This window comes from Gilliamella sp. Fer1-1, assembly GCF_001690825.1.
In the GTDB taxonomy this organism is placed as follows: domain Bacteria; phylum Pseudomonadota; class Gammaproteobacteria; order Enterobacterales; family Orbaceae; genus Gilliamella; species Gilliamella apicola_C.
Window position 1 is genome coordinate 1 of record NZ_LZGX01000051.1, and the last position, 57,671, is coordinate 57,671.

A 57,671-nucleotide genomic window follows, 5' to 3' on the forward strand; every position below is an offset into this window, starting at 1 on the left:
TTATTTATTATTACATTATATTTAATGTTACCAGAATTTTACCATAATCTTTTTACACGCCGAGGAAGCCCCATTATTTTTAACCGTAAAACGGGTAAAGTGTATATCAATGAAAGCTATTTTTTTAATTTTAAAGTGTTACGCAATCCGTTAACCTTTTTGCATCCCAATAAAAAACGCATAAAAGAATATGACTGGGCTCATTTACAAGGGGTGGTGGTGCATAATTTTTCACGCTACTCACTCAACACCACTATTTTAATGGTATGCAAGCCCCATAGCCATAAAACAATCGACCATATATTATTAGATCCATTACGTATCGGCATAGGTAGTTATCTGGTTTGGGGTTGGGTTAATAATTTTATGTGCGCGAACAAATTAGCCGGCCTAAACGACGGCAAATACAAATGGGAACAAGAAACGCAATTTAAAGATAAAATTATTAAAGGACAAGGTTGGCCCGAATGGATGGTAGAAGCGTTTAATGCCACATCGCAAAAAGAGCTCGCTGAAATTAAACAACGGCACAATATAACGCAATAGCCCAAAAGCCGTTGCAGTTTGGCAAGCATGGGCAAAGCGGTATAGCAATCTAATTCTGCCCTAATGCACAAGATGATGGCGAAATTCCACTCATCATTAACCGAAGCAGGAAGAATAAATAAAAGGAGAATAAAATGCCATCAAAATACCGTCCACAAATTTTTGGTTGGTTTGGCGATCTAGATAAAGGCCCACGTTTAGTGCCCCTGCATGACGATCGCTTAAGCTATGCCAATAATAACTATTGTGCCTTTATTCGTCAGGATCATAATGATCAGATTTTTTATACCTGCCTTTATTTTGTTGCTACAATTTTCGGAATTGGAATTATCATTGGATCTATTTGGTTAATAGTTCATCATGATAACTCTAAAATAGAATTTATTGATATGGTAGTAATTTTGAATTTTATTACATGTTGTCTTGGTATGTATTATGTTATTCCCCAAGTGTATTATTATCTATTTTCTCGTCGTGGTAGTCCCATTATATTTAATCGTAAAACGGGTAAAGTCTATGTTAACGAAAGTGACTTTTTTAACTTTAAGTTTTTACGCCATCCTGCAGTATTTTTACACCCGAAAAAACGCCGTATAAAGGAGTATGATTGGGATGATTTGCATGGTGTTATTATTCATAATATGTCGCGTAATGCTTTAAGCTCGACCGTGTTAATGGTGTGCCAACCCGGTACGCATCAAGTGATTGATCATATCATGCTAGATCCTGCCCGAGCAGGCGCTGGTAGTACATTTGTTTGGGGATGGATTAATAGTTTTATGGTGTATTATAAATCAGCCAATATTGATGATGGTGAATATAAGTCAGATCAAGAGGAGGAATTTAAAGCACATAGGATTGACGGCCAAGGCTGGCCCGAATGGATGGTAGAAGCATTTAATGCCACATCATTAGAAGAGCTCGCCGAAATTAAACAACGGCATCATGTCAAACAATAAGTTTTAATAGCTTAGGCGGGGGCGGGTAATTTGATAAGCATGATAGCAACCGTAATGTAATAACAAGGCTGCCAGAGCCTGATTATAACAAAATTGACGAGCCAGACGAATTTACCTTAACCACATCGGCGAATTATCTTACTGATAAAACCACAACCAATAGCGATAAGCCAATTCAAAATGGGCTGACTATATCCGAAATTAACGCCAAGTTAACATTAAATATGTTGATTTCTAAAATCGTAGCAAGAGCCTTTGCAACGATCAATATTTTTGAAGTCTTAGGTGAGTTAAAAAGTGCTTTTGGTATGTGGGATATGGAGCACAAAGGTTATTTTTTAGCTAGATTGTTTGGTTTTTTATTTTTAGGTATTGGTACTGCTCTGCTATTAGTTAGAAATGAAATGCTATAGGTGCTTGGGTGTTGTTTTATTTCTATTGAGTTTATACTTAATAAAAGTGGCAAAAAATACGATAATTTTACTCTTATCGATCACTGGTTTGGTATGTTCGCACTTTTTAGCACCAAAAGTATGGGCATACCATTTTTAAATAAAAATTATTTAGTATTTTGCTTATTTCTGTGGCTATAAAATTTTTTTTGCGCCGGTTAAGGCTTAAAGCAGATAAATTATTCCAACTATGCCTATTGATAATTCTATTTAGAACCGTGTTCATCTATTCCCCCTACACATTTGGTTTACTAGGTAATATTGACTCATGCTAATTATGAATATCTTCATTAATTTTTATCACTTATAAGCTATATGCGATAAAAAAAGCGGAATAATTAGCATTTATGTAATCGTGCCGATGTTGTATATAAAATGATAATTTTTAATGTGATATCAATCACACTATTAGTGTTTAGCTTTTGAACAATCGTTTTTATTCGCTATATTAAAATTGCTTATTAAAAAGCATTGGATTGTTACCGATCTATAGCGGGCAAAACCTAAAGGGCAGTAATGGCTACCTTTTAGGTTTTTTTTGTTTTAAATCTAAAAGATTTTATTTATTCTTTAAAATAATGAGTAGAGAAAAATGAAATATTCAATAAAAACAGTATGTAAAGTAAAACCAAAACGAATTGTTTTAATGACGATGCTTTGTTTATGTTATTTACCAAATGCTATTGCTGCTACTCAAGATGAATTAGAAGCAAGAATTGCATTATTAGAACAAAAATTATTAGCACTTAGTCAAGAGTCTAATGATTTGAAAAAGCAAGTGATTGAGTCGAATAAACAGCTCGCTCAATTAAATAATCATCTTCAAAAACAACAAATTGTTATAAATAATCAGAAAAAATCGCTTAAAAATAGCCAAAAAGCAGTACTTACAAAGCAACAGCCACCTAGTAACCCAACACAAATAAGTAATAATCAAATTGTGCTAGTTAATACACCAAAAGCAGACACCGTGCTAGGTGAAAATCCACCAGAAAAGAGATCATTTACTTTAGCTGAATTTAAAGACTATATTAAAGATGAAATTGGTTTTTCTTATAATGGTTATTTTCGTGGTGGCTGGTCAACTTCAAGTAATGGTAAACCTAAGAATTATGCTGAAGGAGCATTAGGTCGATTTGGTAATGAATATGGCGGTTGGTATGATCTTGTCTTTAAGCAAAAAATCTATGATCAAGATGGAAGACGTGTTGATACTATTGTTATGATTGATGGAAACGTAGCGACAAATAAAGCTGCGGGGTTATTTAATACTCAAGATGACAATCTTATGCAATTTTCAGATATTTATTTAGAAACAAAAGGATTTGTACCAAGTTTTCCTGATGCAAAATTATGGGTTGGTAAGCACTCATTACCTTATAATGAAATTCAAATGCTTGATTGGAAAACCCAAAAAACACCCGCTGGTGGGGGGATTGGTGTTGAAAATCTTAAAGTCGGTATCGGCGCTTTTGATGTCGCTTTAGTAAGAGCAGATGTAAATGTAAAGAGCAAAAAAGGAGTAGCTAAAATAGATAGCAATGGCAATGAAATTATTCAACATAAAAAAGAAGAAGTTGATTTAAACGAACTAGAAATCCGCTATCGTGATATTCCATTATGGAAAGATGCAACGCTTGGGGTGAATGCTCGTTATTCAGCTCCAAATAAATCTAAAATCCAAGATAATGTATCTGTAAAAAATGCTTGGCTTGGTAGTTTTGTTTTGCGTCAAAATAAATTTTTTGGTGGATTTAATCAGTTTACATTGCAGACAGCAACCAATTCTGTTGCTTCACAGTTAGCAAATATTAATACGAATAATCCAGAATTTGCCAGTAATTCAGATAATGACTATATTGGTACGCATACAGGAGGTAAAGCTTATCGCTTTGTATCAGAAGGGGAAGCTTATCTAAGTAATGATATTATTGTGGCTCATGCTTTGGCGTTAACTTCAGGTAATGATGTTTACTCTTACGATCTTAACCGCCCACATACCGATTTTACAAGCTTTAAATCAGCTATAAGACCAGCTTATATCTGGGATACTTATAATCAAAGTGGTGTTGAGCTTGGTTATTTTCGACAAAAGAACAAAGTCAAAAATAAAACTTATGTTGAAGAAGGATACAAAACCACGCTTTATCATTCGTTCAAAGTTGGAAAAAGTATTTTATCTTCACGGCCCGATATCCGTTTTTATGTTTCTTATATAGAGGCATTACAAAATGATATCAGTAAGTTTGATTTTAATGGTAAAGATCATCAAATTAGTTTTGGTGTACAAACCGAAGTCTGGTTTTAATTGTAATTTTATAGATATGATATAAAACTTATCATCTGAACTTTATTATAGGTTTAGCTCAATACCGCTTATTTATATAGTTCAGATGAAAAGTTAACGGTTTACTGGTGTAGACCTACTGTAGACCTACGTTATTTTTAGCTAAAGCTGGTATATAAACATGAAATTTTGCAAGTGATGTTCGCGTGTGGCGATTTTTTTATGAAGAACCATAATGGGTTATTGGGGTTTTGTGAGGCAAGAATTCTTTAATCCAGTAGTCACTAAACGCCATGAGCTTTTGTGTTCGCTGAAAAATAAGCAATATCACTGAAAATCGATTAACTTAATATGGTTTTTCACCTAAATTGATTAAAGTATTTTGGCATATACAATATGCCTCTTTTATCTAAAATAAAGTGACTGGTTTAATGCAGTTTAGCAATACAATCTTTGCTAATAATAGTATGCTATTATCGGTTTTAAAAAGTTTTTTTATTGCAAAGATTGGTAGTCAGCCTTTACTATTTTGGTAACTTTCAAGCCCTGACGTGCATAAAATTACCTAAACTTTCTTCTGGGCACAGAGTAGATGGCATATTGGCGTTTATACAACAATTAGGTTCAGTTGAGCTCAACTTGTCAATTGTTTGTGGTTGTGAGTTTTGTAATCGTTTACCAAAATAATATAGCTCTGCTAAGGTGCAGTACGAAAATAGACATCTATATTGCGATTGTTGAGGCGGTGATTCATATGGCTATGTGTCTTAAAGGGTATCTTTAATTCCTTATTTGGCGGTTAACAAAGCACAAAATACAACCAATTCCATTTCTGGGGATATTAACTTTATTTTAAGATTGATAACCACTTACAAATAAAATGATTATGCGAATTACCATTTATTTATGTTATTATGTAAATATTTATAGGTTATTGTTGTAAATATGATGAAAAAACATAATGTTATCACAATGCTTTCGCTTTTTGCGATTGCTTTTAATAGTTACGCTATAGACAAATATGTGACAGATGATGTTGATATTTATTTGCGGCGAGGCCCTGGTTCGCAGTATGCGTTTTCTAATGCAGTTAAAGCTGGAGAAAAGGTCATTGAACTAGAAAAAAGTGTAGATGGTAAATACAGTCGTATTCAACTTAATAATGGTAGTGTTGCTTGGATAGAAACGGCTAAACTAAACGAACAAGCTAGCTATAAAGAACGCTTTCCTGAGTTAGAAGCAAAATTTGCAGAATATAAAGATAAAGCCGATAACGCCGATGCGAACCAACAGAAATTGGTCAATGAATACATCCAAAAGTTGCAATCAGCGGAAAAAACAATTGAAACACTTCAAAGTAAAAATGAAGTTTTAGAACAACAGCTCAAAGAGCAGGGGACGCGAATTGAATCAATGCTGAATCAAGTGGATGATAAACGCCTTGATCTTATTGTAACTTGGTTCACCTATGGTGGTCTTGTAGCTGGTGGTGGCCTTATTTTAGGGCTTATATTACCAAGGATTATACCTAGTCGACGCAAAAAAGATCGTTGGATGCGATAGATGAGTGCAATCTATCTTGTTGGAGGTAGTGTGCGCGATAGTTTGTTGCATCTGCCTGTTGTTGATCATGACTGGGTTGTTGTCGGTGCTACGCCAGAGGAGCTTTTGGCATTAGGATATCAACAAGTCGGTAAAGATTTCCCGGTATTTTTGCACCCCAAAACAAAAGAAGAATACGCATTGGCTCGGACTGAGCGAAAATCCGGTAAAGGTTATACTGGATTTATTTGTGATTTTAGTAAAGAAATTACATTAGAACAAGATCTGATGCGCCGAGATTTAACCATTAACGCCATTGCCATGGATGAAAATGGCAATATTATCGATCCTTATCATGGTGTTGATGATATTAAACATAAAATCTTACGTCATGTCTCACCTGCTTTTCGAGAAGATCCGCTACGTATATTACGGGTTGCACGTTTTGCAGCGCGTTTTCATCAATTAGGCTTTACTGTTGCGCCACAAACCTTAGATTTAATGAAACAAATGGTATCAGCTGGTGAGGTGAGTTGTTTAACGCCAGAACGAGTATGGAAGGAAACAGAAAAAGCATTGTCAACTTCAAATCCTCAAATCTATTTTCAAGTACTTGAGCAATGTGGGGCGCTTACGTTGTTGTTTCCGTTATTATACCTATCAGCTGATATTCTTGATGCGCTAAAGAAATCAACCCTACTAACTGACGATTTAACTATACGTTTTGCTGTATTGTGTGGGCTTTTGCCTAGTAAGTCTGTAGTTGAATCATTGTGCGCAAAAATCAAAGCCCCTAATAACTATACTAAAATTGCGATTATGACTCGCCAATATCGTGGCGAGGTCGAAAGAGCGCAGGCACTCACTGCTGAGCAAATTGTTTCTTTGTTAAATAACATTGATGTATGGCGCAACCCTTCGCACCTTAATCAATTAATCATCGCAAGCCAAGCTTTTGCTAAAACAGCATCGTTTACACAAGCAAATTATTTAAAAGAAGCTTATAGCATCGCCAATGGTGTTAACGTGCAACACATTATTGCTGATGGTTATACTGGAAAACAAATCCATTGCGAGTTACAAAAAAGGCGGATTGAAGCGTTAATAAACTGGATTTGATTGTATCTTAATCAATTGCAACTTTTTTTCAAAATATCTTAAAAAAAGGGTTGACGATTTGCCGTAACACAAGCATAATGCGCCTCGCAATGTTGGTTACGACGTTGCGAATGAATGGCTACGTAGCTCAGCTGGTTAGAGCACATCACTCATAATGATGGGGTCACAGGTTCGAATCCCGTCGTAGCCACCATTAAGATTAGGTAATACTTTTACCGGAAGTATCCAGTGCGGGTGTGGCGAAATTGGTAGACGCACCAGATTTAGGTTCTGGCGCCGCAAGGTGTGTGAGTTCAAGTCTCTCCACCCGCACCATTTAATCTTAATGTTTATCCTTTAATTGGGGTATAGCCAAGCGGTAAGGCAGCGGGTTTTGATCCCGCCACGCCCAGGTTCGAATCCTGGTACCCCAGCCATTCCAGTATGCATATTTAAGATATCTTACTCTATAATCTGTTTTATATCCAGCATGCTGATTCCATTAATGCTATTGCATATAGATGGAACTGGTAGGTATGCTAGATTTATTCTAGTTCTCACTAACGTACATTGTGTACGATGTTTGTTTTCTATAGTGGGGTATAGCCAAGCGGTAAGGCAGCGGGTTTTGATCCCGCCACGCCCAGGTTCGAATCCTGGTACCCCAGCCATGCTTTGATCATTTTGATTGCAAAAGTGTATCTTTCGATTGAAATTCCTAATTGCTATCTATTTGTCTTTGCTAAATGAGATTGGCAGGATGTTATCTGTATGCTTAATTTGGGATATCTGACCGATTTTAGTTAAAAATTGATATTAATAATTAAGCAATTACCATGAAAGCTAATGTTTTAGATTAACGTTTTTGATGTGAAGCCCACATGAGCAAAAAACATTGCTCATGTAGAACTTATTTTAGAAAACTGTGACTTTATTTATATAGGCTTACAAACACCGTTTGCGCTGTGTTTGCAGGATTGGTTGATACTTCTTTTACGTAATAAAAATGGGCGCCATTAGCAATAGCATGTTTTTGTGCAGCCGAGCTAATTTCTGCAGTATTGTTAAATACACCATGGAAGCTAATTGTACTAAATGGGGTCATATGTTTAAACGCTTCACTACTGATTTCGTAAGCATCTTGACCTTGTATCGCATTTGTAGCGATATAATCTCTAATTGGTGCATCTTGTTTGTATAAATAAACTTCGATATCCTCTGCTTGACTGCTGGCATTAGCCGACGAAATTGAATCGATATAAAACGCATAAGCATTTTTCTCAGCGGCTAATTTACTTGCTGCTTGGGTGATTTCGGATGTGTTATTGTAATTACCTTTAAATTTAACAATTTCAAATGGTAAATAGTAAAGTGCCTTTGAACGATTATAAGAAACTACACCATTATAGGTGGTTTCATCTTTTTGCACGGCAATAGGTGCATTAGATTGATAAATATTGGCATAAACAATAGCGCGATCTGATGAAGTGCCATTAGCTGGACTTTCGATGGCAGTAATGTGGTAATATTTAGCTCCCGCTTCGTCGGCTGCGCGTGAAATATCATTAGCTGCGTTATCGGCTTGTAAGTAACTGCCAGTCACTGAAATTTCTTTTAATGGCACTAGATGCCTACTTTCTTTGTCTGTCAAAGGTTCAGCAGCGTAAAGACTCGCAACGGGTAAAGATAATAGTACGGCTAAAGCAATAGAAGTTTTGGTAAAACGTTTCATGATTGAATCCTTCGTTTTGAATTATTAAAATAGAAAATCACTTTGTTAACGCTTATTTAATTTACAGATATATTAATATAGTGTTGCTTTGAGAATGTTCTAACTTGTGGAGCTCCAGAATGTTTTGTCCTTGTCTACTTGTAAAAAGTGTTAAGACATATAATAGTTGTTTTGGTTTGAATGAATTGTAAAACAACTATCTATAGTTATAAGATGTTCAGTGATAATCCTCAAGTTCTTTTCATTAAATAGAATAGCGCCTAGCACAAATTGCTTAAAATGAAATAAATTGTTAAAAAAAGTGTTAACTTTTTGTTGATTAAATCTGTGATTACTTTTGTAAAATTGTATTTACCCTATAGATTATTCACGAATTGTTTCGATGAAATGCATAAGAATTTGAGCGGTTAATCCCCAAATAACCCTATTACGATACTGATAAAAATAAACGGGATGCTCGGATCGTTTTTGCCAGTTTTGTGAACGGTTAGTAATGATATTAAAAGGGAAATCATCGGCAGGTTTATGCCCTACAAACATTGTTGCACTCATTGGGCGGTTATGAATAAACCACTCAACCGGAACGGTAAAGATTTGTTCTACTTCGTCATGGTTTAGTTGCAAATCATTTAGCGAGCTTATTGTGCCTACAAATGGGTAAATAATCATACCTAATGTTGCAATAAATTTAGGTAATTGCCCTAAAATCGTTATTTGATTGTAGGCTATACCTAATTCTTCAACAGTCTCACGCTTGGCGGTGTATTGGGGATTTGGGTCAGTCAATTCAACCCGACCACCAGGAAAACAGATATCGCCAGGTTGCCATTTTAGCTTTTCTGATCTGACCTGAAATAACAGATGCAATTGGTGATTAACCTCGACGATTGGTAACAATACCGCAGCTTTATTATCGACAAATTTAGTTGCCTGCTTTTTTTGGATTTGTTTAGTTATATTTTCAATTGTGATCATATTAATGTGTTTTGCTCTAAGATTAAATTTTAGCCCTATTTACCTTGCACTAATAACATGCTAGATTTACCTAATGCGTTAGTTTAATACGCGTGTTTTACCTAATTGAAGCTATGCAATATTATATCAATAACATAAAAAAAGAACTTGAAGAGCTTGCCAATCTAAAGCGTGAACGAGCTCTTGTTGGCATGCCTGATGAATTTCAACAAGTATTTTTGTTGCTTCCTGCTCTTTTTCACTATCATACGCCTGAATTACCCGGATATATGGAAAGTAATATACCTTCAGGGATTGCTTGTTATCAATTATCTACTGATACAAAAAAACTACTTAAACATAAATTTAATTTTGCTCCCACCAAAAATAAAACTAAAGTGACTCGAGCTCCTGCAATATCAGCTTTATATTCAATGGGCAGCACCTGTTCTATGGGGCAGTCGGTTCAATCGGATCTTGATATTTGGATATGTATTGAAAATAGTTTAACTGACCAACAAAAAGAATTCTTACAGTTAAAATGTCGTCTAATTGAAGACTGGGCTGCAACGTTGCAAGTTAAATTAACATTATTTGTCGTTGATGCCGATCGGTTTATTAATAAACATCATGAATGCTTAATGGGCGAGAATTGTGGTTCTGCACAGCACATTTTGTTGCTTGAGGAGTTTTACCGCTCCGCAAATTTATTAGCTGGCAAATTTTTGTTGTGGTTTGTGGTGCCCCATAACTTTACTGTGAATAACGTCATTTACTCCACTTATGAAGAATGTGTTAACGCCATGGTTGATCTTAATTTAATTGAACGAGATCAGTGGATTGATTTTGGCCCGTTAACAAATCTATCAGCTGAAGAGTATTTTGGTGCAAGTTTGTGGCAACTTTATAAAAGCATTGATTCACCTTTTAAAGCTGTGCTTAAAACTATGTTATTAGAAGCATATTCATGGATCTATCCCCAAAATAAGCCAGTTGCTTATCAAATGAGAGAATTTATTCAAAAGGGTGAAATACATAATGGAATGTATCTAGATTCGTATTACATGTTATTAGATAGAATCAGTAAATATCTTATTGAAATTAACGATTGGCAACGACTTGAGTTAATTCGCAACTGTTTTTATTTAAAAATAAATGAAAAGCTCTCTATTCCAATGAAATCACCTTCTTGGCGTCGTGCTATACTGAGTGACTTAGTTAAAAGCTGGGGATGGAATAAACAACAAATTGCAAAATTAGATGCTTGCCAAAAATGGAAAATAGGACAAGTTCGAGAAATGCACGAAATTTTGTTACACACCATGATGGCGGGTTATCGAAATTTGCTTAATTTTGGTCGGCGTAATAATTTAGACTCACAGATTAGCCCTAAAGATTTGGCGATATTAACACGAAAGCTTTATGCTGCTTTTGAAGTACTGCCGGGCAAGATTACCACTTTAAAGCTTAATATATCTGATAATCTACAAGAAGAGGTATTAACATTTATTCATGTTGCTAAAGACCGCATTAATCGATCTGGGTGGTATGTTTATAATCAAAAACCTATGTTGAAATCAATTGTTGGTCATCAATATCTAGAATACAGCAAATATTTAGTAAAACTAGTAGGATGGTGTTACTTTAACGGCTTAATAGCTGATTCTACCTCTTTTTATTATCGCGATGGAGAAAATCGAAACAACACAAAAATTAATAAGTTGATTGAGGATCTAAAAAAATATTTTCCTATTGATGTACCTACAGCAACTGAAGATCAGTTATATGGACCATGTGAAATTCGTCATTTAACCATTATTTTAAATTTAGAAGACGATCCAACAGTGAATATTGAATTAGACGATCAAGTAACTAATAGAGTGCTTAATTATGGTCAGCATGAGCTGAGCTTGGTGGGATCGATAGATCTTCTTTATCGTAATTCATGGAATGAAATTCGCGTACTTCATTTTAGTGGTACACTATCAGTGCTTGAAGCGATTAAGGCTTTGTTAAATCGTATGCACAAAGACGCTGACTTGCCCAGTTCAATCGAAATTTTTTGTTATAGTGAATACCTAAGCAATGAAATCAAGCAAGACATGAAAAAGCTAATGGATGAATGTATTGATTTACGCTTAACCACCACTGAAAACAACTCAACGCAAGTCAAACCATTAAGGGTTGGAGGAGCTTCTTGGTATCTGTTTTTTGAACGACTAGGTGTATCAAGCCATCAATTTGACAATGCAATTGATTTTTATGGCGCGGTATCAAATAATAAAATACAAGGTAGGCCACTGAATATTTTAGACGAAACTAACGAACTACCGAAAGAAATTGATAGCGTTGCTTATGCTGGGATTATTCAATTCTTCTTTGAAAATACCGATTCGGGCTTTGATCTTTTCATCTTAAATGAACATAATCAAGTTGAAATTTATCGTAACTGCAACGGTTCAAGAGATAATATGGTGAAAGATATCAACGAATTTTATGTTTTATCTGACGATCGTTTTACGTTTACCACCAGTAGCTCGGTTAATTTTAATCTACCTCAATTTTATCAAATCACTTATAATGAACGTGGTGAGCGAGAGATCGTTCCGCTTAATTAAAAAAATCGAAACCCGATCTTATTTGCAGTAATCGTTGTCAAAAAACTTCAGAAAAACTTATTTTTGAGTATATAAAGATTAAATATTTACAATTAATGAGTAAAATAATTAAATTTCTATTAAAATAGTGGGAACTTTTTTTCAATTTAAGAATCTAACTGTTTGTGTGCGCAAATTTGGGCCGAACGACAGTTATTAACACAATAAGGAATGGCCTTTAATGGGGGAGCAAGTAACAGACCAAGTACTAGTTGATCGCGTTCTTAAGGGAGACAAAAACGCTTTTAATTTACTTGTTGTTCGTTATCAAAACAAATTGGCTTATTTGGTTTCTCGTTATGTATTAGCGTCTGAAGTTCCTGATGTTGTGCAAGATACTTTTATAAAGGCATACCGTTCATTAAGCCTTTTTAAAGGTGAAAGTGTTTTTTACACATGGTTGTATCGAATTGCGGTTAATACGGCAAAAAATTACTTAGCGTCTCAAGGAAGGCGTCCTCCAGCATCAGATATTGATGCTAACGAGGCTGAAAGTTACGAAGGTGCAGATTCATTGAGAGATCTCGATAATCCTGAAAATTTAGCGCTTTCAGACGAAGTGAAACAAACAGTATTTGCTGCGATAGAGGCATTACCCGACGATTTAAAAACGGCAATCATGTTGCGCGAAATTGACGGTTTAAGCTATGAAGAAATCGCTAAAATTATGGATACCCCTGTAGGAACAGTGCGGTCACGTATTTTTAGAGCACGCGATGCAATTGATGAAAAAATTAAACCATTACTTAGTTAACGGTTACAAACAAGTTAACAGTTACAAACAACTTGAAAGCATTAGTCATAAATTTAAGGTATTTACTATGCAAATAGAACAGAAAGAGCAACTTTCATTACTTATGGACGGTGAGTTTGACAATGATCATATTGTCGATGCTATATCATATGACGAAAGTTTGCAGTCATGCTGGCAGCGCTACCACCTTGTAAGAAATACAATGCGTGGCGAGTTGCATAGTAGCTTATTAACGCTAGATGTTTCTAAGCAAGTAGCTAAAGTAATTATGGCTGAAGATTTATATAACCAACCGACAAATCAACCTAGTGTTGAAGCCACTGCGCCACCAAAATCTGAAAATCTCATGTGGATTCACGTTAAAGACTTTTTTGCTAAAGCTAGCCAAGTTGGGCTTGCAGCATGTGTAACCCTTGGCATTATTGTTGGTGTGCAATATCATCAAGGACAAGCAGATAGTGTTAACGCAAGCCCTATATTAAATACAGTACCAGTAGGGGTAAACCTTGCACCAGTGGGGGGAACTCACCAACAAAACGATCAGCAATTACTTGAAAAACGCCAATATGACAAAATTAGATTGCTTGTACAAGATTATGAATTACAAAAAAGATTAAATGCTCGTTAATTCGAAATGAAATCATTACATTATTTTGTTATATATTCTCTAAAACAGAGCAGAAATATTATATTTGCTCTGTTTTTTGTGTTTTTTTCAGCGTCTATTTTTGCTCAAGATACCGACGATGCCCTAATACGCTTAAATAGAATGAATCATGCTGTAAAAACGCAAGATTACCGAATTTACTTTTTATCTCAAGATAAAAACCAATATGTAAGCACATTTGAATATAGCCATTTGGGCGCTACTAAAAAAGAAGATATTAATGCGTGTTTGCGTTATCTTGAAGGTCCTGATAAAGAGATCATTTTACATAAAGGCGTCACCAGTTATTTTCAGCCTGATAGCCCATCATTTTCTATTACAAGCTCACGTATTTTGGAAGCTTTTCCTGATGTGATTTATAACAATTTCGATGCGCTTAAAGACATTTATGATTTTATTGAATTAGGTCAAACTAGAACTGCTAACCGAAGTGTACAATTGGTAAAAGTTGTCGCTAAAGATAACGACCGTTATAGCTATGTGATTTGGATTGATGATGAAACCGATTTACCGATGAGAATTGATTTGTTAGATCAAAATAATGATGTCATCAACCAACTAAAAGTGGTTCAACTTGAGAAAGATTTTGATAAGAATGAACTGGCAAACTACATCAACAGCCGAACTTATCCGATTTTATTATCGATTGAAAAGCAAAAAGATGTGCTTGGTCAATGGCGATTAGCTTGGTTGCCTAAAGGGTTTAAAGAAATAGCTGCCTATAATTTGAATTTTTATCGCTCTGATATTGCGACTAAATTGTACTCAGATGGTGTGTTTTCGTTTACGGTTAATGTATCTTCTGAGCAAGCTAAACAATCAAATCAAATCATCCAACAAGGCGGGCGGACTATTTATTCAACGAACTTTAGGCACAAAAATATTATCATCATTGGTAATTTGCCACAAACTACTGTTGAGCGTATTGCACAAAATATTATCCAGAAATAAAGACAAACTTCTCGATAACGCTATGCTTAGTAGTGATAAATGTGTAAAATGTTCCTCTTTCTGACTATGTAATTATTAGCAATGCTGGTAATAACCAAAAGGCACTTTAGATAGTTAACCGTTAATAACCAAGATACTAATTTATTAATATGAATAAAAATATCCGCAATTTTTCAATCATTGCCCATATTGACCATGGTAAATCAACGCTTTCAGACCGCATCATTCAAATTTGTGGCGGGCTTTCAGATCGAGAAATGGAAGCTCAAGTGCTCGATTCAATGGATCTTGAGCGTGAACGTGGCATTACGATTAAAGCACAGAGTGTAACACTTGATTATCATGCTAAAAATGGCGAAACCTATCAGCTTAATTTTATCGACACGCCAGGGCATGTTGATTTTTCGTATGAAGTATCTCGTTCGCTCGCTGCTTGTGAAGGTGCATTATTAGTTGTGGATGCAGGGCAAGGGGTAGAAGCACAAACACTAGCAAACTGCTATACCGCATTAGATATGGATCTTGAAGTTGTACCCGTTCTTAATAAAATCGATTTACCCGCAGCCGAACCAGAACGTGTTGCGGCTGAAATCGAAGATATTGTTGGCATTGATGCAAGTAATGCGGTTCGCTGTTCGGCTAAAACTGGTGTTGGTGTTATTGATGTACTTGAACAATTAGTTAGCGACATCCCCCCACCAGAAGGCGACTCAACAGCACCATTACAAGCACTAATTATCGACTCATGGTTTGATAACTACTTAGGTGTAGTTTCACTAATTCGCATTAAAAATGGTGAGTTAAACAAAGGCGATAAGATCAAAGTAATGAGTACTGGCATGACTTATAACGTGGACAGGCTAGGTATTTTTACTCCAAAACAAGTAGACACACAGCGCCTCAATTGTGGTGAAGTAGGTTGGGTTGTTTGTGCTATCAAAGATATATTAGGCGCTCCAGTGGGTGATACTCTGACTTTGGCAAAAGCACCTGCACAAACCCCATTACCAGGTTTTAAAAAGGTCAAACCACAAGTTTACGCAGGGTTATTTCCAACCAGTTCTGACGATTACGAAGCTTTCCGTGATGCGCTTGGAAAATTGAGCCTAAACGATGCTTCACTATTTTATGAGCCAGAAAATTCAGGCGCTTTAGGATTTGGATTCCGTTGTGGTTTTCTTGGCTTACTACATATGGAAATCATTCAAGAGCGTTTAGAGCGTGAATACAACCTCGATCTTATCACTACCGCGCCAACGGTTGTTTATGAAGTGCTAACCACATCGAACGAAACAATTTATGTTGATAGCCCAGCTAAATTACCGGCAGTAAATAACATCCAAGAATTACGCGAACCGATTGCTGAATGTAACATATTAGTACCACAAACTTATTTAGGTAACGTAATTACATTATGTGTTGAAAAGCGCGGCGTACAAACCAACATGGTTTATCATGGCAATCAGGTTGCTTTAACGTATGAAATCCCAATGACTGAAGTTGTATTAGACTTTTTTGATAAGTTAAAATCGACATCGCGCGGGTATGCCTCATTAGATTACAGTTTTAAACGATTCCAAGCTGCCGACATGGTAAGATTGGATGTATTAATTAACGGTGAACGCGTTGATGCATTAGCTTTAATCACCCATAAAGATAATGCACCATATCGAGGGCGAGAATTAGTTGAAAAAATGAAAGATCTTATTCCCCGTCAACTATTTGATATCGCCATTCAAGCAGCTATTGGTAATCATGTTATAGCACGATCAACCGTAAAACAATTACGTAAAAACGTATTAGCCAAATGTTACGGTGGCGACGTAAGCCGTAAAAAGAAACTTCTACAGAAGCAAAAAGAAGGTAAAAAGCGAATGAAACAAGTAGGTAATGTGGAATTACCACAAGAAGCATTTTTAGCGATTTTGCATGTAGGGAAAGATTAACCAATTAAAGACAAATCGATAAAAAGATTTATTTAAAGAGGGAAAAAAATGGCTGGAACATTTGCCATCATATTAACATTAGCGACACTTATTACAGGTATTTTTTGGTTTTTAGAAAAATTCAAATGGAAACCAGCAAGACAACGCAAAGTTGAAGAAATCCGCACACAAAGCGATGGTGAAGTCGATGGAAAAGTCCTTGCTCAAGTTGGCAAGCCTAAAGGCTGGGTTGAAAACTTATCATCATTTTTCCCAGTTTTGTTTGTGGTGTTTGTTATTCGCTCATTTATATATGAGCCGTTTCAAATTCCATCTGGCTCAATGATGCAAACGTTATTAATTGGCGATTTTATTGCTGTTGAAAAATATGCATACGGCATGCGTGATCCTATTACCAATACTGTTATCATCCCTACAGGAAAACCTAAACGTGGTGATGTGGCTGTATTTAAGCACCCTGATATTCCAAGCATGGATCTGATTAAACGGGTTGTTGGTATGCCTGGCGATAAAATCGTGTATCAGGTTAAAGAAAAGCAAGTTCTAATCTACCCGGCCTGCCAACCAACCGATATAAATTGCCAAGGCCAACAATTGCAACCACTTGATTTGCATTACAGCGAACCTAAGCCAAGCAATTGGAAAGAAGTTCACGAACAGTTGAAACCAAACCCTAGTTTTTATACTGTAGAACAATATGCTGATAAAGGTATTGTTGACTCTGAATCTATTGTGACATTGAATATGAAAATTCAACAAGAGACCTTAGGCGACAGAGCGCACGAAATCTTAATCACACAAGGTTCACAAGAAAACCCAAGATATTATTATCACCAAGATGGTCAACCTGATGCTACTTGGATCGTACCACCAGGTCATTATTTTATGATGGGCGACAATCGTGATAACAGCGGCGACAGTCGATATTTCGGTTTTGTGCCTGAAGCTAACTTTGTTGGTAAAGCTACAGCAATTTGGATCAGCTTTGAAAAACAACCAAACGAATGGCCTACGGGTATCCGCTTTAATCGTATTGGTGGCATACATTAATCATTATGAAAACATTTACTGAAATTCAACAATCTATCGGCTATCAGTTTCAGGATCTCTCTTTACTTGAATTAGCACTTACTCACCGAAGTGCTAATAAACTGCATAACGAACGTTTAGAGTTTTTAGGCGATTCTATTTTAAGTTTCGTCATTGCTGATGAACTCTATCATCGCTTTGTTAAACAAGATGAAGGTGATCTAAGCCAAATGCGAGCAACCTTGGTTTGTGGGCAAACACTTGCCGAAATTGGAAAAGATTTCAAGTTGGGCGATCACCTTATTTTGGGGCAAGGTGAATTAAAAAGTGGAGGATTTCGTCGCGAATCCATTATTTCTGACGCTGTTGAAGCTATTATTGGTGCCATTTACTTAGATAGCGACATAGACACAATACGCCCGTTAATCTTATCATGGTATCAAACTCGATTAAGCCAAATCCAACCTGGCATTAAACAAAAAGATGCCAAAACAAGATTACAAGAATATTTACAAGGAACTCATCGCCCTCGTCCGTGTTATTTAATTCTTGAAGTCACAGGTGATAATCATGAACAAGAGTTCTTAATTCAATGTAAAATTGACGACGATAGCCACGAGTATTTGGGGCGGGGCTTAAGTCGCCGAAAAGCAGAACAAGCTGCTGCACAAGAAGCTCTCAACCAATTAGGTATAAAATGATAGAAACAACACAACATTGCGGATTTGTCGCCATTGTGGGGCGGCCAAATGTAGGTAAATCAACACTATTAAATCAGTTGCTTGGACAAAAAGTATCGATTACATCACGTAAAGCGCAAACGACTCGCCACCGCATTATCGGCATCGACACACAAGATAACGATCAAATTATCTATATTGATACACCAGGACTTCATATTGAAGAAAAAAGGGCGATTAACCGCTTAATGAACCGAGCGGCAAGTAGCTCAATTGGTGATGTTGAGCTTGTTATTTTTGTGGTTGAAGGGACACATTGGAATGATGATGATGAAATGGTCGTTAACAAGTTAAAAGACTGCAAAAGCCCTATATTGCTAGTGATTAATAAAATTGACAACGTTAGTGACAAAACACAACTATTACCACATATACAAACGATCAGCCAAAAAGCAAATTTTATTGATGTTGTACCAATTAGCGCTGAAAAAGGCGAAGGTATTGATATTATAAAAGATATCGTCAAAAAACATTTGCCAGAAGGTGAACATCACTTTCCTGAAGATTACATAACTGACCGTTCACAACGCTTTATGGCATCAGAAATCATCCGTGAAAAGCTCATGCGCTTTTTAGGTGATGAATTACCTTATTCGGTAACGGTTGAGATTGAACAATTCAAAGTGGATGAACGCAACGGAATGTACCGAATTAACGGATTGATTTTAGTTGAACGCGATGGGCAAAAGAAAATGGTCATTGGTAATAAAGGCGAAAAAATCAAAAAAATAGGCATCGAAGCCCGCAAAGATATGCAATCCTTTTTTGACAACAAAGTCCATTTAGAACTTTGGGTAAAAGTTAAAGCAGGGTGGGCTGATGATGAGCGAGCTTTACGAAGCTTAGGTTATAGTGATGATTAAAAATTTTAAGTGATTTTTTGTAACAAATTAGGTATAAAGATACCTAACTTTCTTTAACCACCTAATAAAATTAAAGTTTTACTAGGTGGTTTTTATAGAAAAATACCTTCATTGTTTATAGTTGAAACAGGTTGTTTTGTCTTATTCAATGGCAGAGTATACCAGCAAAAACAAAATTGAATTTTATACTGAAACGCTATTCATTTTACAAAAATTATTGGATTTAACTTAAAAACACAAATAAAAACTTAAATAAAATCAATTGCTTTTCTGAATTCTTTTTAAGGAAAAAATATTCCTATTTTTAACCCGCCAATGGTTGTTAAAAGATATGATTCTGCAACCGCACGAGGGATACTGGGGGATTGCGCATAAAATCCTCTAGATCGGCGGTTATCATCAATCGTTTATTTTATTTACAAAAGTCAAAACGCCAAAAACCATAACAATCCTCCCAAAATAAGCTATTTGCCACTTAAAAAAGCAGTCAGAAAAGATATTGATTTTATTTGATTTTTTGTTTTGAGTGAAAAATAAGCATTTTTATCTAAGCCATGCGTATGGGGAGGGGGGATTTTACACAATATTCCCAATTTAGGCGTTATCATCAATCGTTTATCTTATCTACAAAAAATAAAAAACAACACACCTAAAACCAGTTCAATTAAGAAACAGTAAAAATTTTATTTTTATATTGCAACGTGAGTTTACCTATAAGTTTTGCGATTAAAGCAAAATATTATCATTTATTGTTTCGATATTTTTTAATAACTTAATGCTAAACATCTATTGCTAATTTATATATAATGCTTTAACAATTTAAATTTTAGATATCAATTTCGGAGCCTCTTATGCAGCAGTTTCGTCCTATCCGCCGTGCTTTACTTAGTGTGTCCGACAAAACGGGTATTTTAGCATTTGCTAAAGCTTTATCAGAACGAAATGTGGAACTGCTTTCAACTGGGGGGACAGCAAAATTATTAATTAAAAACCAAATACCCGTAATCGAAGTTTCTGACTATACAGAATTTCCAGAAATGATGGATGGACGAGTTAAAACGCTACATCCCAAAATACATGGAGCAATTTTAGGACGTAGAGGTATTGATGATAAAGTTATGCAGCAACACCAGATCGAACCTATCGATATGGTGGTTGTTAATCTTTACCCATTTGCACAAACTGTTGCTAATCCGCATTGTACATTGGACGATGCTGTTGAAAATATTGATATTGGTGGACCGACAATGGTTCGATCTGCCGCAAAAAATCATAAAGATGTCGCCATTGTAGTTGATAGTTGCGATTATACCAATATTATCAATATGATGGATGAGAATCACAATTCCCTTTCTTTTGAATATCGTTTTAATCTTGCTATTAAAGCTTTTGAGCATACAGCAAAATATGATGGTATGATTGCCAACTATTTTGGGAAATTAGTGCCACCTTATATGGGGCAAACAAATGAGCCAGCGGGCGAGTTTCCTAGAACATTAAATTTGCAATTCATTAAAAAACAAAATATGCGGTACGGCGAAAACGCCCACCAGCAAGCGGCTTTTTATGTTGAAGAAAATGTTAAAGAAGCATCAATTGCAACTGCAAGACAACTGCAAGGTAAAGCACTTTCTTATAATAATATTGCGGATACCGATGCTGCGCTTGAATGTGTGAAATCGTTTGATGAGCCTGCTTGTGTGATTGTAAAACATGCCAATCCTTGTGGTGTAGCAGTCAGTGATAATATTTTGCACGCTTATGAAAACGCTTTTAAAACCGATCCAACATCGGCTTTTGGTGGCATTATTGCTTTTAATCGTCAACTTGATGCTAAAACTGCAAAAGCCATTGCCGATAAACAATTTGTAGAAGTCATTATTGCACCATCCGTTACTCAAGAAGCACTTGCAATTATCCAAGCTAAAAAAAATGTACGCGTACTTGAATGTGGTGAGTGGACAACATCATCGCCTGCTAGTTTAGATTTTAAACGTGTTAATGGTGGGCTTTTAGTTCAAGAACGTGATTTAGGCACAATAGACGAACATCAATTAACGGTTGTCACTAAGCGTAAACCAACAAAAAAAGAGCTTTCAGATGCACTATTTTGCTGGAAAGTGGCTAAATTTGTTAAATCCAATGCCATTGTTTATGCAAAAGATAAAATGACAATAGGTATTGGCGCAGGTCAAATGAGCCGCGTTTATTCAGCCAAAATTGCTGGAATTAAAGCGCAAGATGAGAATCTAAATGTTGCTGGTTGTGTTGTGGCTTCCGATGCCTTTTTCCCATTCAGGGATGGAGTCGACGCTGCGGCTGCCGCAGGTGTAACTTGTGTAATTCAACCAGGTGGCTCTATTCGTGATGACGAAGTCATACAAGCGGCAGATGAACACAATATTGCGATGATGTTTACTCATATGCGCCATTTTAGACATTAATTGTTAGTAAAATGAGTGGGCATTAACTCACTCAAAATAAATTACTACACTGGGTTTTGTAAAACATAAAAATTTACAATCCTTTTTTCAGATTTTAGTATTCAAAGGATCTTTTATGAAAGTTTTAGTCATAGGTAATGGTGGGCGTGAACACGCACTTGCTTGGAAAGTCGCACAATCACCATTAGTATCAAAAGTCTTTGTCGCTCCTGGCAATGCAGGTACTGCACTTGAACCTAGTTTAGAAAATATTAATATTAAAGCAACTGATGTTGGCGGTTTGCTCAATTTTGCGCAACAAGAACAAATTGATTTAACAATTGTTGGTCCTGAAGCGCCACTCGTTATTGGTGTTGTTGATAGTTTTCAAAAAGCAGGATTAAAAATATTTGGTCCATCAAAGTCTGCTGCGCAATTAGAAGGATCTAAAGCATTCACCAAAGATTTTTTAGCTCGACATAATATTCCAACAGCCGAATATCAAAACTTTACAGAAGTTGACCCCGCTATTGCTTATATACGTCAGAAAGGCGCTCCAATTGTGATTAAAGCCGATGGGCTTGCTGCGGGTAAAGGTGTTATTGTAGCAATGACACTCAAAGAGGCCGAAGATGCCGTGTGCGATATGTTAGCGGGTAATGCTTTTGGGGATGCTGGCCATCGAGTGGTTATTGAAGAGTTTCTAGAGGGCGAAGAGGCGAGCTTTATTGTCATGGTCGATGGCAAAAATGTTGAGCCAATGGCAACAAGCCAAGATCATAAACGTGTTGGCGATGGCGATACGGGCTTAAATACTGGTGGTATGGGCGCTTATTCCCCAGCGCCAGTGGTTACTGATGCCGTTTTTCAACGAATTATGGATGAAATTATTTACCCAACCGTTAATGGCATGGCACAAGAAGGGAATGTCTATGTTGGCTTTTTATATGCTGGTTTAATGATTGATAAAGAAGGCAACCCAAAAGTTATTGAGTTTAATTGCCGATTAGGCGATCCTGAAACACAACCCATTATGATGCGATTGCAGTCAGATCTAGTGAAACTTTGTGTAGCGGCCATTGATGGTAAGCTTGATACCGTCAAATCCAAATGGGATTCAAGATCAGCCTTAGGTGTAGTGCTAGCTGCAGGCGGTTATCCGGGCAAATATAATACGCAAGATGTGATTCTTGGACTCCCCACAAAGGCAACCGATAATTGCAAAATTTTCCATGCAGGAACCAGTTTAGAAAAAGGTCGAGTATATACCAATGGTGGGCGAGTACTGTGTGTTACTGCCTTGGGCAATACCGTACTTGAAGCGCAGCAACGAGCGTATGAGCAAATAAAAGATATTTACTGGCATGGCTGTTTTTATCGTAAAGACATTGGTTATCGTGCGATTGAGCGAGAACAACGCAGTCATAAACCATAATTTTTTAAAGTTATGTCATTATAACTTTTAATGACGTTGTAATAGGTATAAACGAAAAATTATCACAACAGTTATCAGTTTTTTATTCAATTTTTTTTAATCAGAAAACGATATTTAATAGTAAGCTTAATTTTATATAGATTATATTGATAAATTTTAGCGATTAAATTTGTTTAGTAGAAAAAGGAAAAAGGGATGAATAAATTATTAGCCATATTGGGCGATGATACGACAACTGGTGGTAAAGTGATTTCTGCATCAAATAGTGGTTTTTCTCAAGGTCAAAGTATCGCATGCTTAGGCGATTACGCAAGTTGTCCTAAATGTACAAAAGGATATGGTTCCATTATTGAAGGAACATATGATTGTATTGTAGATGGTAAACCGGCTGCCTATGATGGTTGCATTGTCGCTTGTGGATGCCCAATAGGAAATAATCGAGTTATCGCCACTAAAAGCTTTGCTTATGTGAATATTGCAAGCTCTTCATCAGCAAAAAGCGCAAGTTTTAAAATACCTACCTCTCCAGAAACCTCATTACCTATCTTTCAAAATCTAATGTATACGCAAAGTGACTCATCACTTGAAATGAGTGACGACACATCAAAAATTCGATTGGACGCCAAACGCTTAATGGACTGCGCCCACGAAGTATGCGAAAAACACCTTTATTACAGTGAAATAAAACAAGCTTTTATTGATGATGTAGATCACTTTGCTATGAATATCGTTGATAAAGTAGAAAATGGTGAGATGAGTTATGAGGAGGGTGCAAAGAAAATAAAGACTGAAGAAAATAATTTGTGGGAACAAAGTCTTGTATGGGTGAAAAATGGTTTGTCTATTTTTGGTGGTGTAGGAATGATTCAAACTGGGTTAGCACTTTGTTCTGCGGGATGGTCATGTCTTATTGGAGCTCCTATGATAGCGCATGGAGGAAATGGAATATATGAAGGAACCGCTGGCATTGTTAATGGTGTTATGAACGAAATTGATGACGGCAACAGAAGTATGGACGTTGATGGACCTTTAAGAAGTGGGTATCAATATGCAGCCAAGGCTTTAGGTTTTGATCCTTCAATTGGCGATATAGCTTATGATAGTTTAGATTTAACGATGTCAGTAGGAAATCTCTTTAAATTAGTGCCGAAAAAATTTAATAAATTGGGTGATCCGACATTTAAACTCTTTAGATATGGCCGCAGTGATTTAGAAAGTGCTTATAAACAAATGAGAAAAGAATTATTATTTCTGGAAGCAATGATTGATGTAAATGCTTTATATGATTTATCTAAAAAATCAATAAACGCTTTTATACTTAATAAAGATAGCAAACAAGTAAGTATGGTTGTTAAAGAGCCTGAAACAATTATTAATGTTGGACAAATTGTTGAGAACTGTTCATTGATAATCACAATAGGTAATGATAATGCACCCGATTATTATAGCTGTGAAAGCAGTGATGGTTCAACATATCGAAAAGATAGAGATGGTAATATTATAAAATAAGGTCGATGTGCATGAGTATTTTAGTCTGTATAAGTTATTATTTTTTATCTATCGTTGGATTCTTTATTCGGTACTATTTTTCGGGATATATTGCAACGGACTATGCTAATAATAAAACGTTAAATCGTAAACGACGTTGGGCTATTTTGTTTTATTTTTTTATTATTTTATTTAGCCAGTTAATGATGAGGGGGCTTGGAGAAGGTATTTTCTCTCATGTTATTTTTTTCTGGTTGGCTGGTTTTATTTATCTTTTTTCTGTTTTTTCTGGCGGTTTTCTCGTCTGTCCTCCTCGCTATAAAAAAAAGAAAAAATGGAAATAATAAAATTATGGTTATATTAGTTTATTGTTTATTTCTATTCATAATTAGCATTTATCATATTAATGACACGTCAACACATGATAGAAAATAATAAAAACTATATTGTTTGATTTGAATAAACAGAATAAGCAAAATAAATGTAAGAAAACGAATTAATGTTAAATAGATAAAATTATTTTTTATCTATTGTTCATTTTGAAACATTAATGTAACTGAAACAAAAACAGATGGATATATAATCTAGTTAGATAATATCTCTAATTCAACAAAACAGGTATTTTGAATAGAGAATAGAGGAAAGAGTTGCGACAAGGCTAGGTATAAGCATCATTATACTGAAATAACCTAAATAATTTTTTCACACAACCTTTTAATATTTATTATTATTTTAATTAACATAGTAAGTTACTTTATAGTTACAAGCTGTAAATATTAGGCTAACACTAATTAATCATCAATTTGATATAATAAAATTTGCTGATGATAGAAAACAATCATTAATACTTGGCGAATTGTTCATTGATAATCACAATAGGTAATGATAATGCACCCGATTATTATAGTTGTGAAAGCCGTGATGGTTCAACATATCGAAAAGATAGAGAGGGTAATATTATAAAATAAGGTCGATGTGCATGAGTATTTTAGTCTGTATAAGTTATTATTTTTTATCTATCGTTGGATTCTTTATTCGGTACTATTTTTCGGGATATATTGCAACGGACTATGCTAATGATAAAACGTTAAATCGTAAACGACGTTGGGCTCTTTTTTATTTTTATTTTATTTTTTTATATAGCTTATTAATGATGAGTCAGTCTGGAGAAGGCTTTTTTTCAAATATTATTTTTTTCTGGTTGGCTGTTTTTATTTTTATATTGTATGTATTTTTTATTAGCTTTCTTGAAACACCACGTAGATACATAAAAAGGAAAAAATGGAAATAACAAAATTATGGTTATATTAGTTTATTGTTTATTTCCATTCATAATTAGCATTTATCATCTTAATGACACGTCAAAACATGATAGAAAATAATAAAAACTATATTGTTTGATTTGAATAAACAGAATAAGCAAAATAAATGTAAGAAAACGAATTAATGTTAAATAGATAAAATTATTTTTTATCTATTGTTCATTTTGAAACATTGATGTAACTGAAACAAAAACAGATGGATATATAATCGAGTTAGATAATAATCTCTAATTCAACAAAACAGGTATGATCCTCGCTAAAAAATGGACAAATGTTACCGTTATGATATAACTTACAATCACAAGAGAACACATTGTGGCACTAAAAATTTAGTGCAGAATGCAAACAACAAGCAGTCGATTATGCTTTATCTAATCCCCATCTTTCATTAGCTGAAATCACAAGCCAGTTAGAAATAGGCAAATCAACACTGAATAAATGGGGTAGGCCGCTTAGCCCTAACAAAACCAGTAAACGTGAACTAACTAGTGAGTAGTAAAAAATTATTACGCTAGAATAGGAAAACAAAGCACTAAAAAAGACCAATTAAATTCTAAAAAGTCGCATGTGTATTTCATCAACAACCCAAGTTGGTGAAGTACCAATATATGAAGCAATATTTATTATCGTATCGGGTATCGCCAGTTAGTCGTCAGTTGAACGTGAGGGTACCAGATTATTATGCTTGGCTAAAATGCGAGCTTAAATTAATGGAAGTTGTTTGATAATATCAAAGCGCTTTATTGGCAGCATAAAGCCCGTTTAGGTGCAACAAGCTTAGTACATGATATCAGCGTCAACGGCTATGATATATCAGAAAGAAAGGTTAGCTGGGCATGATAAAAATCAGTCAGAAAAGCCATTGATTTTATTGAAGTTTTTATTTTATAAAATGATGAAAAATAATAACATTACTCCTTTTGTTACAAGCCTATTTCATGATTGCTGTCCAATGCATTAAATCGTTGATTGTACCTTTAGATAATGATTAATTTGCTCGAAAAGTAATTGGACAGCAAACAAGTTCGCATATTGATAGGCATTTAGTTTGTAACACACTTAAAATGTCTTATTTTGTCGTCAATTTCTTAAAGGGATATTACTACCTAGTGCTTGATAAAGCCAATATTGCCGTGTGAATTTTAAGCGGTTAGTGTTACAACATAGGTTGAGCCAAAGTATGAGCCGAGCTGGCAATTGTTGGGATAATGCTGTTGCTGAAAGTTTTTTCCATACGTTTAAAAAATAACATGATTCATGATGTGGATGACAAAATACGAGGTAAGCCAATAAAGCACTATTTGAATATATTGAGATCTACTTCACTCAAGTTCGCTGACATTCAGCTCATGGTTGGATATCGCCTAAGCAATATAAAAAGCCGTATTACTTTAATAACGCCTCTATAGAGGCAAGTATTGTCTAAGATTTTGGTGAGGATCAAATTTCGTTTTCTTTTGATTATCTGTTTAACGAAGCGGTTCTGGTAGGCGGCGTGTCAGGGGACGCAATTTTTCTCTGTCATCCCATAAACCAGGGAATACTTCAAACTTCAGATCATCACGGTTAATACCTGTATCAAAATAGCGACAGAGGCGGTCTCGTAAATCTACATCACCCCACATATTAGTCAGTTCATATTGTTCAATAAGCTTTCTATCTTGTGGCAGCGTTAAATCTTCTTTGATAATTGGTGCTCTAGTTGTACTTAAAATGCCGTTAGCATCAGGAACAAGATCTATTAATTTTCCTCCTAAAAAATGAAAATTAAATCTATCACCTTTGTAATGATCTCCATCCAAAATAGTATAGGCATCAATCCAATATCTTTCATTAGGCTTTGAACTGGGTATTACTGTAGTGGATTTTATTTTCCCTTGAATTAACGACTTATTAATCACATTCCCAACAAAAACGCTGAACAAGGGTTCTATTTTATTTAAATCTAAATTCTGCCATGCACCATCTGAATTGAATATATCATAAAAGCGCATTTCAGGGCTGGTTAGCATCTGTCCAATTGTGTATAAATTATCACGTAATTGGATATTGACTAGATCATTTTTCTTCCAAACAACACGTTTAGCCATAATTAGCATCGACCTCTTTTTTTAGGAACAGGCTTTCGATCCCGCTAATAGGTTGGCGCATCATCGTATAGCAGGATTTCTCAGTATCTTTGATGGCAATAGCTTCAATTCTGTTGGTGCAATCATCACAGTAATCGGTCCCTGTTTGTTGTGTTTTTCGCCTACTAGCAGATCTGGGGAAAATGATTAATTCATTAATCGTAGACACCAATCTCTTCCGCTTTGGCAATTAACTCATCTTGCAATGAACCTTGTATTTCATCTCCATCATACTCAAGCATGAAATCACCACTAATATTAGGAGGAAAACATGAACCATCGATGGTGCCAAAAATCGTAGACATTGTATCTATCATTACTATACGCAGAAAATTAAAAATCTTTTCTTGGTCTTTATCTGATAGCTTTGTGATGATACTTCTTGCTCTTGCATAAGGATCATTATCGTTTGTGGATTTACTCGGATCACTTAAATGAATTTTATAATATTCAAGTGTATCATCCAAAAGCATAGATAAAAGTGAGGTAACTACTAATTCATCTTTTCCTATTTTATTCATTTAACAACCTCCTTTTCCATTAGGTTTTAGTTTTCTCATTTCTGGATACATTTCTTTATTTTTGGCGATTAATTTCTGAAAAGCGCTATTGGGTATTTGTGGGTAAACTCTTTTTAGCTAACGTATATCTCTAACTAATAGTGCAAATAATACCGAAATTTGCCCAATTTGACGAGACCCAAATTTAGACATTAATATCCCGGATATAGGCATCATAAATAATGCGCCAAGACCAAAAGTAAGAACAAAATAACCAATTACTTGGTCCGTGACATTAAAACGTGGTGCAAATTATGCAATTTGAATCGCCCAAGCGCCAGTTATAAATCCATTGTAAAATAATACAGTAACAGCACATCTTGCTTTTGATTCTATTTTTATTTCCTTTATCAATTCTCTATAAAAACTTCATGATCGCGATCCAACGAGATACTGTAATCGCCATTATCTTGTTTATTTACTTTAACTTCCAAAAAATTAGCTATTGCAGTTTTAGCACCATGCTTGATAAGTATTGTTTCTCCGATACCTACGCAATATGCACCGGCTTCAACAGCAGAGGTAACGCCACTAATTGAGTCCTCAAATACCAGTGTTTTATTGGGAGGTAGCATTAAACGTTTCGCACCTAAAATATACGGATCAGGGAATGGTTTACCACGAGACACATCATCACGCTCTACAATCACGGAAATACAGTCTTTAATCTGAAGCATATCCATGATCCTGTCAATTTTTTCTCGCCAGCCACTCGTCACTATTCCTACTCTTATTTTTGCAGCTGACAAAGCTAATATTAACTGCGCAACGCCGGGAATAGAATCATAGTCAGCAGTATTTTCAGCATGAATAATATAGGCCTGTACTTTTTTTTGGTCATCTATTGGAAGGTGGTCAAAAAGCGCCTTTATTGTGTGCGGTCCTGGTTGGCCGTGAATATGATTTACTATATCACTATCAGTAACTTTGATTCCGTATAAAGCGCCGGCTTCAATCCAGGCTCTTTCAATAACAGTATTGGAGTCGATAAGTACACCATCCATATCAAATAAAACACCGGAAATTTTTTCTATTGCATTACTCATAATTTTTTATCCTTTTGAGTTTAAAATAGATTCAGCAACAACTATTTGCCCTAATGAAATTCCACCATCATTAGTTGGTACTAATTTATGGCTGTATGGTTTTAAATCAGTTTTTTCTAAATGATCTAATGCTCATTTTTAGCTCCATTAACTGCGTTCCAGCAAATCATCTTGCTTCTCTAGAAGAGCTAAAATTTCAGAAGAGGAAGCTACTGTCGCGCAATAATTTGCCAGCCATTCTAAAGCACGATTGGTATCATCTATGGAAGGAGCAAAAACGCCATCACTTGGAACCCATACATTGTACCCTCTAAAATAAGCATCAGCTGCCGTTGTTTGAACACAAACATGAGTTTGCAAGCCTGTAACAATCACTGAATTAACACCAAGTTTTTTTAGAATACCATCAAGGTCATTGTTGTAAAAACCAGTATCTCGTCCTTTTACTACAACAATATCTGAAGGATGACTTATTGTCTTCAATATCTGATTTTCTGGTCTTCCGGCTAAAGCTGGAATACCACCTTCTCGATTTTTATATCTTTTTTGCACTGCTGGATCATTGGGATCATTAATCAACTGTAAATGTATAACTTGATGATTTAGATTCCGGATACCGTTTAAAAATTCATTAAATTTAGTAAGTTTTTCTTCCAGTTCTTCAGGTGATTTTGATATTTTGTAGGTAAATTCATATTGCAAATCATTAGTTAACACCGCTACTTTGGGCATGACGTCTATCTCCATGTAAAATTGATCTTTCTTAAATATAAACATTTGAGGAAGTTGTGTATAATGAAAAAAAAATCAGTCATTGATAAACATTTGGAATGGATATGAATATCGACATCCGACTGCTTAAAGCATTTATAACACTGGCTGAAACTAAAAGTTACCGCCTCGCAGCTGAAGCTTTGTTTATAACTCAACCTGCATTGACAAAACAAATTCAAGCTTTAGAAAGAATTATTGAAATGAAACTTTTTATTAGAGGTCGTAATGGAGCAAAATTAACATATATTGGAGAAAAAATATTTCTCGAAGCGCAAATACTTTTAAAATACCACAATCATTTTTTGATCACAGCCAGTAATATTAAGAAGAATGCACATAACTATATATTAATTGGATTTGGTATTTCTTCATTCCAAAATGTACCTAAGTGGATTCATGCCTTTTCGGATAAATATCCTGAATATGAAGTTATTACCAGACAAATTCCATCTAGTACTCAAATTAAGATGTTGATGCAAGGTGAATTGGATATTGCCTTTGCTCGAATGCCGGTACACGATTCTCTAAATTCAATAATTCTATCTAAGGAACGGATCGTTCTTGCTGTGCCGGCTGACGTTGAAGTTAATTCCTCTAATCTTAATTATGTAATCGAAACACACTCTTTATTGCACATAAAGCCAAACTTAGCACCTTGTTTGGCTGAACAAACTAAAATGATGCTTGACCATATGAATATATTTTCAAATCCCGTATCAGCCACCAGTGACCTTTCGTCTCTTTTAGCGTTAATTGCAGGTAAAAATGGGGTTGCCTTTGTTCCGGCAAGTGTCCGTCATTTTTTACCGAAAGGCGTTAAACTCATTATCCCTGAATTTGAACAACCAGGGTGGGATATTGCTATGGTATGGAACCCAAAGATTCGTAATGAAAAAAGAGATCTGTTTTTAGAAATAGTTAAAACAATTGTAACTACCCCCTAAAATAGTGCAGCAAAAAAGTAGAAAATTCTCTATGATAAAAGTAAAAGGGGGGGAATTATGTTGGGGTTTTGGTTTCTTTATCCTTGTTTTTTTGATAATCATTCAGTTAAATAAAAAAGGGTAATTCCGTTTTCTTTTGATTATCTGCTTAACGAAGCGGTTCTGGTAGGCGGCGTGTCAGGGGACGTAATTTTTCTCTGTCATCCCATAAATCAGGGAATACTTCAAACTTCAGATCATCACGGTTAATACCTGTATCAAAATAGCGACAGAGGCGGTCTCGTAAATCTACATCCCCCCACATATTAGTCAGTTCATATTGTTCAATAAGCTTTCGATCCTGTGGCAGCGTTAAATCTTCTTTGATAATTGGTGCTCTAGTTGTACTTAAAATGCCATCGGCATCAGGAACAAGGTCTATTAGTTTTCCTCCTAAAAAATGAAAATTAAATCTATCACCTTTGTAGTGCCCATAATCTAAAATTGTATAGGGTTTAATCCAATATCTTTCGTTAGGCTTTGAGCTGGGTATTACTGTAGTGGATTTTATTTTCCCTTGAATTAACGACTTATTAATCACATTCCCAACAAAAACGCTGAACAAGGGTTCTATTTTATTTAAATCTAAATTCTGCCATGCACCATCTGAATTGAAAATATCATAAAAGCGCATTTCAGGGCTGGTTAGCATCTGTCCAATTGTGTATAAATTATCACGTAATTGGATATTGACTAGATCATTTTTCTTCCAAACAACACGTTTAGCCATAATTAGCATCGACCTCTTTTTTTAGGAACACGCTTTCGATCCTGCTAATAGGTTGGCGCATCATTGTATAGCAGGATTTCTCAGTATCTTTGATGGCAATCGTTTCAATTCTGTTTGGTGCAATCATCACGGTAATCGGTCTATCTCTGTTTGTTGTGTTTTTTTGTCTACCGCAGGTTGGGGTGTCGTAAAAAAAATTTTTACTTTTAATGATTAATTCATTAATCATAGACACCAATCTCTTCTGCTTTGGCAATTAACTCATCTTGCAATGAACCTTGTATTTCATCTCCATCATACTCAAGAATGAAATCACCACTAATATTAGGAGGAAAACGTGAACCATCTATGGTGCCAAAAATTGTTGACATTGTATCTATCATTACTATACGCAGAAAATTAAAAATTTTTTCTTGGTCTTTATCTGATAGCTTTGCGATAATACTCCTTGCTCTTGCATAAGGATCATCGCTGTTTATAGGTTCACTTGAATTACTTAAATTATTTTTATAATATTCAAGCCTGTCATTTAAGAGCTCATCTAAAATTGAGTTGACGATTAATTCATCTTTTCCTATTTTATTCATTTAACAACCTCTTTTTCCATTAGGTTTTAGTTTTCTCATTTCTGGATACATTTCTTTATTTTTGGCAATTAATTTCTGAAAAGCACTATTGGGTATTTGTGGGTAACCCTTTCTTAGTTCACGTATACCTCTAGCTAATAATTCTCTAGCATGACTAAATGGTTTTTCTGTTATAGAGTTAATTTTACTGCGTGTAACAATTCCAACTTCATCTGTAAGGAACTCATGTTCAACTTTGGGAACTAAAATAGCAGGGATAATACCCTTTTACAAGATTTTGCCTAATTGCTTTTTGCCTTACATGGTGAGCATTCAGCCCTAAATGATCGGCTCAAGTCAACTCATTAGGCGCATACTGGACAGATTAAACCCACTAGCAGCTCAATCGGGTCTGGCTGAGTAAATCTTCCTGTATCTGGATGATAGTACCTGAAAGTATTGTAATGTAAACTGGTTACTTGTCTAAATTATAACCTTGATAGTATGAATTATATTGTATCGATACCTGTACTATTTTTGTATCATTATACTTCATAACTAATAGCTGATTTTCTACAATATAGGTAGCAAAGAAATAAAAGCGATGAAAATTTAGATGTACGATCTTTTCTACATTGATTAATTACTCTAATAATGAGAAAACATGATGAAATTCTTCGTTTTTTATCAAATCCTGTATCGTTTTATTTATTACTTTATCATTTAAACTCTCAACAATAATCATATCTGATGCCCAAAAATATAAGCCATTACAACACTCTTTTGTCTCTTTATACTTATTCAAAATAGAAATTATATTTTCGATAGTGAAAAATGTTGCAGCATACCGCTTTCCATTGTCTAAAAAAACTTCAACATCAACATTATCATTGACCTGATTAAGATCCCGATCATAGTTTAAAATTTTAATATTCATAATACTTAAGTTCCTTTACCAAATACTTTTAAAACTTCATTGATAATTATTTGCTGATTAGCCTTATTAGATTTACTAATATTTCAATTATACTATCATTTATTTCTCTGAAATAAACACGTGCCCATATCGAACTCTAGTTTCAGAAAATCCATGACCTATGGGTTTTGGTGCGACAGTCTGATTTTTTTATTCTTTAAAAGAAGTTTTTTTGTTAAATGAACGATACTTGATTGATGCGATTTTCCTATAATCTCAGCTTTTTAAAAAAGTTTATTACTTTCTTTTATTCACGAATGAATTTTGAAACAACTCAATTTCCACGGATCAACTCAATCCAATAGGCGCATACTGATAAAGATTAATACTGCCAGCTAAACCTACCAGATCCGGCTGAGTAAATCTATCTATATCCGGATCATAGTACCTGAAAGTATTGTAATGCAGTGTAAATACCCCAAACTTAGCACACAACTCGCGTAGAAAATTAGGCAGCCTGTTTTAACGTTTTATATTAGATCGGTGTCATATTATTTAATGCCTCATGCGATTGAAACTATTCCCTAAAAAACTATTCCCTAAAGTAGTACTATTTGGCTACCACTGATTTACCACACTCTGACACACCATTAATACAAAGACGTGTTTACTTTTTTAGCTAGAGTAAATTCTTTATTTCTATATGGGTAACCTGTACAAGTTAATACTCTTTTACAATTTAAAAAAGTTTTTTTGTGATCTGGATCGGGTTTTAATTTTTAACTAGAAAGTTGTTTATTGGTTAAACGTTATTTTAATAAATTGATTTCGATCACAAAAATAAATTTCTTTGTTTGATTTTATTTTCGAAAGTAATTAATCTTTCATTATAGTTTTGTTTTCGAAAGTTAAACTAAAAACTTAGTGGATAAAACAATAATGGAGATCAAATATGAATAAATGTCAGCTTCTTTTCGAAGACAACCTTACATTTGATAATCAATTAGCAGCATTAACTTATATTAGTGAGCAATTACAACAAAAGAATCTTGTTAAACAAAGTCACTTAAAAGCATTACTTGAAAGGGAAGCGTTATTTCCAACAGGGATAGCTTTTGATAATTATGCTGTTGCCATCCCTCATTGTGAAGCAGAGCATGCTAACTCTCCAGCTATTTTTATTCTTCGTACCCAGCTACCAGTTGAATTTAACCGGGCTGATGATGATAGTACCGTTGATGTGTCATTGATTATTTCACTTGTTGTCACTTCGCCAAAAGATCAAATTGAACTATTAAAAGCACTTTTCTCAAATTTACAAAATAAAGAATTTTATCAATTTTTATTAAACGCTCCACAAAATGAAATAGTGGTTCGTTTTAATAACGTGATATTTAATCAATAAGTTTGGAGGCATTATGAAAAAGAAGATTATTGTTGCATGTGGTGGTGCTGTTGCAACATCAACTTTGGCGGCAGAAGAGATAAAAGAATTATGTAACGAAAATAACATTCAACTAGATCTTATTCAATGCCGTATTAATGAAATTAATACCTTTATCGATGATGTTGATTTGATTTGTACTACGGCCAAAATGGATCAAGATTTTGGTGATATTCCAATTGTGCACGGTATGCCTTTTGTCTCTGGTGTAGGTATTGATCAACTAAAAGAAAAAATATTACTTATTTTAAAGGGGTAAATCTATGTTTACTGAAATTATGCAGTATATTTTGGATCTTGGTCCATCGGTAATGTTACCCATTGTAATAATTCTTTTTTCTTTGGTATTAAGAATGAAAGTGGGTGATGCCTTAAAAGCGGGTATTCATATAGGTATTGGTTTTGTTGGTATCGGCTTAGTTGTCGGATTGCTAACTAGCTCGGTTGGGCCAGCCGCTAAAGCGATGGCTGAACGATTTGATATTAGTTTAAATGTTATTGATGTAGGATGGCCAGGTGCAGCGCCAATGACTTGGGCATCACAAATCGCTTTAGTTGCCATTCCTATCGCAATTGTAGTAAATATTGTTATGTTAATTTTAAAATTAACTCGAGTCGTTAATGTGGACATTTGGAATATATGGCACATGACATTTTCTGGTGCACTTGTTTATATTGCTACAGGCTCTTATTGGCTTGGTATTCTTGGCGTTATCGTTCATGCCATTATTGCTTATAAACTTGGTGATTGGTTTGCTAAAGATACCAAAGATTTTTTTGAACTTGATGGTATTGCAGTCCCTCATGGCACATCGGCTTATTGTGGTCCAATTGCGGTTTTTGTTGACGCATTCATTGAAAAGATTCCAGGCGTTAATAAGATTAATTTTAATGCGGTGGATATACAAAAACGGTTTGGTGCATTTGGTGAGCCAGTGACAGTAGGCTTATTTATGGGAATTATTTTAGGATTACTAGCAGGATATGGCGTAAAAGAAATATTGCAGTTAGCTATTCAAACTGCGGCGGTAATGTTATTAATGCCTCGAGTGATTAAACCTATTATGGATGGTTTAACGCCAATATCTAAACAAGCCCGTAAACATTTACAATCAAAATTTGGTGGGCAAGATTTTTTAATTGGTTTGGATCCCGCACTGCTATTAGGCCACTCAACCGTAGTATCGGCTAGCTTAATTTTTATTCCTTTAAGTATTTTCATTGCCATTATTTTGCCGGGTAACGAAGTTTTACCATTTGGTGATTTGGCAACAATTGGATTTTTTATCGCGATGGGAGTTGCTGTTCATCAAGGTAATTTATTTAGAATTATTGTGTCAGGCTCAATCATTATTGCTATCACACTCTGGATTTCCACACAAATGATTCCATTGACAACTCAACTAGCCATTAATGCTGGCACTGTTACTGCAGATAATGGGGTTTCGGTCGCCGCAATGGATCAAGGTGGCTCGCCGATTACTTACATTATGGTTCAGTTGGTTAATTTGAAACAACCTATTGGGCTAGCAGTTATTGGAATATTTTATTTATTTTGCTTATTTTTGACATGGAAACGTGCAAAAAACAAATTATTGTCCAAAGTTCAATAAATAGCTTAAACAGATAAATTCAAATAAAAATTATCAAGATAAGTAAAATGATTTCACTAAAAAGCTAGTAAAAGCTACACCTCAATATAATTTTATTGCCAATAAAGGAAAATAATATGAAAGCGGTTGTTGTTAATGAAGAGGGAGCCTTATTAATACAAAATATTGAAATCCCCAAAATAACGTCTTCAGAACAAATTTTAGTAAAAGTTGCTTATTGTGGCTTATGTGGTTCAGATATTCCACGAATATTTCATCATGGCGCTCATTTTTATCCAATTACGCTTGGGCATGAATTCAGTGGCACAATTGTAGAAATAGGAAGTGGTGTAACCGAGTTTGAAGTTGGTGATTTAATCTCTTGCGTGCCATTATTACCCTGTTTTAAATGTGATGAATGCCAAAAGCATTACTACTCACTTTGTAAAAATTATACTTTTGTTGGCTCAAGGATAACAGGCGGTTTTGCTGAATATGTTGTATTAGATAAGAAAAACGCATTCAAATTACCGAAAGGAATCAGTCTGCTTGAGGGCGCTTTTTTTGAACCAATGACGGTTGGAATGCATGCATTATTATTGGCAAAGGGATGCCAAGGAAAAAATGTCGTGATTGTTGGCGGCGGAACCATAGGGCTACTTGCTATGCAATGTGCAAAAGCAATGGGCGCGAAATCAATAGCCGTGTTAGATATCAATGATGAACGGCTCAATCTTGCAAAACAATTAGGTGCAGATGCTATTTATAATTCTAAAGACCTTACTACCGAAGAAATTCATCAGGCTTTATCTACATCTCGCTTTGATCAAATTGTATTAGAAACAGCTGGTTCCCCGATTACGGTCAGATTGGCTATTGAAATTGCAGGCCCAAGAGCAAAGGTTGGTTTGATTGGTACACTTCATAATGATATTACTCTTTCAGAAAAAACATTTGGGCTTATTTTACGGAAAGAATTACAAATGTTAGGTAGTTGGATGAATTATTCTGCTCCATGGCCAGGGAAAGAATGGGAGCTAGTTAGCCAGTATTTTATAGATGGAAAAATCAAACTTAATGAACTTATTGCGAGTGTTGGTGATTTTGAGTCATTTATTAGACAAATTAGCGCTTTAAATGGACGTTCTATGAATGGCAAAATTTTATTAAATTGCATTTAGTTATTTGATTTAGTCAGTTATTAAAAATGAAAACTTATTTTTTGATTTTGTTTGTTATACACTGCTAAAAAATTTTCGAAAAAGGAAATATTATGAATGCAAGTGAAAGACGTCAACAAATAGTAGAGCTCCTTAATATAAAAGGAACTGTGTTAGTTTGTGATTTATCAGAACAATTTAATGTTTCAGAAGTAACAACTAGAACTGATCTTAGATTGTTAGAAAAACAAGGAGAACTAACACGCTTTCATGGTGGTGCAACCAAAATCATTAATAACAGTGATACAAGATCATTTAAAGAGCTGCAATTAGAAGAACGTTATCAGCGGTTTATAGAAGCTAAAAAGCGTATTGCAATTGAAGCGGTTAAATATGTTAAAGAGGGTGATACCATTATTTTAGATAGTGGTAGTACCACCATGTTGATAGCTGAAGAGCTTGTGAAATTGAAGCATATTACGGTTATTACCAATAGTCTTACCTCAGCATTTATATTATCCGACAATAGTGACATTATGTTATTTATGTGTGGTGGTACGCTTAGGCACAAGACTCGTTCTTTTCATGGAAAAATTGCTGAGCAATCGTTGGATGGCATTTCTGCTGATATTTTATTTGTTGGTGCGGATGGAATTGATGCAAAAAGAGGAATAACAACCTTTAATGAAGGTTACACTATTAGTAGTATTATGGCTCATGCCGCCAAAAATGTGGTTGCTGTTTTGGATTCATCAAAATTTGGGCGCAATGGTATAAACGTGGTGTTACCACTTAGCCAACTTAATACAATCATTACGGACAATGAGGTTGACGATAGCTGTAAGCATGAATTTGAGGCAAAGGGTATTAGTTTTATAGCGGTTTAATATTTGTGTTTACAATAGTGTACTTTCTTTAAAATATACTTAACCTATCATAAAACCAAAGACGATTGCTTATTTAGGTTTGATAAAAGAAACGCGTGATTTTTTTCTTTTTAGTAAAGTCGGTTTAATGATTTCGGGTATTTAAGTTTGTTATTTCTCCCAACGTTATTAATGCGTAGGTGAGAATATGATATTAACAATTACGATGAACCCTTCAGTGGATATATCGTACCCATTAAATAAATTAATTATTAACGATATTAATCGAGTTGCAGAGGTAAAAAAAACCGCAGGAGGGAAAGGACTTAACGTTACTCGTGGCATAAAATATTCAGGAATTCCTGTTCTTGCATCAGGTATTCTTGGTGGAACAACAGGGGAATATATTCAAAAGCAATTAGATAACGATAATATTAATTATAACTTTTATGTTACCCAACACGAGTCAAGAAACTGTATTGCAATTTTACATGAAGGATATCAAACGGAAATCTTAGAATCAGGGCCGGTATTAGATAACCACGATGTCGATATTTTTTTGAGACACTATCAAAAATTACTAAGTCAATCGACGGTTATCACTATTTCAGGGTCATTACCACAAGGTTTTCCCGTCGATTTTTATACCCAATTAACTGAAAAAGCGAATAAGCATCAAATTCCTGTTTTGCTTGATTGCTCAGGTAAGACGTTAATTGCTGTATTGAAATCAAAAGATAAACCTTACTTAATTAAACCAAATAAAGATGAGCTAAAACAAATTATTCAAATGGATATTGATGAAAATGATACAAGCTCATTAATAAAAGCCCTGCACCATCCATTACTTAATGACATTCCTTTTGTTATTTTGTCACTAGGCCAAAACGGCGCTTTTGCTCGCTGCCACAATCAATATTACCAAGTTTCAATTCCTAAAATAACTGTGGTTAACCCAGTTGGATCTGGTGATGTCACATTAGCCGGACTTGCTGCCAGTATTCATGAAAATGAAACTGTAGAGGTTATGCTTAAACGTGCAATGACGATGGGAATGCTAAATACAATGGAACCGCAAACCGGCTTTGTCAATATGGCTAACTATGACCATTATTACCGTCAAGTTAATGTTATACATATCATTGAAAAATAAATAGATTATTTAAGGAGTAAATTATGTATCTTATTTCAAGTCAAGAAATGTTAAAAAAGGCTCAACGTGAATGTTATGCAGTACCTGCATTTAATATACACAATCTTGAAACTATTCAAGTTGTAATTGATACAGCTAAAGAGATGCAATCACCGGTGATACTTGCTGCAACATCTGGAACTTATAGTTATGCAGGAATAAATTATTTAATTAGCATTTGTAAAACGGCGGCAAGCATTAATCATTTTCCTTTTGCTTTACATTTAGATCATCATGAAGATATCAATGATATTCAAACCAAAATAGAGGCAGGAATTCGATCTATTATGATTGATGCTTCTCATTATCCATTTGAAGAAAATATTGATATTGTTAGCAAAATGGTTGCTTTTAGCCACAAATACAATGCGAGTGTTGAAGCAGAATTGGGTCGATTAGGCGGGCAAGAAGACGATCTTATTGTTGATGCTAAAGACAGTGCTTTTACTGATCCCGATGCGGCCAAAGAGTATGTTGAGAGAACAAAGATTGATTCTTTAGCGGTCGCCATTGGTTCTGCTCATGGCTTATATAAAGGCGAACCTAAACTGGATTTTGATCGTTTAGCAAAAATTCGTGATAAAGTCGATATTCCATTGGTTTTACATGGCGCTTCTGGCATACCTGAGCAGATGGTGAAACAGTCAATTTCATTAGGAATTTGTAAAGTTAATGTAGCAACAGAATTAAAAATTGCTTTTTCAGATGCTTTAAAACAAGATTTTAAACAACATCCTGATGCCAATGATCCAAGGCATTACATGCAACCAGCAAAAACCGCAATGAAAAAAATTGTCGCAGATAAAATCCGCATTTGTGGTAGCGAAGGCAAATTATAGTATGAAATCTAAAATAATTATTTTTTGATTTAGGTAGCCTTTTTATAAATTCATAACCAGTAGTTGATACTGCTGGTTAAAATTTATCAACCAATAATAATTTATAAAAAAACTTAGAAAATAATATAGAAATTGATAAAGGTAATATTCTTATGTGTTGATTATATTCATAATAAGCAATAAAGACGTGCTTATTATGAATAGTACTAATTAATTAGTGATATTACTCATCACGTGTTTAAATGTTGAAAAAGAGCAGAACCCCATTGCATTCGTTGGGCAATTTGTCATAGTCAACGTGACTTTTTGTGGTGGATTATTACGATTTAATGGTGATAAATCACGAATTTGTTTAGTTGATTGATAAAAATACTCAATTTTCATCAATTTGTCACCACTGCGATTATCACGCCATTTTTGGAATACAATTTTACCGCCAATCGGCGTTGTTTCAAATTGGTTCGGTAAGTGATAAGGCTGGATTTGCATCGCTGAAAATAACGAAGCAACGTTTGAATCATGTCCGACTAAAAGAGTAAATTTGGTTGTTTCTTTATTATCATTATCAGAAAAAGCCGAATTAATATAATTAACTAAATTTGCCGCAACATGTTTTGCAATAACTGGCGAACCGAATAGCACGGTATTATAGCTTTCTTTAATGGTCACAAGTTGTTTAAATTGTTGTTCGTCTTTTATTTTACCCCAAGCAACGTTGTTTAACGGTGCTCCTTCATAATATTGTAAAATAAAGGCATCGGCAATTGATGTACCTACACGCAGTGGACCAGTGATACCTGGTTCTTTACCTTTTTCTATTATCAATTCTGTTGGTGAGGAAAAAAAATCACATTGTTTATCAGTAATGCAATTTTTTGATTTTTGGTAATCAATTATATTTGCCATATCTTGATATATGCTTTTTAGATTTTTGTTTAAACCAGTAATACCATTTATATCCGCGTTCTTATTAATTGAAGTAATAGCTGCTTGTTTAAATTCAATGCTATCATCTTTAATTACAGGAAAAAACAATGGATCCATTTTACCTAATTCTTCTTTATGTATGATTGGCAAAATACAACCAGGGAAGGCTCCAACGGTAAAATATTGTCCTGTGGCAATAGTTCTTTGTAGGCTATTAGTATAAATATAGACATCTTTTTCGCTAGGACAGCTGTCAGCAGGTAGCAGTTTATTATCAGTTAACCATTCACTAAAATAATGACCAAAATAGTTTTCTAATATGCCGCCACGGATTGTTAAATAACTGGCAGGGGTATCCCATTGTGGCCATTGATTGGGGGTGATTTTACCAAGAGTACTCGTTGGGCTGGCTAACGGAGCACGTAAACCATGGCGGCTAAAAACAACCACTTGTTCTAAAGTGTAGTCATCATGATTATCTATTGCATACGTTGGAAATGATAAAATACATGCAAAACTTAACATTGCATTTAATATTGTTTTTTTCATATGAGTTCCTTTTATGTTCCTTATTGCATTACTTATTACATCATTTAGTAAGTAATTTTTAAAAATTTATTTTATGCCATTTTACTTAATATGACACAAAATCATTATCTATCTGATAAATATTGTTCCTTGAATTTTTTTGATTTGTAAACGACATTTCCATTAACAATGGTAGCAATTAAATCATTCTCGTTATCAAGTAATACCAAGTTAGCGCGTTTATTTGGGGTAACACTGCCTAACTCGTGATCCATTCCTAATGCTTTGGCTGGGTAATAGCTACCATGCAACCAAGCCGATTCAAAACAAATATTAGTAAACTTAGCTAAGTTATGCACAGCGCGATCTAACGTTAAAACACTACCTGATAAACCACCGGCTTCGGTTTGCACTACATTATCATGCTTATGTACTAATAATTTTCCTAAATGGTAATCACCATTAGGCATTCCTGTTGCTCGCATTGCGTCAGTGATAAGCAATAGATTTTCACCACAACAATGGTGGGTGATAGCAACCGCGGCGGGATGAACATGATATCCATCTACGATTATTTCTGTTTGGCAATTATTCATGGACAAAGCAGCCCCAACAACACCCGGTTGGCGATGATTTAATCCAGACATACCGTTATAACAATGAACTACACCACTAGCCCCTGCTAAGAGTGCCAATTTAGTTGTTTGATAGTCTGCATTAGTATGCCCAAGCATAACACGAACTTTTTGGGCGCATAGCCATTTTATTATTGATAGTGACTCAGGATATTCAGGCGATAAAGCAATGCTTTTTAAGGTTCCTTCTGATAGTTTTAACCATTTTTTTATTAATGTGAGTTCGGGGTTGTGTAATAACTCCTCTGGATGAGCTCCTTTGTGGATCGCTGTAAAAAAGGGACCTTCTAAATATGAGCCTAATAAGGTTGCGCCATCTACTCCTTGTTTTATACTGTTTTTAACTTGTATTAATGCGGCTTCAATTTTTTCATGACTTTCAGTTACGGTTGTTGCTAAAAAAGCACCAACACCATGTTTAGCTAAAAAACAGCTCATTGTATTTAATGAGTTGTGCGTCGCATCCATGGTATCTGCTCCCATGACCCCATGGATATGGGTATCAATGAGCGCAGGCAATACTTTAATATCGGTTGAGCACGGCTTATCACTTACATTAATATCACTAATTTTATCACCTTCAATGCGGATGACCGTATTTTCTAGCCAGCCTGTTGAAGTTAATAGTCGTTTGGCATAAATTGTTTTATATCCCATCGGCAAACTCCTTATTGATAGATGACTTTTTTTGCTGTTCATGCCATAGACTACTGATACTATTTTTAGCGTTTTTGATGGTTTCTAAACGCAAAGTTTGTATATCTAATACATCTCGTTGTAATAAAATTTCAAGTAAAAGTGGCATATTAATGCCACTAATTACTTCAATATGCTTAAATTGAAAACTTAGCATTGCAGAGACTTTAAACGGTGTACCGCCAACGATATCCGTCAAAAAAATAACACCGTCACCTTTATTACACTGTTCTAATGATGTGGCTAATTGTTGTTCAAATGATTCACTACTCATACCATCAGGAAAATCAATCGCATCAAATTGTGCTTGTGTTCCCACAATTTGGGTTGCCGCTTGGTAAAGGCCAGTAGCAAAGCTACCGTGGCCTGTTAAAATTACTCCGACCATTATGTTTCCTCTATAAAAAGTCTACTAATTTGCCCAAAACGCCAATTACAACGGTTAAACCAATTAATTTAACTGGGGAAAAATTACGTCGCATCAAGAAATAAACAATGAGCGTAAATCCTAGTGGTAATAAGTTAGGCATTAATTTATCAAAAACATCAGCTTGTAAAGCGATGTGCGTTTGACCTATATGGATTTCTAGTGGCGTTGTTAAATGTACATACGAGGCAATTAGCGCGCCAATGACAGTCATTCCGACAATGGATGCTGCATGTGAAATCCGCTTTGTATGGGTTTTTAATAAAGGTAATGCGCTGGTACCTGCACGATAACCGTAATGAGCCAGTCCAAAACGTAAACCGAAGTGAGCAATATTAAATAATAATAAAAAGATAATAGGACCAAACAAACTGCCATCTAGAGCTAATGATGCGCCAATACCTGCACATATTGGTAATAAAGTTAACCAAAATAATGCATCACCAATGCCGCCTAATGGCCCCATTAAAGCAACCTTAACACTTCGGATCGTTGAAATATTTTCCTTTCCTCTTTCCATCGCTAACACTAAGCCGGATAAAAAGGTCGCATCAAAAGGGTGTAGGTTGATAAATTCCATATGCATGTGCATAGAGTTTTTCAAATCATCCTTGTTTTTATGAATCTTACATAAGGCTGGTAAAATAGTAAAAAGCCAACCGCCAGCTTGCATTCGTTCATAGTTGAATGAAGCCTGTAGTGCAAGTGATCGAAATGCCATACGATTAATATCACTTTTAGTTAAAGTGACATCTTGACTTTGGTCATAATAAGTATCGGCTGTTGTTTTACTGGTGGCTAATGCTTGTTCCATTCGTTGTTCAGCTTTTGCTGCCATTTTAGTCTCATCATCATTAAATCCCATCTTCCACCTCCATTGAATCCACTGAACTTGTTGGTTTATCTTTGTCGCTGTTATCTCGGTTATAATTAAAGAAATCGATCATCGCGATAGCTAATGCGCCCAATGCAATAGCTAAAATTGGGAGTTTAAGGTAAGTAACACCAAGAAAACCAAGAATGAAATAAGCAACATAAGTTTTCTTAATCATGATTTTCATTAACATGGCAAAGCCAATAGCAGGCATCATACCACCAGCAACACTAAGTCCATCAAGCAACCATTGAGGTGATTTTTTTACTAGCGCCGTTGCTGTATCTGCCCCCAAATAAATAGGTAAAAATGCAACAATAAAATAAAAACAAAATAAAATAACCATACCCAAATAGTTAATCCATTCAATACCTCTGAAATTGAGCTGATCAATAAAACGATCGCACTTATGCATCATAGGTGAATAGATCGTAAATAAAATAGTGATACAGCCTTGTACTGCGATGGCAAAAGGCACAGCAATACCAATAGCAATTTTAGGATCAGCGTGAGTTAAAATAGCAAATGTTGTGCCAATTATTCCTCCAATAACTACATTTGGCGGTTGAGCACCGGCTAAAGGCACCATTCCCATCCATACAAGTTCTAGTGAACCACCAACAAACAACCCTGTTTTTATATCACCTAAAATTAGCCCAACTAAAGGGCCAATTACCACCGGCCGGTGCAGGTGAGTGAGTCCATCAAATAGATCTACACCAGCTATACCTGCCAGAATGCCAATCAATAATGCATCCATTAACATACCGCATCCCTCATTAAGATAAATTGAGTAAATCTGTGATTTTTTCGCCGACTTCGTCAGGTACGCGACGAATTTCACAAGTGACACCTAATTGATTAAGCTCTTTAAACGCCGCAATATCACTGTCATCAACGGATACGGTTTTATGTATTTGCTTTTTACCTTCTGAAAAATGCATATTGCCTACATTGACAAATTTAATTGGTACACCACCTTTTACTAAAGTTAAAACATCTTGTGGAGTTTTACATACAATAAAAATTTTTTGGTGAGTAGCGGCTCTGCCAATAACATCAATGGTTTTTTGAAGGGTGAAATAACGCGTTTGAATTCCTTCAGAAATAACCATATCCATTAAATTTTGTTGTACAGGATCTTGTGCTGCATTGTCATTGGCGACTAATAATAAATTAGATCCAAGTGCATTAACCCAAGTTACACCAACTTGACCATGAACTAAACGATTATCAATACGTGTCATAAGAATATTGGGTGTACTCATATTCATTGCTCCTTTTTGAGTTTATTAATTTTGAATAACTATCTATTTAAACTTTATTAAAAGGGTAAATAGTCACACCTTTTACCACTCTATTGACTTCTCCTGTTGGACAAGGGTTATCTGGAGTTAATCCACAGCTTAATGATTTCTCAAAAGCAAGCATTTGGGCAAAAATAAGGTAAGGGAAGATAAGCCAGCAATCATCAAGATCGCAGTCAACTGATAATATATTCTGGTGATTATATTCTTGACCACTTAGTGCTAATACATCGGTGGCAATATGATCATTTGCAAGCTCATTAAATAGATCGGTGTCGTACTTATGTATATACGTATCATTAGAGAAAAAGCAAACAACTAAACTTTGCTTATCTACCATAAATTTAGGTCCGTGACGTAATCCTAATATTGAATCAAATCGACTGGCTATTTTACCTGCGGTGAGTTCTAAGATCTTTAATGCTGATTCTTGAGCGATACCAGTAAAACAACCGCTGCCAACGTAAACAACACGGCGATGTGATTTTGTGGCTAATTGCTTGGTAAGTGTTTGCCAATTTGTTAATTTTTCTTCACTAATATTTGCAATTTTGGTTACCGCATCATGGGCTTTTTTCTCATCAAAATTGCCGAAAATTAATAACGTTGCTAGCATCATACTGCTAATACTTGATGTCATGGCAAAACCTAAATCATTTGTCCCTTCAGGCATAATTAATTCAAAAATACGGCTTTTATTATTGGCTTTAGAGGCATACTCGGTTAACGTGCTATTTGGGTTGCAGGTCAAAAATAGATGATAACAATCGGGAACTAATTGATCGGCAAGTTTAACCGCCGCAACGCTTTCAGGACTATTCCCTGAACGAGCGAACGATACCACCAAGGTTTTTTTATTTGTCCGAAAATATTGTAGCGGTGTTGCCACAATTTCAGTTGTGCCATAGGCAAAAACATTGCGATGAATACATTCTCGAAGCCAAGGGGCAAGAGCCACACCACCAAAAGCCGATGATCCTGCTCCTGTCAAAATGATGTCTAAATCAGGATCATTAAGTAATGGTTGTAGAAATTGTTGTAATTCAACTTGTTTTTGCGTAACTAATTTAAGCACTTCACGCCAAATCTGTGGTTGTTGATAAATTTCTTTAGCCGTATGTTGTGCATTACGTTGTTCTAACCAGTCTAATGAATAATTTAAATATTTTTGCATAATATATTCCCTTTTTATTAAATAATTGTATTGTTAAGACAATAATCATTTATGAATGAGCAATAATGACGTTAATACCTAATTCATCTAATTGATTTAAATAATCTTGTTTTATATTTGAATCAGTGATTAATGTATTAATAAGATTAATTTTTTCTATCATACAGAAACTTTTACGACCAAATTTTGTAGAATCGGTGATAGCAATAATCTGCTCAGATACTTGGCACATTATTCGATTAATTGAGGCTTCGCCAAAATTGGGAGTGGTGATCCCTGCGTTTAGATCAAAACCATCTACACCTAAAAAGAGCTTATCAAAGTGATACATCTTCAATTGTTGTTCAACGGTTGGCCCTGAAATGGAATACGCTTTTTTTCTAATATTCCCGCCAGCAACAATGACCTCAATTTCGGTATTCTTTGATAATTCATAAGCTATGTTAATGGCATTTGTAAATACAATAAGATTTTTCTTTTGGAGCAAATATGGAACCATGGACGCGGTAGTCGATCCTGAATCAAGAATAATATGATCGCCGTTATTGACCAGCTTAGCGGCTTTTTGGGCAATTTTATTTTTTATGTCTGAATTAATACGACTTTTATCAAGTAGTGGTTTATCAAGGGCAAAAGCTTTATTGATCATTGCCCCACCATATGAACGAAACGCGCATCCTTTTTTTTCTAAGTATCGCAAATCATTACGGATGGTGACGGTTGAAACTTTGAACAATTTACTCAAATTATTTACTAATACGGTATTTTCTTTCTCAAGCAAATGTATGATCTTTTCTCTGCGTTGTAATGTATTGATTATTTCTTGGCTCATGATAGACCATTCTTTTTATTACGTTATTTTATGAAATTTAATCATAAGGAATAGAATGAAAATGTTAGGTGGGTCACAAAAATAATTTAATAAAAAAAAGTAAAAAACCCTTTTTATTTGAAGCGAAACGAAAGGAAAGTGGAATATCGCTTATAGTATGAAATGAGTAACAATCCGGTTAATTACGTAATTATCAGAGAATTCATAATTAAAAAAAGAAAAGCCTGGAAAAAATTAAAAAAAATTAAATTTCATTTAGTGGTGTGATTAAGATCACAAATTTCATAATTTGAGACCCTATCCTACATTTTGTGTTTTTGCCGGTTAAAGATGATAGGGAATTCTGTCACCAAATTCTATAATAAACCGACTCATTGCACTTTTCTAGTTTTGGGTTGGCATTGTCCATTTTTCTGATGCTTGTTCGAATCACCTTTTTCACCGAATCACCCGTCGGAAAAACCTTGCGCTTCTTGATAGCATGGCGAATGACGCTGTTCAGTGATTCTATTGTATTGGTGGTATAAATTGCCTTACGAATATCTTTCGGATAGGCAAAAAAGGTGGCTAGATTATCCCAATGGCAGCGCCATGATTGAACCTAGCCCAAAAAATAGCCAAATACCACCCCTATAATATAACTAACAATCATAGGAGAACACATTATGATCAAAAAATTTAGCACAGAGTTCAAAAAACAGTTGGTTGATTATGCATTATCTAATGCGCATCTTTATCAGAAATCGCTAACTTTCCCGCCATTTATAGAAAGTTGAATTACTCATGCCATATTTACGGATAATACCTCACGCTTAAAGGACATATTACACTTTCTACTTTCCCTTGGCTGTTTGGATGGGCTTACTATTTATATAAGGATTTTATATAAACATTATTCCTCCTATTTATTGGCGCAAAAATACAATCATTTTTGTAAAAAATATTCAGGAATCTATACCGTTTCAGTATAAAATCATTTTAAATTTAAGGAATTAATAAATTATTATTCATAAAGCATCAAATGGCTTAAATCCCTTATTCAGCCAAAGCGTTAAACGGTTATCACTGACTGATTTAACTAATATAAACAATTAATATTAAACACTATTTATTTAACAATTTAAAAAAAAGATTAAATTTCACACTAAAACAGTGTATGCTTTTTGGCTGAATTGTCTGTTTTTTGCACTCAGTCATACTGAGTATACGATTAAATAATAACTAAAATAAAAATAAACGGAATAAATTATGAGGAATAATAGGAGAGCAAAACATGTCGAATGAACTTAATCGCCTTTTGGATCAACTTGGTGGTGAGTTTAGCCATTTAATGGCCGGCTTAGGGGGTGTTAGCCATAACCGCTATACCTTAACCGTTGATGGGCTGACCGCACCGATTTCAGTTTTGCATGTTGATGGTGATGAGCAGTTAAACCAGCTTTGGCGTTATGCCATTACCTTTACCAGCGCTAACAAGACCTTATCGCCCGATGCGTTCCTTAATCAAAAATCTAGTTTAGTCCTGTTAAAAATGTCGCCTAAATTAGCTAGTCGATTTATTATTAATAGGTTTATAGTAATGGCTGGATTGAAAATTATTACCGTTTTTGCCACATGGTGGGTGCAATTATTTTCAATGGCATTAGAATTTGTTTGGACATTGATTGCTGATGACGATATCCAAAAATGGATTAGAGCAACCCGTTTTGGCACTCAATATGATCGTAATGTATCCCCAAATTTTGACGCAGAACTAACAGCCTTTAAAAAACTAATGAAGATAGAAGAAAGTCAAGAAGAAGTCGAACAAGCTACTGATAGTTTTTTAACTTATATTGGTTGGGATAGCTCAATCCTTTCCGATTTATCGTTTAATGACATTTTAGGCATCAATTCCGAAAATAATTCAAAATTCCAATTAAATCCCCTTATTCACTAAACTAAGAGCGATAAAAATATGACTCTAAAAACCCTTTATAAAATTCAAAATAAAATGGTAGATAAATCGTGGCGACATCACGCTACACCACCGGTTTTACCTTGTCTGGGCGATGAATTTACTTGTATTCGTGGCACAATAAAAAGCATTGATTTACAAATGCAACAACAAGCTTTTGAAGTTGAATCGTACCAAAATATGCAAGAATCAATGGAAAGAACCGAAAGAGCAGCACAAATAGGGGCAATTATAGGCACATTACGGGGACAAGTGGGTTTAACAGGTATGTCAAAAACTGCCCCTGTTTTGCGTAATGCTAACTTTGTCAATGTACAAATTGAAAAAGAGATTTATCGAGGGTGGGTTGGAGATTGTCCATTTCAACCAGGAGATGAAGTGATTGTAGTAGCTGAATGGCAACATGACCATTACGAACTTTATGCCATAGCCAAACCCGATGAACGGTTAATTTGTGTTTGCCCAAATTGTTTTAGGGGGCGTTGGGCTTATTCAGTGTTTTGTTTTAAATGCACTATTATGACTTTAATGGTTGCTTTGCTAGTTATGACTGGCATCTCTATATACTATCATGGTTTAAACGAGGTTGTTACTTTAAGTAATAGTTATTTAAATGAAATGTCAGCTGCTGTAATGACTTTTGGTTTCTTAGCTGTTATTGGTTTTATTATTGCTTTAAAAGACAGCTTTAAAACTAAAGTAAAAATAGCTGAGCAAATATTTAAGGCTTTAAACTTCAAAAAAATATCAAGACTTGATTTAAGAAAATTGACTAATAGAAAATGTTGGAAATTAAAGTTTCAAAGAAAATATAAGCCAAATAATCAAAAACCTAATATCAACTATATAAGCAAAGTTGATGATAATAATCTTTTTTATTATTAAAAAGATGAATAAGGAATACAGTGTACAAATATGACCTAAAATTATTTTATAAAACTCAAAATAAGATTGTAGATAAATCATGGCCACGAACAGTAACTAATTCTATGCTGTCTTATTGGGGAGATGAAGTGATTGTGGTAGCTAAATTGTAATATGACAATTATAAACTTTATGCCATAGCCAAACCCGATTGAAATTAATGCACAAATACAAAAGTTAGAACGACAAGTGAATCAAGTGCGCTAACCCGAGAGCACCAAATAATTCAAGCTATGGAGAAAAAGATAAAATGACTTGAATTGGAGAAAGAAATACTAAAAAAGGCTAAAGCTCTCTTAATGTCGGACGAATAAAAAAATATGCGTTGAGCCGTCAGTTAAGCGAGCAATACCTCATAAATATTGTCTGCGTATAACTATCCCCTAAAATAGTACAGCCAAAAAGTAGAAAATTCTCTATGATAAAAGTAAAAGAGGATTTAATTATGAAAAAAATGACTGAACATCAAATCATCGCTATTTTAAAAGAAGCTGAAGCGGGTATTCCCGTTAAAGAGCTGTGCCGTAAATAGGGCATGGGTAATTCAACTTTCTATAAATGGCGGGAAAAATAGGGCGGAATGGAAACGCCGGATATTAAACGCTTAAAGGGCTTGAGGCGAAAAACCGTAGGCTTAAACAGATGTTTGTCGAGCTGAGCTTAAAATCCTAGCTTCAGGAAGAAATCATAAAAAAGCTTTAGTGCCCACAAAGGCACATAAAACGTGGGCACAGCAACTGCAACAAAATCATTCAGTTACTATTGCTATAAGTTGTGCCATTGTTGGTTTAAGCCGTTGTGCTTACTATTATCAAGCTAAGTTACTGGATGATTCGGCGATTGTTTCGGCTTTGAATGCTATCACAGACCGGCATTTACGCTGGGGTTTTCCTAAATATTTTAATCGTATCAGAAAGCTCGGCTATCAATGGAATCATAAACGGGTATATCGGGTGTATTGTGAATTAAAGCTTAATCTCAGGGTAAAGCGTAAAAAACGCATTCCTCCACGATGCCCAGAAAGGTTATTAGTCCCCAATAAACAAGGTGAATGTTGGTCAATGGATTTTATGAATGACAGTAGCCGTAATCAACGTCGCTTTAGAACATTCAATGTCATCGATGACTTTAATCGTGAGGCGTAATGATTTATAACACCAAAAGACCGCATGAGGCATTAAATAACATGACACCGATTGAGTATAAAACACTAAAACAAGCAGCGTGATTTTCTACGTGAGTTATGTACTAAGTTTGGGGTATTTACACAGCCCAGTTTTTCTGTCTAAATATTGTCCCTGATGTCTGAGGTTTTGTTCTACTGAGTCGTGTTCGATTTCATGAATCCGTTTACCCCAGAGCGGATAGCTACATTCCCAGATGATGTCACCGTTTGCTACGGTAAGCTCTTCTGGTGCACCGTTTAGCACGGTGTAGGAGTACATAACTTTTTCGGAGCATTACCTCTTTTATCTATGCGTGCCAGTAGTTGGTAGCTGCTTTGGTCGGTATAGATATACAGCCTGCTGTGCTGATTCGAGCTGGTTTTCTGAATCATTTTTTAGCCGAACCATAGAAAGCGGGCACGATTGTAGGGGTTGCCTGCATTGTTTAGTTGATGTTTTTCAACACGTACTTCGCTCAAGCGGTAGTTGGCGTCGTAGTGGTAGTGCCACTAATCATCCTGATTTAATTTCAGTTTTTTAACTTAGAAATATTTTTTCAATATATTCGCTTACTTTTGAATTAATATTACTTATATACTTCATGTCTTCATAAGAGCCAAATTTTAAAGCGCCTTCTAAATTGTCATGCAGGACTAAAAGATTATATGCCAATTCCTTTGAAATAAGATCTTTTTCTTTATAATGAGTTACCATTTCATCCAGTGAAGTATAGAGATCATTAATTGTTTTTTCATCTAACTTATCTTGTAATCTAATTTTTTCAATTACACTGATAATCTTTTCATGAACATCAGAATTTATAATTTTCATAAAATACCTAATTAATTATTTTTATTGCATTTGTTGGTATAGGTCAGTCAAATAGTGCTTCTCAAGCACCTTTAGTTAATCGTCTTTAAATTGATTACTTAAAAGGTTAAGACCTTTAGTAAAAGATATATCAATTGTTCCACCCAAAATTTTACTTAAGTCTATATCAACTATTCTAGTTCCAATTTTATTAGCCCATTTTTCAGCGATACTTAAATCTTTGGTTGCAGATATAAACTGAGATGGAGAACGACTCTCTGATGTTACATGTCCTGCAACTATTTCTATATTATTTGGGTTTAGTGAAAACAATCCAGAAGATATGTTTTTGCCTTGTCTAATAACTGTATAGACTTTGCCACTTTTTATACGATCAAACTCACTTACTTTAGCACATGGTGCTAATCCTAATGGATCAATCCAAGTTAACCCATTAGGCGCATATTAATACAGATTAAACCCGCCCAGCAGCCCAATCGGATCCGGCTGGGTAAATCTACCTATATCCGGATGATAGTACCTGAAAGTATTGTAATGTAAGCCGGTTTCTCTGTCTAAATATTGTCCCTGATATCTGAGGTTCTGTTGTATCGGGATGTGTTCGATTTCATGAATTCGCTTACCCCATAACTGAAAGCTGCATTCCCACAGTATTTTACCGTTTGCATCGGTGAGCTCTTCTGGACAGCCATTCAGGTCGGTGTGGGAAGTAGCGGATATGTTGTTCATGGTTGCCGTCTATGCCTATTGCGCTAGTGGTTCGTAGCTGTTCTAGTTAGTATATATGAAAAATTCAATTATCCTTGCCAAAATAAATATTAGACAGTATTTAATTCTATCACTCTAGTTGATTTTTCTATTTAAAATTTAAATAATTGTTCATTTTTATATTTCCTTTTATTTATATGGTGACATCAATTTATTAACATCTTCAACAGATAAGCTAAAGGAATCTATGATATTAATGTTTATATTCATATTTAGTTGGTCATTTATTCGGTTCAACCAATGATAAAAATCAATAAAGATATTCTCATTCTCTTTTGTTAACTCCATAAAACCAGAGTCTGTATGAGATAGCTCTAATGAATCTAAGATAAATCGAAAAATATCTTTATTTTGGATTAAATCATCAGTTTTAATGATCATTAATTCTTTAATTATTAATATTTCTTCTGATATACCCATTATGGTTGGGAGGGATAAAACTCTATCCTTTATTTTTTGTAAATTCATATTAATTACCTTAATAAAATGATCCGTTAAGGGGAATATGTGCACTGTTAGGATCTGATTTGAATGTTCCCCATATCCCATCAGTTCTATAATTTTGCCCATTTATAGTATTTTTAATACTAGCCGTTGGGCCATTTGCTGAGTTAGCTGTTGGCCATTTTGCTTTTGTAGTAGGATCTATGCCATTTCCATGTCCATGTACTTGGTACCCTTGACCTTCATATCTAAACTCTCCACTCGGGAAACGCTTAGGATCTGCATGCCAAGTATTTGGTATTCCTCTTTGTGTGGCCCATGCATCTATGTCTGCTTTATTTACCTTCCCATATCTAGCTAATTCTGATGGATCAGTTGGGCGTTTGGTAAAACGTCCTGTTTCATTATTACGCCAACGATTCGACTTACTATTAAAACTACAGCTCAAACCAAACGGATCCACCCGAATCAACCCACTAGGCGCATACTGATACAGATTAAACCAGCCCAACAACCCAATCGGATCCGGCTGAGTAAATCTACCTATATCTGGATCATAATACCTGAAAGTATTGTAATGTAAGCCGGTTTCTCTGTCTAAATATTGTCCCTGATATCTGAGGTTATGTTGTATTGATATGTGTTCGATTTCCTGAATCCGTTTACCCCAGAGCTGAAAACTGCATTCCCAGACGATGTCACCGCTTGCTACGATAAGCTCTTCTGATGCACCGTTCAGATCGGTATGGAAGTTCATGACTATTTCGGGGGCATTACCCCTTTTTATCTATGTGTGCCAGTGGTTCGTAGTTGTTCTGGCCGGTGTAGATATACAACCTGCTGTGCTGATTCGGACTGATTTTTTGAATTATTTTTAACACGTCCCGCAGGAAGCGGGTACGGTTGTAGGGGGTGCCTGCGTTGTCTAGCTGATGTTTTTCGATACGCCGGCCAAGGGCGTCGTAGACTCCGCCGTAACGCTGGCTGCGGTCTGTTTGTTCAATGCGTACTTCGCTCAGGGGGTAGTCGTCGTAGTGGTGGTGCTGGGGGCACCGATGGTTTGTTTGTTATGGGGTTGACCGTGCTCATCGTAGCGGTAGTGGTGTCCTCTGAAATTCAGGATCTGGTTACAGCAGATGACGTTCTGATTACTAGGGTCTAATTCTATTGGTCGTCTGTGATCTAATAGGTTGGTGGTGGCATCGTATTGCGGGATTTTCCTGTATCTGTGGTTGCGACAGCCTTCAATTCTGCCGGTGCGATCATAGTAGTAATCGGCCTGTCTGTGCTTGCTGTATTTTTTGTTTACCAGTCGGTCGAGGTTGTCGTACTGGTAGCTGCGTTTGATGTGGATATCAGGAAGAATCGAATTTTGATTACGCCGAATCTGCTTGTGTTGCAGGGCGGCTGTAATAATTATATTTTTTAAAATAGTTTGCAAGATTAATTCAATTAAAAAGCCTGTGCAATAAGGCTAAGATTTGTGTGGCAGGCAAAGCTTACCAACTATTTGCATGTTAATATTAAAGCTTAAATGCGTCTATATATTTAAGCCCGTTATAATTTTCTTTATAAGGTTTTTTTAACACTACTTCTCTTGCTTCATACCAAACTAAGGCATTGGTTTTGCTTATGCTTAGTTGATGACATTTGAGCGAGATTAAATTATCAATGAGTTCTCCTATATCAATCTATTTTTTCAATAGTTTATAATATTCAGTCAAATCTTTAATAATATAAATGTATAAAAATATATTTTTTATTTTAATCTTTTATAGTTAAATAATCTGAAAAAATTCTAAATATAGATAGTAATTCATTAAATGAAGTAAATTCTTCCCTTTTATTAATTTTATATTGATCAGTATTTAAATCTATTATTTCGGACATGCAACTTAGATTATCCCAAATAGTAAATCGGGCAATATAAATATCATTTTCAAAATCAATAACGATACTTTCTGATAAATCATTTTTATGATAAACATAAGAATAGTTAGTATGTTGGGATATCCAAAATTTAAATTTATTTAACATATTGATTGTATTTTCCTTTAATTTTTTCTACTTTAACACGAATGTTATTTGCTTTAGGCACCTCAGAGACAGGAACTCCCTTACGTTGTGCAAAGCGACTTTCTAAAGAATTTGGCCCTACTATTTTTGCTTATTCTTGATTTGTGGGAATTATAAATTTTTTAGGAATATTAAATTCAACATATAAAGTTCCATTTTTTGCTTGTTTATCAAAAGCCTTAACATCTGCTAGGTAAGCCATGTGAGTAGTTGTCCCTGTTATGTTTTGTATTGTTTTATCGCTATCTATTATTTCTTGATATTCTGCTGCTGCCATCCAGTTGCCAACTGTAACTAATGATAGTTGCCACGGAACAATCCAAATCAACCCATTAGGCGCATACTGATACAGATTAAATTCTCCCGAGTAATTTAATACTTAGAGTAAAATTTGAACTCCTAAGATTAAAAAAATGTTCGAGCGTTATAAGTATTAGAGATTTTTCAAATAAATAACCTTTACATTGAGGATTTATTACAATTTAGAGGCTATTTATTCATAGTTCTTTTTATTAATAGCTCTTTTTATTAATAGCTGAATCCATGAATTGCCATTTTCTAATAATTGCTTATCTACTGAAAAATCGGCACTCAATTCAATAAGATGTAATAGTGACCAAGCTAATCCATAACTTTCATCATTACCAAAAAGGGTAATTAGTTTAGTTGCTTCTTCATTTGATAAAGGTGGTTGAATGTTATGTAAAATATTTTGATATTTTTTAATAAAGTCAATGTTATAGCTCTCCTCTGAAGGCGAAAACCCCATTTTAATAAGTTCATTAACAGATTACTTCATAGAATCTCCAAATCATTTTTTCATTAATTCTGGATAGTTTGGTATAGCTAGTAATTGCACGCCAAACCATTTCCCGTTGTTCATTAGTGAGCTCAATTGGCAAAATATTGGTTAAAGCTGATTAAATATAATCTGAATTTAAAAACAAAAAAATCCGAAAAATATAGAAGATCTTTCCAGCTTTTTTATTAAAGTAATGCATATATTTTCTTTAACTGTTCACAATATTTTTTACTATAAGGTATTTTGATTTTTTTTAGATAATTAATCAGGTTACCTGCATCGCTAGTAATTAAATAATATTCTAATAAATGAATAATAAGAAAATCTTCATAGGGATCATCCACTGAAATAGTGACATCTTTCTCATCATTTCCTTCTTGTTCATCTGGTTCATCTTGAAGGACGACTAACTTAATTGCTATATACTTCAAAAAAGAAGTAAGACTATTCGACAATATGTTTTCTAAATCAGATAAAGTAGCGCCAGATAAATGGATTTTATTTGCATCATATTCGAACAATACCGATGGCAATTCTTCTCCGTTTGTCGTAATTTTATATTTTTGTTCCAATTTATTTAATGCTGTTTTATATAATAAGCTATTTATAAAATCTTGAATTTCCTTAATATTTACCATTGATTAGCATCCTTTATTATATT

56 protein-coding genes, 4 tRNA genes and 7 pseudogenes are annotated in these 57,671 nt (G+C 34.9%); 34 read left to right on the plus strand and 33 right to left on the minus strand.

From position 1 onward, the window contains the following. The 10 genes from A9G28_RS13570 to A9G28_RS06995 form a co-directional block, all read left to right on the plus strand. Positions 1 to 546 (plus strand): DUF6708 domain-containing protein (locus A9G28_RS13570; RefSeq protein ID WP_218057341.1); only part of this gene is annotated, 546 nt, incomplete at its 5' end. A 134-nt stretch (positions 547 to 680) separates the two neighbouring features. After that, the gene (locus A9G28_RS06955) at positions 681 to 1,505 is read left to right on the plus strand and encodes a DUF6708 domain-containing protein (RefSeq protein ID WP_065580190.1); all 825 of its coding nucleotides are present in this window, start codon (positions 681 to 683) and stop codon (positions 1,503 to 1,505) included. A 224-nt stretch (positions 1,506 to 1,729) separates the two neighbouring features. Beyond that, a complete protein-coding gene (locus A9G28_RS06960) occupies positions 1,730 to 1,918 on the plus strand; it encodes a hypothetical protein (RefSeq protein WP_065566312.1) in 189 nt (62 codons plus the stop codon). 631 nt (positions 1,919 to 2,549) lie between these two features. Then, positions 2,550 to 4,265: a carbohydrate porin gene (locus tag A9G28_RS06965; RefSeq protein ID WP_081297844.1), complete on the plus strand. Its 1,716-nt coding sequence runs from the start codon at positions 2,550 to 2,552 to the stop codon at positions 4,263 to 4,265. Between the two features lie 924 nt (positions 4,266 to 5,189). Then, a complete protein-coding gene (locus A9G28_RS06970; protein WP_065566311.1) occupies positions 5,190 to 5,807 on the plus strand; it encodes a TIGR04211 family SH3 domain-containing protein in 618 nt (205 codons plus the stop codon). Continuing rightward, positions 5,808 to 6,905 carry a multifunctional CCA addition/repair protein gene (locus tag A9G28_RS06975; protein ID WP_065580191.1) on the plus strand — a complete coding sequence of 366 codons (1,098 nt, stop codon included), beginning with the start codon at positions 5,808 to 5,810 and terminating at the stop codon, positions 6,903 to 6,905. A 116-nt stretch (positions 6,906 to 7,021) separates the two neighbouring features. Beyond that, positions 7,022 to 7,098: transfer RNA gene (locus A9G28_RS06980), tRNA-Met, on the plus strand. Positions 7,099 to 7,135: 37 nt separating this feature from the next. Then, positions 7,136 to 7,220 (plus strand) — tRNA-Leu (locus A9G28_RS06985). A 26-nt stretch (positions 7,221 to 7,246) separates the two neighbouring features. After that, positions 7,247 to 7,321 (plus strand) — tRNA-Gln (locus tag A9G28_RS06990). 159 nt (positions 7,322 to 7,480) lie between these two features. Further along, positions 7,481 to 7,555, plus strand: a tRNA-Gln gene (locus tag A9G28_RS06995). Positions 7,556 to 7,815: 260 nt separating this feature from the next. Here A9G28_RS06995 and A9G28_RS07000 read toward each other — a convergent pair. Both A9G28_RS07000 and A9G28_RS07005 read right to left on the minus strand, forming a co-directional pair. Further along, positions 7,816 to 8,616: a YdgH/BhsA/McbA-like domain containing protein gene (locus A9G28_RS07000; protein WP_065580192.1), complete on the minus strand. Its 801-nt coding sequence runs from the start codon at positions 8,614 to 8,616 to the stop codon at positions 7,816 to 7,818. 363 nt (positions 8,617 to 8,979) lie between these two features. Then, positions 8,980 to 9,591, minus strand: a complete 612-nt coding sequence (locus A9G28_RS07005; protein WP_065566308.1) for an NUDIX hydrolase — start codon at positions 9,589 to 9,591, stop codon at positions 8,980 to 8,982. A 113-nt stretch (positions 9,592 to 9,704) separates the two neighbouring features. Between A9G28_RS07005 and A9G28_RS07010 the strand changes: the two genes are divergently transcribed. The 13 genes from A9G28_RS07010 (at position 9,705) to A9G28_RS13330 (ending at position 25,814) form a co-directional block, all read left to right on the plus strand. Then, positions 9,705 to 12,188 carry a class I adenylate cyclase gene (locus A9G28_RS07010; protein WP_065580193.1) on the plus strand — a complete coding sequence of 828 codons (2,484 nt, stop codon included), beginning with the start codon at positions 9,705 to 9,707 and terminating at the stop codon, positions 12,186 to 12,188. Positions 12,189 to 12,408: 220 nt separating this feature from the next. Further along, positions 12,409 to 12,981 (plus strand): RNA polymerase sigma factor RpoE, encoded by a 573-nt coding sequence (gene rpoE, locus A9G28_RS07015; protein ID WP_065580194.1) that lies wholly within the window; start codon positions 12,409 to 12,411, stop codon positions 12,979 to 12,981. A 67-nt stretch (positions 12,982 to 13,048) separates the two neighbouring features. Then, a complete protein-coding gene (locus A9G28_RS07020; protein ID WP_176700715.1) occupies positions 13,049 to 13,609 on the plus strand; it encodes an RseA family anti-sigma factor in 561 nt (186 codons plus the stop codon). Positions 13,610 to 13,615: 6 nt separating this feature from the next. Next, positions 13,616 to 14,599, plus strand: coding sequence for a MucB/RseB C-terminal domain-containing protein (locus A9G28_RS07025; RefSeq protein ID WP_081301525.1), 984 nt, complete (start codon positions 13,616 to 13,618; stop codon positions 14,597 to 14,599). A gap of 149 nt (positions 14,600 to 14,748) precedes the next feature. Then, positions 14,749 to 16,545, plus strand: a complete 1,797-nt coding sequence (gene lepA / locus A9G28_RS07030; protein ID WP_065580197.1) for a translation elongation factor 4 — start codon at positions 14,749 to 14,751, stop codon at positions 16,543 to 16,545. Between the two features lie 48 nt (positions 16,546 to 16,593). Beyond that, on the plus strand, positions 16,594 to 17,595 hold the full coding sequence (gene lepB / locus A9G28_RS07035) for a signal peptidase I (protein WP_065566486.1): 1,002 nt from the start codon (positions 16,594 to 16,596) through the stop codon (positions 17,593 to 17,595). 2 nt (positions 17,596 to 17,597) lie between these two features. Then, the gene (gene rnc, locus A9G28_RS07040; RefSeq protein WP_442903006.1) at positions 17,598 to 18,275 is read left to right on the plus strand and encodes a ribonuclease III; all 678 of its coding nucleotides are present in this window, start codon (positions 17,598 to 17,600) and stop codon (positions 18,273 to 18,275) included. Then, positions 18,272 to 19,177: a GTPase Era gene (era, locus tag A9G28_RS07045; RefSeq protein ID WP_065566488.1), complete on the plus strand. Its 906-nt coding sequence runs from the start codon at positions 18,272 to 18,274 to the stop codon at positions 19,175 to 19,177. Before rnc ends, era begins: the two co-directional genes overlap by 4 nt. A gap of 851 nt (positions 19,178 to 20,028) precedes the next feature. Next, positions 20,029 to 21,621: a bifunctional phosphoribosylaminoimidazolecarboxamide formyltransferase/IMP cyclohydrolase gene (purH, locus tag A9G28_RS07050; protein WP_065580198.1), complete on the plus strand. Its 1,593-nt coding sequence runs from the start codon at positions 20,029 to 20,031 to the stop codon at positions 21,619 to 21,621. Positions 21,622 to 21,736: 115 nt separating this feature from the next. Continuing rightward, positions 21,737 to 23,035, plus strand: a complete 1,299-nt coding sequence (gene purD / locus A9G28_RS07055) for a phosphoribosylamine--glycine ligase (RefSeq protein WP_065580199.1) — start codon at positions 21,737 to 21,739, stop codon at positions 23,033 to 23,035. Between the two features lie 195 nt (positions 23,036 to 23,230). Further along, on the plus strand, positions 23,231 to 24,544 hold the full coding sequence (locus tag A9G28_RS07060; protein ID WP_065580200.1) for a DUF4225 domain-containing protein: 1,314 nt from the start codon (positions 23,231 to 23,233) through the stop codon (positions 24,542 to 24,544). 11 nt (positions 24,545 to 24,555) lie between these two features. Continuing rightward, entirely contained in the window at positions 24,556 to 24,867 is a 312-nt protein-coding gene (locus tag A9G28_RS07065; RefSeq protein WP_065580201.1) for a hypothetical protein, read from the plus strand. 635 nt (positions 24,868 to 25,502) lie between these two features. Then, positions 25,503 to 25,814, plus strand: coding sequence for a hypothetical protein (locus A9G28_RS13330; RefSeq protein WP_141674701.1), 312 nt, complete (start codon positions 25,503 to 25,505; stop codon positions 25,812 to 25,814). 1,500 nt (positions 25,815 to 27,314) lie between these two features. Here A9G28_RS13330 and A9G28_RS07070 read toward each other — a convergent pair. The 5 genes and pseudogenes from A9G28_RS07070 to A9G28_RS07090 form a co-directional block, all read right to left on the minus strand. Then, positions 27,315 to 27,935, minus strand: coding sequence for a hypothetical protein (locus A9G28_RS07070; protein ID WP_065580230.1), 621 nt, complete (start codon positions 27,933 to 27,935; stop codon positions 27,315 to 27,317). Positions 27,936 to 28,129: 194 nt separating this feature from the next. Continuing rightward, on the minus strand, positions 28,130 to 28,495 hold the full coding sequence (locus A9G28_RS07080) for a hypothetical protein (protein WP_065566318.1): 366 nt from the start codon (positions 28,493 to 28,495) through the stop codon (positions 28,130 to 28,132). A 389-nt stretch (positions 28,496 to 28,884) separates the two neighbouring features. Then, entirely contained in the window at positions 28,885 to 29,580 is a 696-nt protein-coding gene (locus A9G28_RS07085; RefSeq protein WP_065580203.1) for an HAD family hydrolase, read from the minus strand. Between the two features lie 6 nt (positions 29,581 to 29,586). Next, a pseudogene (locus A9G28_RS14090) lies at positions 29,587 to 29,694 on the minus strand (hypothetical protein); the annotation flags it as partial. 33 nt (positions 29,695 to 29,727) lie between these two features. Beyond that, complete coding sequence (locus A9G28_RS07090; RefSeq protein WP_065580204.1) at positions 29,728 to 30,312, minus strand: cysteine hydrolase; 585 nt, start codon at positions 30,310 to 30,312, stop codon at positions 29,728 to 29,730. Between the two features lie 104 nt (positions 30,313 to 30,416). On the opposite strand from A9G28_RS07090, the gene A9G28_RS07095 reads away from it, so the two are divergent. Next, the gene (locus tag A9G28_RS07095) at positions 30,417 to 31,298 is read left to right on the plus strand and encodes a LysR family transcriptional regulator (protein ID WP_065580205.1); all 882 of its coding nucleotides are present in this window, start codon (positions 30,417 to 30,419) and stop codon (positions 31,296 to 31,298) included. A 148-nt stretch (positions 31,299 to 31,446) separates the two neighbouring features. Here the strand turns inward: A9G28_RS07095 and A9G28_RS07100 are convergent, their stop codons facing one another. From A9G28_RS07100 to A9G28_RS13060, 6 genes and pseudogenes are all read right to left on the minus strand, one after another. Then, entirely contained in the window at positions 31,447 to 32,067 is a 621-nt protein-coding gene (locus A9G28_RS07100) for a hypothetical protein (protein WP_065566325.1), read from the minus strand. Then, positions 32,060 to 32,296 carry a hypothetical protein gene (locus A9G28_RS07105; protein WP_065580206.1) on the minus strand — a complete coding sequence of 79 codons (237 nt, stop codon included), beginning with the start codon at positions 32,294 to 32,296 and terminating at the stop codon, positions 32,060 to 32,062. The genes A9G28_RS07100 and A9G28_RS07105 overlap by 8 nt, the downstream gene beginning before the upstream one ends. Continuing rightward, the gene (locus tag A9G28_RS07110) at positions 32,289 to 32,654 is read right to left on the minus strand and encodes a hypothetical protein (RefSeq protein WP_065580207.1); all 366 of its coding nucleotides are present in this window, start codon (positions 32,652 to 32,654) and stop codon (positions 32,289 to 32,291) included. The genes A9G28_RS07105 and A9G28_RS07110 overlap by 8 nt, the downstream gene beginning before the upstream one ends. A gap of 344 nt (positions 32,655 to 32,998) precedes the next feature. Next, positions 32,999 to 33,076 (minus strand): annotated as a pseudogene (locus A9G28_RS14095) (hypothetical protein); the annotation flags it as partial. Between the two features lie 200 nt (positions 33,077 to 33,276). Further along, positions 33,277 to 33,570: a hypothetical protein gene (locus A9G28_RS07115; protein WP_065566323.1), complete on the minus strand. Its 294-nt coding sequence runs from the start codon at positions 33,568 to 33,570 to the stop codon at positions 33,277 to 33,279. Between the two features lie 342 nt (positions 33,571 to 33,912). Continuing rightward, a pseudogene (locus A9G28_RS13060) lies at positions 33,913 to 34,017 on the minus strand (RHS repeat-associated core domain-containing protein); the annotation flags it as partial. Between the two features lie 484 nt (positions 34,018 to 34,501). On the opposite strand from A9G28_RS13060, the gene gatA reads away from it, so the two are divergent. The 7 genes from gatA (at position 34,502) to A9G28_RS07150 (ending at position 40,642) form a co-directional block, all read left to right on the plus strand. After that, positions 34,502 to 34,954, plus strand: a complete 453-nt coding sequence (gene gatA / locus A9G28_RS07120; protein WP_065567837.1) for a PTS galactitol transporter subunit IIA — start codon at positions 34,502 to 34,504, stop codon at positions 34,952 to 34,954. 13 nt (positions 34,955 to 34,967) lie between these two features. Continuing rightward, on the plus strand, positions 34,968 to 35,252 hold the full coding sequence (gene gatB / locus A9G28_RS07125; protein ID WP_065567836.1) for a PTS galactitol transporter subunit IIB: 285 nt from the start codon (positions 34,968 to 34,970) through the stop codon (positions 35,250 to 35,252). Positions 35,253 to 35,256: 4 nt separating this feature from the next. Further along, positions 35,257 to 36,606, plus strand: a complete 1,350-nt coding sequence (locus A9G28_RS07130) for a PTS galactitol transporter subunit IIC (RefSeq protein ID WP_065580208.1) — start codon at positions 35,257 to 35,259, stop codon at positions 36,604 to 36,606. Between the two features lie 116 nt (positions 36,607 to 36,722). Beyond that, positions 36,723 to 37,766, plus strand: coding sequence for an alcohol dehydrogenase catalytic domain-containing protein (locus A9G28_RS07135; RefSeq protein ID WP_065580209.1), 1,044 nt, complete (start codon positions 36,723 to 36,725; stop codon positions 37,764 to 37,766). 92 nt (positions 37,767 to 37,858) lie between these two features. Beyond that, positions 37,859 to 38,632: a DeoR/GlpR family DNA-binding transcription regulator gene (locus A9G28_RS07140; RefSeq protein WP_065580210.1), complete on the plus strand. Its 774-nt coding sequence runs from the start codon at positions 37,859 to 37,861 to the stop codon at positions 38,630 to 38,632. Between the two features lie 187 nt (positions 38,633 to 38,819). Next, positions 38,820 to 39,764, plus strand: coding sequence for a tagatose-6-phosphate kinase (lacC, locus tag A9G28_RS07145; protein WP_065580211.1), 945 nt, complete (start codon positions 38,820 to 38,822; stop codon positions 39,762 to 39,764). Positions 39,765 to 39,787: 23 nt separating this feature from the next. Further along, on the plus strand, positions 39,788 to 40,642 hold the full coding sequence (locus A9G28_RS07150; protein ID WP_065580212.1) for a tagatose bisphosphate family class II aldolase: 855 nt from the start codon (positions 39,788 to 39,790) through the stop codon (positions 40,640 to 40,642). Between the two features lie 210 nt (positions 40,643 to 40,852). Here the strand turns inward: A9G28_RS07150 and agp are convergent, their stop codons facing one another. From agp to A9G28_RS13065, 9 genes and pseudogenes are all read right to left on the minus strand, one after another. Further along, positions 40,853 to 42,118: a bifunctional glucose-1-phosphatase/inositol phosphatase gene (gene agp, locus A9G28_RS07155; protein ID WP_081301527.1), complete on the minus strand. Its 1,266-nt coding sequence runs from the start codon at positions 42,116 to 42,118 to the stop codon at positions 40,853 to 40,855. A 104-nt stretch (positions 42,119 to 42,222) separates the two neighbouring features. Further along, the gene (gene nagA, locus A9G28_RS07160) at positions 42,223 to 43,389 is read right to left on the minus strand and encodes an N-acetylglucosamine-6-phosphate deacetylase (RefSeq protein ID WP_065580213.1); all 1,167 of its coding nucleotides are present in this window, start codon (positions 43,387 to 43,389) and stop codon (positions 42,223 to 42,225) included. Then, the gene (gene agaF / locus A9G28_RS07165) at positions 43,379 to 43,816 is read right to left on the minus strand and encodes a PTS galactosamine/N-acetylgalactosamine transporter subunit IIA (protein WP_065580214.1); all 438 of its coding nucleotides are present in this window, start codon (positions 43,814 to 43,816) and stop codon (positions 43,379 to 43,381) included. The genes nagA and agaF overlap by 11 nt, the downstream gene beginning before the upstream one ends. Before the next feature lie 10 nt (positions 43,817 to 43,826). Continuing rightward, on the minus strand, positions 43,827 to 44,720 hold the full coding sequence (locus tag A9G28_RS07170) for a PTS system mannose/fructose/sorbose family transporter subunit IID (protein WP_065580215.1): 894 nt from the start codon (positions 44,718 to 44,720) through the stop codon (positions 43,827 to 43,829). Further along, the gene (gene agaW, locus A9G28_RS07175) at positions 44,710 to 45,495 is read right to left on the minus strand and encodes a PTS N-acetylgalactosamine transporter subunit IIC (protein WP_065580216.1); all 786 of its coding nucleotides are present in this window, start codon (positions 45,493 to 45,495) and stop codon (positions 44,710 to 44,712) included. Before agaW ends, A9G28_RS07170 begins: the two co-directional genes overlap by 11 nt. A gap of 13 nt (positions 45,496 to 45,508) precedes the next feature. Continuing rightward, the gene (agaV, locus tag A9G28_RS07180) at positions 45,509 to 45,997 is read right to left on the minus strand and encodes a PTS N-acetylgalactosamine transporter subunit IIB (protein ID WP_065567826.1); all 489 of its coding nucleotides are present in this window, start codon (positions 45,995 to 45,997) and stop codon (positions 45,509 to 45,511) included. 46 nt (positions 45,998 to 46,043) lie between these two features. Then, positions 46,044 to 47,210, minus strand: coding sequence for an SIS domain-containing protein (locus A9G28_RS07185; RefSeq protein WP_065580217.1), 1,167 nt, complete (start codon positions 47,208 to 47,210; stop codon positions 46,044 to 46,046). Positions 47,211 to 47,259: 49 nt separating this feature from the next. Further along, positions 47,260 to 48,042 (minus strand): transcriptional repressor AgaR, encoded by a 783-nt coding sequence (gene agaR, locus A9G28_RS07190; RefSeq protein ID WP_065567824.1) that lies wholly within the window; start codon positions 48,040 to 48,042, stop codon positions 47,260 to 47,262. A gap of 384 nt (positions 48,043 to 48,426) precedes the next feature. After that, positions 48,427 to 48,640: pseudogene (locus tag A9G28_RS13065) on the minus strand (transposase); the annotation flags it as partial. 675 nt (positions 48,641 to 49,315) lie between these two features. Here A9G28_RS13065 and A9G28_RS07195 point away from each other — a divergent pair. From A9G28_RS07195 to A9G28_RS07210, 3 genes are all read left to right on the plus strand, one after another. Further along, a complete protein-coding gene (locus A9G28_RS07195; RefSeq protein WP_065580218.1) occupies positions 49,316 to 49,981 on the plus strand; it encodes a hypothetical protein in 666 nt (221 codons plus the stop codon). Between the two features lie 18 nt (positions 49,982 to 49,999). Continuing rightward, the gene (locus tag A9G28_RS07200) at positions 50,000 to 50,884 is read left to right on the plus strand and encodes a putative type VI secretion system effector (protein ID WP_065580219.1); all 885 of its coding nucleotides are present in this window, start codon (positions 50,000 to 50,002) and stop codon (positions 50,882 to 50,884) included. A 740-nt stretch (positions 50,885 to 51,624) separates the two neighbouring features. Further along, on the plus strand, positions 51,625 to 52,068 hold the full coding sequence (locus tag A9G28_RS07210; protein WP_065580220.1) for an IS3 family transposase: 444 nt from the start codon (positions 51,625 to 51,627) through the stop codon (positions 52,066 to 52,068). A 558-nt stretch (positions 52,069 to 52,626) separates the two neighbouring features. Here A9G28_RS07210 and A9G28_RS07215 read toward each other — a convergent pair. The 11 genes and pseudogenes from A9G28_RS07215 to A9G28_RS13075 form a co-directional block, all read right to left on the minus strand. Then, the gene (locus A9G28_RS07215; RefSeq protein ID WP_065567515.1) at positions 52,627 to 52,920 is read right to left on the minus strand and encodes a hypothetical protein; all 294 of its coding nucleotides are present in this window, start codon (positions 52,918 to 52,920) and stop codon (positions 52,627 to 52,629) included. A gap of 75 nt (positions 52,921 to 52,995) precedes the next feature. Continuing rightward, positions 52,996 to 53,232: a hypothetical protein gene (locus A9G28_RS07220; protein WP_065580221.1), complete on the minus strand. Its 237-nt coding sequence runs from the start codon at positions 53,230 to 53,232 to the stop codon at positions 52,996 to 52,998. Between the two features lie 135 nt (positions 53,233 to 53,367). After that, a pseudogene (locus tag A9G28_RS14100) lies at positions 53,368 to 53,625 on the minus strand (RHS repeat domain-containing protein); the annotation flags it as partial. A 192-nt stretch (positions 53,626 to 53,817) separates the two neighbouring features. Next, positions 53,818 to 54,156 (minus strand): hypothetical protein, encoded by a 339-nt coding sequence (locus tag A9G28_RS07230; RefSeq protein WP_065580222.1) that lies wholly within the window; start codon positions 54,154 to 54,156, stop codon positions 53,818 to 53,820. Between the two features lie 10 nt (positions 54,157 to 54,166). Continuing rightward, on the minus strand, positions 54,167 to 54,595 hold the full coding sequence (locus A9G28_RS14105; RefSeq protein ID WP_442903236.1) for a hypothetical protein: 429 nt from the start codon (positions 54,593 to 54,595) through the stop codon (positions 54,167 to 54,169). Between the two features lie 42 nt (positions 54,596 to 54,637). Continuing rightward, a pseudogene (locus A9G28_RS14110) lies at positions 54,638 to 54,889 on the minus strand (RHS repeat domain-containing protein); the annotation flags it as partial. Positions 54,890 to 55,147: 258 nt separating this feature from the next. Then, the gene (locus A9G28_RS13340; protein WP_141673581.1) at positions 55,148 to 55,573 is read right to left on the minus strand and encodes a hypothetical protein; all 426 of its coding nucleotides are present in this window, start codon (positions 55,571 to 55,573) and stop codon (positions 55,148 to 55,150) included. A gap of 323 nt (positions 55,574 to 55,896) precedes the next feature. Continuing rightward, the gene (locus A9G28_RS07240) at positions 55,897 to 56,169 is read right to left on the minus strand and encodes an immunity protein TriTu family protein (protein WP_065567519.1); all 273 of its coding nucleotides are present in this window, start codon (positions 56,167 to 56,169) and stop codon (positions 55,897 to 55,899) included. After that, positions 56,159 to 56,536 (minus strand): annotated as a pseudogene (locus A9G28_RS14115) (TreTu family toxin). The gene A9G28_RS07240 and the pseudogene A9G28_RS14115 overlap by 11 nt, the downstream one beginning before the upstream one ends. A 165-nt stretch (positions 56,537 to 56,701) precedes the next feature. After that, on the minus strand, positions 56,702 to 56,977 hold the full coding sequence (locus tag A9G28_RS07250; RefSeq protein WP_065580224.1) for a hypothetical protein: 276 nt from the start codon (positions 56,975 to 56,977) through the stop codon (positions 56,702 to 56,704). 218 nt (positions 56,978 to 57,195) lie between these two features. Further along, complete coding sequence (locus tag A9G28_RS13075) at positions 57,196 to 57,648, minus strand: hypothetical protein (RefSeq protein ID WP_081301530.1); 453 nt, start codon at positions 57,646 to 57,648, stop codon at positions 57,196 to 57,198. Positions 57,649 to 57,671: the final 23 nt, after the last annotated feature.

What these genes read in the sequence shown, in the direction of transcription:
- A9G28_RS07085 (WP_065580203.1), bottom strand. Translation starts at nt 29,580, where the DNA reads ATGAGTAATGCAATAGAAAAAATTTCCGGTGTTTTATTTGATATGGAT.
- agp (WP_081301527.1), bottom strand. Translation starts at nt 42,118, where the DNA reads ATGAAAAAAACAATATTAAATGCAATGTTAAGTTTTGCATGTATTTTA.
- A9G28_RS07195 (WP_065580218.1), top strand. Translation starts at nt 49,316, where the DNA reads ATGTCGAATGAACTTAATCGCCTTTTGGATCAACTTGGTGGTGAGTTT.
- A9G28_RS07110 (WP_065580207.1), bottom strand. Translation starts at nt 32,654, where the DNA reads ATGAATAAAATAGGAAAAGATGAATTAATCGTCAACTCAATTTTAGAT.
- era (WP_065566488.1), top strand. Translation starts at nt 18,272, where the DNA reads ATGATAGAAACAACACAACATTGCGGATTTGTCGCCATTGTGGGGCGG.
- A9G28_RS07020 (WP_176700715.1), top strand. Translation starts at nt 13,049, where the DNA reads ATGCAAATAGAACAGAAAGAGCAACTTTCATTACTTATGGACGGTGAG.
- agaR (WP_065567824.1), bottom strand. Translation starts at nt 48,042, where the DNA reads ATGAGCCAAGAAATAATCAATACATTACAACGCAGAGAAAAGATCATA.
- A9G28_RS07130 (WP_065580208.1), top strand. Translation starts at nt 35,257, where the DNA reads ATGTTTACTGAAATTATGCAGTATATTTTGGATCTTGGTCCATCGGTA.
- A9G28_RS07250 (WP_065580224.1), bottom strand. Translation starts at nt 56,977, where the DNA reads ATGGGGTTTTCGCCTTCAGAGGAGAGCTATAACATTGACTTTATTAAA.
- A9G28_RS07135 (WP_065580209.1), top strand. Translation starts at nt 36,723, where the DNA reads ATGAAAGCGGTTGTTGTTAATGAAGAGGGAGCCTTATTAATACAAAAT.
- purH (WP_065580198.1), top strand. Translation starts at nt 20,029, where the DNA reads ATGCAGCAGTTTCGTCCTATCCGCCGTGCTTTACTTAGTGTGTCCGAC.
- agaW (WP_065580216.1), bottom strand. Translation starts at nt 45,495, where the DNA reads ATGTTAATGGATGCATTATTGATTGGCATTCTGGCAGGTATAGCTGGT.
- agaV (WP_065567826.1), bottom strand. Translation starts at nt 45,997, where the DNA reads ATGAGTACACCCAATATTCTTATGACACGTATTGATAATCGTTTAGTT.
- A9G28_RS06960 (WP_065566312.1), top strand. Translation starts at nt 1,730, where the DNA reads ATGTTGATTTCTAAAATCGTAGCAAGAGCCTTTGCAACGATCAATATT.
- A9G28_RS07115 (WP_065566323.1), bottom strand. Translation starts at nt 33,570, where the DNA reads ATGAATATTAAAATTTTAAACTATGATCGGGATCTTAATCAGGTCAAT.
- A9G28_RS07200 (WP_065580219.1), top strand. Translation starts at nt 50,000, where the DNA reads ATGACTCTAAAAACCCTTTATAAAATTCAAAATAAAATGGTAGATAAA.
- A9G28_RS07070 (WP_065580230.1), bottom strand. Translation starts at nt 27,935, where the DNA reads ATGGCTAAACGTGTTGTTTGGAAGAAAAATGATCTAGTCAATATCCAA.
- A9G28_RS06955 (WP_065580190.1), top strand. Translation starts at nt 681, where the DNA reads ATGCCATCAAAATACCGTCCACAAATTTTTGGTTGGTTTGGCGATCTA.
- A9G28_RS07230 (WP_065580222.1), bottom strand. Translation starts at nt 54,156, where the DNA reads ATGAATTTACAAAAAATAAAGGATAGAGTTTTATCCCTCCCAACCATA.
- lepA (WP_065580197.1), top strand. Translation starts at nt 14,749, where the DNA reads ATGAATAAAAATATCCGCAATTTTTCAATCATTGCCCATATTGACCAT.
- A9G28_RS07240 (WP_065567519.1), bottom strand. Translation starts at nt 56,169, where the DNA reads ATGTTAAATAAATTTAAATTTTGGATATCCCAACATACTAACTATTCT.
- A9G28_RS07060 (WP_065580200.1), top strand. Translation starts at nt 23,231, where the DNA reads ATGAATAAATTATTAGCCATATTGGGCGATGATACGACAACTGGTGGT.
- A9G28_RS06965 (WP_081297844.1), top strand. Translation starts at nt 2,550, where the DNA reads ATGAAATATTCAATAAAAACAGTATGTAAAGTAAAACCAAAACGAATT.
- A9G28_RS07170 (WP_065580215.1), bottom strand. Translation starts at nt 44,720, where the DNA reads ATGGGATTTAATGATGATGAGACTAAAATGGCAGCAAAAGCTGAACAA.
- lacC (WP_065580211.1), top strand. Translation starts at nt 38,820, where the DNA reads ATGATATTAACAATTACGATGAACCCTTCAGTGGATATATCGTACCCA.
- A9G28_RS13075 (WP_081301530.1), bottom strand. Translation starts at nt 57,648, where the DNA reads ATGGTAAATATTAAGGAAATTCAAGATTTTATAAATAGCTTATTATAT.
- A9G28_RS07150 (WP_065580212.1), top strand. Translation starts at nt 39,788, where the DNA reads ATGTATCTTATTTCAAGTCAAGAAATGTTAAAAAAGGCTCAACGTGAA.
- nagA (WP_065580213.1), bottom strand. Translation starts at nt 43,389, where the DNA reads ATGGGATATAAAACAATTTATGCCAAACGACTATTAACTTCAACAGGC.
- rpoE (WP_065580194.1), top strand. Translation starts at nt 12,409, where the DNA reads ATGGGGGAGCAAGTAACAGACCAAGTACTAGTTGATCGCGTTCTTAAG.
- gatA (WP_065567837.1), top strand. Translation starts at nt 34,502, where the DNA reads ATGAATAAATGTCAGCTTCTTTTCGAAGACAACCTTACATTTGATAAT.
- A9G28_RS07080 (WP_065566318.1), bottom strand. Translation starts at nt 28,495, where the DNA reads ATGAATAAAATAGGAAAAGATGAATTAGTAGTTACCTCACTTTTATCT.
- gatB (WP_065567836.1), top strand. Translation starts at nt 34,968, where the DNA reads ATGAAAAAGAAGATTATTGTTGCATGTGGTGGTGCTGTTGCAACATCA.
- A9G28_RS07095 (WP_065580205.1), top strand. Translation starts at nt 30,417, where the DNA reads ATGAATATCGACATCCGACTGCTTAAAGCATTTATAACACTGGCTGAA.
- A9G28_RS13330 (WP_141674701.1), top strand. Translation starts at nt 25,503, where the DNA reads ATGAGTATTTTAGTCTGTATAAGTTATTATTTTTTATCTATCGTTGGA.
- A9G28_RS07025 (WP_081301525.1), top strand. Translation starts at nt 13,616, where the DNA reads ATGAAATCATTACATTATTTTGTTATATATTCTCTAAAACAGAGCAGA.
- A9G28_RS07105 (WP_065580206.1), bottom strand. Translation starts at nt 32,296, where the DNA reads ATGATTAATGAATTAATCATTAAAAGTAAAAATTTTTTTTACGACACC.
- A9G28_RS07185 (WP_065580217.1), bottom strand. Translation starts at nt 47,210, where the DNA reads ATGCAAAAATATTTAAATTATTCATTAGACTGGTTAGAACAACGTAAT.
- A9G28_RS07010 (WP_065580193.1), top strand. Translation starts at nt 9,705, where the DNA reads ATGCAATATTATATCAATAACATAAAAAAAGAACTTGAAGAGCTTGCC.
- A9G28_RS06970 (WP_065566311.1), top strand. Translation starts at nt 5,190, where the DNA reads ATGATGAAAAAACATAATGTTATCACAATGCTTTCGCTTTTTGCGATT.
- A9G28_RS07140 (WP_065580210.1), top strand. Translation starts at nt 37,859, where the DNA reads ATGAATGCAAGTGAAAGACGTCAACAAATAGTAGAGCTCCTTAATATA.
- A9G28_RS07090 (WP_065580204.1), bottom strand. Translation starts at nt 30,312, where the DNA reads ATGCCCAAAGTAGCGGTGTTAACTAATGATTTGCAATATGAATTTACC.
- lepB (WP_065566486.1), top strand. Translation starts at nt 16,594, where the DNA reads ATGGCTGGAACATTTGCCATCATATTAACATTAGCGACACTTATTACA.
- A9G28_RS07065 (WP_065580201.1), top strand. Translation starts at nt 24,556, where the DNA reads ATGAGTATTTTAGTCTGTATAAGTTATTATTTTTTATCTATCGTTGGA.
- A9G28_RS07100 (WP_065566325.1), bottom strand. Translation starts at nt 32,067, where the DNA reads ATGGCTAAACGTGTTGTTTGGAAGAAAAATGATCTAGTCAATATCCAA.
- A9G28_RS06975 (WP_065580191.1), top strand. Translation starts at nt 5,808, where the DNA reads ATGAGTGCAATCTATCTTGTTGGAGGTAGTGTGCGCGATAGTTTGTTG.
- A9G28_RS07000 (WP_065580192.1), bottom strand. Translation starts at nt 8,616, where the DNA reads ATGAAACGTTTTACCAAAACTTCTATTGCTTTAGCCGTACTATTATCT.
- agaF (WP_065580214.1), bottom strand. Translation starts at nt 43,816, where the DNA reads ATGGTCGGAGTAATTTTAACAGGCCACGGTAGCTTTGCTACTGGCCTT.
- A9G28_RS07005 (WP_065566308.1), bottom strand. Translation starts at nt 9,591, where the DNA reads ATGATCACAATTGAAAATATAACTAAACAAATCCAAAAAAAGCAGGCA.
- purD (WP_065580199.1), top strand. Translation starts at nt 21,737, where the DNA reads ATGAAAGTTTTAGTCATAGGTAATGGTGGGCGTGAACACGCACTTGCT.
- A9G28_RS07215 (WP_065567515.1), bottom strand. Translation starts at nt 52,920, where the DNA reads ATGAAAATTATAAATTCTGATGTTCATGAAAAGATTATCAGTGTAATT.